The sequence below is a fragment of the Bifidobacterium samirii genome, assembly GCF_003952945.1.
GTDB lineage: Bacteria > Actinomycetota > Actinomycetes > Actinomycetales > Bifidobacteriaceae > Bifidobacterium > Bifidobacterium samirii.
Genome location: NZ_QXGK01000002.1, coordinates 115,344 through 173,014 on the forward strand (window position 1 = coordinate 115,344; position 57,671 = coordinate 173,014).

Consider the following 57,671-nt stretch of genomic DNA (forward strand, 5'->3'; position numbering starts at 1 on the left):
CATCAAACGTGCGGAAGCGGTATGGAAGCGTCCGGGCGACGGCACCCAACTCCCGGCTACATGCGGCCGGCCTTGGCGGGATCGAGATGCATGGTCTGGAAGCGGTCGGCCATGAACGTGTCACCGAAATGCGCGCCGAAGAAATGCGCGACGGGCGAGTCGGCCTCGATGCCGGCGAGACGCGAATACCAGGCGTCGAGCGCCATGAGCGTCATCGCCGCGTCGATCACCATGAACGCGAGGCAAGCGAGCGTGAGCGCGTACCGGACGCGCCACGGAATGCGCTGGATCAGCGTGAGCAGACGCGGCAGGATCAGCTTGATCCACGCCAGGCCCAGCAGGCCCCAGAAGAACATGTACTTGCCCGACGTGCGCCCGTCGATCGACAGCCATTTGCCGGTGTAATCCCACGCGGTGATGCCGAACGCGACCTCCATGAACCAGCTGACGAAGTATTCGAACGTGCCGCCGATCACGGCGCTCGCGCAGAAGATCAGCAGCCAGTTCTGCCGCCACAGCCGGTTGAGCAGGGCGGTGAGGATCACGGCGCCGCAGCCGTAGATCGGCGAGAACGGGCCCCACAGCAGGCCGGCGCGGTCCTGGTATTCGCCGAACAGGACGAAATGGTAGATGGTTTCGATGATGAGGCCCGCCACGCAGCCGACCATGAACAGCCAGAAGATGTTGAAGAAGTCGAGCGAAATGTAGCCTTTGCCGGTCAGGTCGCGGCCGGGCATGCCCAGATCGAGCGCCTTCTCATAGGCGGCGCGGTCCTCGCGGCGGCGTGCGGCGGTTTCGCGGCGGCGCTCCGCACGCAGGTCGGGGTCGACGGTGACGGACAATGCCACGAGGATGACCGCCTGGATGAGCGGGCCGAGCAGGTTCCAGCCGAGGCCGTCGAGCGCGACGGTGAACATGCCTTCGGCGATGGTGAGCGTGATGAGCAGGTAGATCCAGCGGGCCGCATGCTTGCGATGGTTACGGATGAGCAGCACGCCGAAGATCGTGAGTGCGATGAACGCGACCGACGACGTGGCGGCCGACAGTCCGCTCAGGATCGCGGTCAGGTTGACCGCGCCCACGTCGAGTCGTCCTTCGATCGCCTCGCGTACGGTGTACAGGATCGCCAGCACGATCAGCGGTATCGTGCACACGCCCTGGATGAGCAGGATGATGCCGTAGATGCGTGCGATGAGCGGCAGCCTCTGGTCGTCGATGTCGACGACGCCGTCGCCGTTCACGTCGCCGACGAGCCGTCCGTCGGCCGTGCGCCGCGCGTCGGCCGCGGCCACCGGGGCTGTGACGTCCGCGGGGTCGACGGCGTCGGCCGCGGTCGTTTCGGGAATGTCGTTCGATGATTCGGTCATACTACCACGCTATCAGCGGCCGTTTACCGGCGGCCGCCGCCGTCATCGGACGGCGGATGGCGACTGCGGACGTGTCGCAATCCGCACATCATCCGCCCGTCATATACGAATCACGACGCCGGCACGCATGTTTGCGTCGCGATCCGCAGACGGACCGACCGTCGTATGCAGGTTGCGACGCTAAGAGAGTCACTTGCGTCGCAATCTGCATGTGAATCGTCCGCCACATACGAATCACGACGCGAATGTGCCCCATCGAGTCGCAACCTGTATGTGCATACGGGCCGCCCCACTGCATTACGGATTACGACGCTGGCAGGGACGTTTGCGTCGCAATCCGCATGTGAACCGGGCGCCCCTTACAGATTGCGACGCGGAGTGGGCTGTTTACGTCGCCGTTCGTATACGGAACCCGTCTCGTGTACGAGTCGCGACCGAGATGAAGCAGGCAAGGAAGGAGAAGAGGCGGGGAAACCAGAAAGGAGGAGGAGGTGGGAAGAAGGAAGAAGGAAGAAAGAAGGGAAAGGGGAAACCAGAAAAGAAGAGGAAGTGGGAAGACGGAAGACGGAAGTGGGAAAGGAAGGGATGGGAAAGGCGCGGTACAAGGGACGGTCCCCGGTCCGGCGATGGGACTCGCCGGACCGGGGACCGTGTAGAGGAGGAGGTTGCAAGGGAAGGGTTAGATGCGGAACCAGGCGATGCCGCTGTCGTCGAGGTCGACGTGTTCGACGCGGCCGCCGTCCAGTGTCACGTCGGTCGACTGCGGGCGGTCGGTGTTGTTGACCACGCAGCACCAGCCGGACTTGGCGAAGCGTGCGACCTCGCACTCGGGGTTCGACGAGCTGAACGCCGCGTACCGGTCCTCGTTACGGCTGGCGTGGAACAGGATGCGCTCCAGCAGCCTCGCGTTCGCGGCCGAATACGGCAGGCCGGACACGTACACGCCGCGTCCCTTGCCGTACTCGTTGACGGCGAGCTGCACCTCGCCGTTGTCGGCGCGGATCAGCGTCACGTCCTCGCTGACGGGGAACGTGTTGGCGACCGGCTCGCCGAAGTCGATGCCGCCCAGCGGGGCGATGCCCTGGCCGCCGCCGCAGCCCGACAGCGGGATGCGGTAGCCGGCGTCGCGCCATGCGGCGGCCGTCGTCCCGTCGACCGGCACGTCGGCGGTGATGAAGTGCTCCGGCGTGACCGGCGGGAAGTACTTGTCGATCGACAGCGTCTGGTAGCGCTCCTGGTCGACGCCGAGCACGTCGGCCAGTTGGAAGAAGCGTCCCTGCCACCACTGGGAGCTGGGTTCGCCGACGCCGACGAGCGCGCCGCCGCCGCGCACCCACGCGCGCAGGGTCGCCGCCAGACGCGGCTCCCTGGCCCACACGTCGCCGCCGGAGTACGCGGTGTCGACGGGGCCGCCGGTGATGATCACGTCGATGTCGTCGTCGACGCCGTGCTCGAGCACGTCGTCGAAGCTGATGAACCGCACGTTGACGCGCATGCCGGACAGTGCTTCGAGGATGCCGTAGTACGAGTACGTCTGCTTGTTGGGCAGCGCGTGGGCGACGGTGTACGCCATCCACGAGCGCATGCGGCCCCACGAGTTGAGGATCGCGACTTCGAGCTCGCCTTCGGCGGCCTCGCCGCCGGTGCGTTCGTGGATGTCGCGGAATTCGTCGGCGATGTGTTCGACGGATTCGACGAACTTGGGGAACTTCGCGGCCAGCGACAGGTAGCCGCCGTAGCCCATGCGCGCGATGGGCGAGCGCAGGATGGCGCGGCGGGCCTTGCGCCAGTTGTCGCGCGCCTCGATGCTCGGATCGTTGCCCTCGTAGAACGTGTCGGGGAAGAAGTACGGCAGGAAGCGGCCTTCGGTGTACTTGACGCCGGGGATGTCGGCGATCATGCGCGTGGTGGTGCCGTCGCCGATGGAGCCGACGACCGCGTCCAGGCCCAGCTCGTCGAAGCCGTCCTTGTACGGTTCGGTGCCGATCCACTGGTCGCCGAGGAACATCATCGCCTCCTTGCCGGCCTCGTGCGCCATGTCGGCCATGACCTTCACGTTCTCACGCACGAATCCGCTCAGGAAGTCGATCCAGTCGCGCTGCTCCTTGCGCGGCACGCGCCACGCGGAGTTGTAGCAGCCGCCGTCCACGAAGTCCTCGGGGCGCAGACGGTAGCCGTAGCGCTCCTCGAAGTCGTCGAGGGCGCGCGGCGACACGGTGCACGAGCAGCCGAACCAGTCGACGACCTTCTCGCGGTGCTTCTGGTCGAAGATGAGGGTGAACTGGTAGAAGAACGTGGTGAAGCGCACCACGTCGACCTGCGGGTTGTCGGCGAGCCACTTGCCGAACGTGTCCATCACGAACTGGCGGGTGGCGGGATGGTAGATGTCGAACGGGATCTCGTGTTCCTTGTCGCCCCAGTCGTTGGTCAGATGGTTGTACATCTCGACCGGATCCCAGATGATGTACGCGAGGAACGAGACCGTGTACTCGTGCATCGGCTCGGCGCCCTCGACGGTGACGGTGTGCGTGGCGGTGTCCACGCGCCAGCGCTCCGGGTCGACGATCTCGCCGGTGGTGCGGTCGATGACCTCCCAGTACCTGGCCGGGTCGGCGTCGTAGTTGGGGGTGAGCTGCTCCTCGTAGAACGTGGCCATGAGGTCGATGGTGACGGTGTCGGTCTCGGCGAGGACGCGCTGGGTGAGCAGGTAGACCTGCGGTGTCTCGTCCATGTGCAGCGTGATCCACTCGTTGTGGGCGCGGGTCGGGAAGTAGGCGCTGTAGATCTTCTTGCCGAGGGAGAGAACGTCCTCGTCCAGATGGGTGCCGTCGGAGTTGCGGATCGCATCGGCGCCCCACAGGGCGGCCAGTTCCTTGGTCTTGTCGGCGAAGTTCTCCTCGCTGGGGAGGGTGAAGCGTCCGGTGGTGGTCATTGCTGGGTGTACTCCTTTGTATACGTATGATGTTGGAGGCTCCCCGCGCCGGGGCGGGGAGCCCGGAATGGATCAGCCCTTGACGGAGCCGGCGGCGAGGCCGGCCTGCCAGTAGCGCTGGAGGCCGAGGAAGAGCACGATCACCGGCAGCACGCCCAGCAGCGCGCCCATCATCAGGGCGCCGCGGTCGTTGAACGTGGACAGGGAGACCATGCCGTACAGGCCGAGCGTGACTGGCTTGAGCTCGTCGGACGAGATCATCATGAGCGGCAGCAGGAAGTTGTTCCAGGTCGCGACGAACAGGAACAGGAAGATCGTCACCATCGCCGGCGCGAGGATGCGCAGCACGATTGTGAAGAACGTCCTCGCCTCGCCGGCGCCGTCGATGCGGGCCGCTTCGAGCAGCTCGTTGGGGACGGACGTCTGCGCGTACACGCGGCCCAGGAAGAATCCGAACGGGGACACGCAGCACGGGATGATGATCGACAGCATCGTGTTGGTCAGGTGCAGCATGTGGAAGATCGAGTACTGCGGGATGGTCAGCAGGGCGGCCGGCATGAGCATGCAGCCCATGACCACGCCGATGGCGACGTTCTTGCCGCGGAAGTTGAACTTCGCGGTCGCGTAGCCGGCCATGACGGACACGAGCGTGCCGATCGCGGCGGAGACGCCCGAGTAGATGAGCGAGTTGAGGACCCAGCGCCAGAACTGGCCGCGCGTCCAGCCGAGCAGCTTGCTGTAGTTCGTGGCGATAGCGTCGGGCAGGTCGGACAGGCCCACGGCGAACCACAGGCCGTTGCTGCCGGTCATCTGCGCCGGCGTCTTGGTGGATGCGATGATCGCCCAGTAGATCGGGAACAGGAAGTAGAGCAGCGCCAGGACGAGAATGGCGATGGTCAGCACCTTGACGGGCGTGGACGCCTGCATGGAGCGCGGCAGGTCGTTGGCGTGGGAGTCGCGAATGCGGTCGGCCTTCCTGCGGGCGCGCATCGCGGCGCGGTCCTCCTTGGTCATCGTGCTCATTCTGCGTTCACCTTCCTTTCGACGATGGCGTAGATCGCGGCGAGGATGCCGGCGATGAGCGCCATGACGATGGCGATGGCCGAGGCGGGTCCGTCACCGCCCGGGGTCAGGGTGCCCTGCGAGGTGTTGAGGGCCATCATCATCGGCGTATACGATTTCGAGATGCCCGGGTCGGCGTTCGACATGACCTGCGGCTCATTGAACAGCTGGATCGTGCCGACGATCGACAGCAGCATGGCCAGCAGGGCGGCGGCGCGCACGTTCGGCAGCTTGATGCGCATCGCGATCTGGAAGCCGTTGGCGCCGTCGATGCGGGCGGCCTCGTACAGCTCATGCGGAATCGCCTGGAGGGCGGCCAGGAAGATGAGCATGTTGTAGCCGGTGAATGTCCAGGTGGTGATGTTGGCCATCGACCCGAGCACGATGTTCTTGTTGAAGAAGTCGACGTCGATGCCGAGCGACGCGAGTCCCTTGACGATCGGCGAGATCTGGCCGTTGTAGAGGAACATCCAGATGATGGAGGCGACGACGCCGGGGATGGCGTAGGGCAGGAAGTAGCCGAGGCGGAAGCCGGTGATGTGCTTGACGATGAACGAGTCGAGCAGCATGGCCAGCGCCAGCGCGCCGATGATCATGATCGGCACCTGGATGAGGGTGTAGATGAGCACGCGTCCGACACCGGCCCAGAAGGCCTCGGAGGTGATCGCATACTTGAAGTTCTCCAGTCCGACGAACTTGTTGACCAGTTCGCCGCCGCCGAATGCGCCGCCGCCTTCGGAGACCTGACGGAAGAAGCTGTTGTAGATCGCCCAGCAGATGGGCAGGACGAAGACGAGGGCGAACATGATGCCGAACGGCGCCATGAAGGCCCAGCCGGTGCGGCTTTCGCGCTTTTCAGCGTCGGAGCGCGTGCGTTTCGCCGCCGTTGCGGACCCGGCGCCGTGTTTTCCGGCGGCGTGGGTCGTGGATGATGAGGACATGACAAACCCTTTCGCGACGACGCCGTTCCTCCTCGAAGGCGCCGGTGGTTGGTGGGACTTGGGGATAAGTAAAGGCCGGAAACGCATCGCCTCCGGCCTTTACGAGTGCTACACGGGGACTACTACTCCGCCACAGGCAGACCGTAGTTCGTCAGGGTGTCGATGGAGGTCTTCTGCGCAACGGAGAAGATGTCCGTGACCTTGCCGGAGCCGTCCTTGGCGGCGGCGGCGGCCTCGGCCATCGCGCTGTTCACCGCGGAGAAGCCCGGGATGTAGGTCACGTTGGCCATGTTGTCGTTCGCGGTCTTGAACTCGGCCATGATGTCCTGGCCGCCGAAGAACTCAGCCCACTTCTCCGGGGTCTTGGCATCCTCGGTGGTGGCGGCCACGACCAGGCCCTGGGAGACGAGATCGGCGACCTGGGTGTTGAACCAGTCGAGGAACTCCATGGCCTCCTTCGGGTGTTCGCAGCCCTTCAGCACGGCCACGCCGGAACCGCCGTCGGGGCCGGTCTTGGTGCCGTTGCCGAACCAGTCGCCGAGCTGGGCGACACGCCAGTCACCCTTGCCGGTGTCACCGGCGGAGCCCATGAACAGCGGGGCCTCCCACGCGGCAGCCACGGTGCCGATCAGGGAGCCGTCCTGGACCGACGCGTCGAACGAGGCGTCCCAACGGGCGTTGGTGGTGACGGCGTTGGCGTCGATCAGCTGCTGGAAGACGTCGGCCACGGCCTTGGAGCCGGCGCCCTCGGTGTCGACGACCCACTCGTCGTCCTTGACCGAGTACCACGGGGTGGCGGCGGAAGCCAGACCGGTCAGCATGTTGCCGGCCTCATCGGGCTCGTAGGCCATGATGTACTTGCCGGATTCGGCGGCCTTCTTCGCGGCGGCGACCAGATCGTCGGCGGTCTTCGGGACCTCGATGCCCAACTTCTCGAACTCGGCGGCATTGTACATGTAGACCAGCGGGCCGGTGTCCTGCGGCAGGCCGTAGTACTTGCCGTTGACGCTCATCATGTTGTACGGGCCCTCGGCGAAGTGGTCCTTGTACTCGCCGGCGTACTCGGTGACGTCCTCAAGCAGGCCCTTGTTGAAGACCTCGGGGATCTCGGCGTAGCCGACCTGGGCCAGATCGGGGGCCTCGCCGGACTTGACGTCGGTCTCGAGCTTCTTGATCATCTCGGAGGCCTTGCCGTCGAACTTGGTGGCGGTCACCTGGATCTCCGGATGCTCCTTGTTCCACTTGGCGACGATGTCGCTGGCCAGGGTCATGCCCTCGTTATCCGGCAGACGGTGCATGTAGGTGAGGTTGACGACCTCGGTGGTGCCGCCGTCATCGGTCTTCGTGTCGTCCTTGCCGGCGTCGGTGGAACCGCAGCCGGACAGGCCCATGGACAGCGCGGCGACGGCCGCGAGTCCCGCAAAGAAACGCTTCCTTACAACCATGTTCTTACTCCTCGTCGAGATCAGGTCGCCGCCTCTACGCGGCAACTAACCGTTAGAATACATGCGCGTTTCTTAAATGTCAACATACTTAACAATTACCGCGTGTCCGGCATGATATCGGCGTTTCACCGTATTTAAAAACCCGCAGCAACCACTAAGTTGCGCAATTTTTGTTAATTCTATGAACAATCATGTCCGTACCCATCCATCGGCCACGTCACCATGTCACCATGCAGGGGAACGCAACCACGGCGTCGAACGGGAAACGAACAGCACCGAAGCCTGTCGACACGAACACATTTGCACGCACTCCCAGCTCCCCGTTCCGACCTCGGCCTCCGCCATCACGGCACGGCACCGGCTACCGGACCCGCTACCTGATCGAAGCCTCCTGCCGGGCGACCTTGAGCGCCTCGTTGAACGCGTCGGTGGTCCAGCTCGCGCCCGCCACCACATCCACCGACAGGTCCTTGAGCGGCCTGCCGTCCACCACGTCGTTGATCGCCTCGGCAAACGCGGTCTGATGCCTCTTCGAGATGCTGGTGAACGGATGACCGACGATCTCGACGCGTTCGACCAGCTGGTCCTTGACCGTCACACGCACGTCGATCGTGTCCTCGCCGACCGGCCCGTACTGGCCGTTGATCGCATACGTGCCGTCCGCGTAGTCGCCGGTGTCGGTCTTGTCGGACGTCGTGCCGTCGTCGCGGGCGCCGGCTCCGGACGACTGCGACGCATCGGAGCCGTCGGCAGCGGCGTCGGAGCCGGAACCGGAGCCGGAACCGGAACCGTCGGAACCGCTCTCCCCCTGCGCCTGCTGGGACTGGACGGTCTCGCCGGAGTTGCCGGCGAACTCGTCGTCCATCGGCGTGGCGGTCGGCTCGCCGCAGCCGGACAGCATCGCGCCGGCCACGACCAGACCGGCCGCCGCCATCGCCACGGTCTTCGTCATCGCGTTTCCATCGGTCATATCGTCCTCCTGTCATCCATCGGCATGCACGGTCAGCGGGAACCGCCGGTCTTGGCGGCCTTGGTGGGGTCGGCGAAGGCGATCGCGCGCTCGCCGGACTGGGCGCCCTCGACCTGCGCGCCCGTCGAGGCGGGACGGCCGCCCGCCGCCTCGTATGCGGCGCGCGCGGCCTCGTCGTTCCATTGCTCCCCCACCAGCACGCCGTGGTTGAGCATGATCTCGCGCTGCGCGCAGCCGGCCACGAGCGCGTCGTGCGTGACGACGACGATCGTCGTGCCCTGCTCGTGCAGCTGGCGGAACAGGTCGAGCACGATCCGCTCGTTCTTCTCATCCAGGTTGCCGGTCGGCTCGTCGGCCAGGATCAGCTTCGGACAGTTGATGAGCGCGCGGGCGATGCACACGCGCTGCTGCTCGCCGCCCGACAGCTGGCCGGGCAGATGGTGGGCGCGGTCCTTGAGGCCGACGCGCTCCAACGCCGCCAGCGCCTGCCGCTCGTCGACGACCGAATGGTAGTACTGGGCGACCATCACGTTCTCCACGGCCGTCAGATGCGGCACGAGATAGAACTTCTGGAACACCAGGCCGATCATGTTCTTGCGCACGTCGGCCAGCTGGCGGGCGTTGAGATCCTCCAGACGGCGGCCCTCCAGCATGACCGAGCCGCGCGACGGCGTGTCCATGCAGCCGATCATGTTCATCAGCGTAGTCTTGCCGGAGCCGGACGAGCCGACGATCGCCAACCACTGGCCCTCCGGCACGGTCAGGCTCAGGTCGTCCACGGCGTTGAGGTCGCCGTAGATCTTCGAGATGTGGTCGAGTTCAAGCAGCATATCCATGATGGTTCCTTTGACGGACGGGATTCGGGACGGGCGGTGACGGGCGGGGACGAGGCCGGCCCGGCGGACGGCGCCGCAGGGCCGGGTGCCACGCGGGTGCGGCGGTCATTCCTCGCGCAGGACGACGGCCGGGTCGATGCGCGTGGCGCGGCGCACCGGCGGGATCGACGCGGCGACGGCGACCAGCGCGGCCAGCAGCACCGAGGCGATGCCCAGCGGCCAGTCGAAGCCGATGGCCCGGTCGAACACGCCGACGCACAGCATGCGCGCCAGCACGTAGCCGATCGCCGTGCCCACAAGACCGCCGATCAGGCCGTACAACGCCGATTCGACGACGAATTCGACCGCGATCGCACGCGAGTCGGCGCCCAGCGCCTTGCGTAGGCCGATCTCGTTGCGGCGCTGGGAGACGATCGAGCCGATCGTCGTGCCCACGCCCACCAGGGTGAGTGCGAGCACCACCAGCGACACGATCCAGAAGAGGGTGCGCAGCATCGTGATGATGCGCGTGTCCGACGCGGTGATCCTGGTGACCTGCCGCGCGGCGACGCCCAGGTCGGCGGCGTTCACCGCGTCGACGACCGCCGCAAGATCGTCGCCGACCGCGTTGACCGAGTATTCGACGACGTCGGCGCCACGCGACGAGCCGGCGAGCGCCGTCACGTCGTCGGCGTCCGCGTACACGATCAAATCCTCGGAGCCGCCGGTGTCGACGATGCCGGCGACGCGCAATTCGGTGCCGCCGGTCTCCATGATGTCGGTGGAGACGCGGCCGTCGCGCGTCTGGCCGGCGACCGAGCCGGCGGCGGACGAACCGGACGTGCCGGACGTGCCGTCGGCTTCGGACGCGCCGGCGGACGTCGTGGCATCCGCGTCGGCGTCGGCGCGGTAGGCGATGGTGACGGTCGCGCCGACGGTCACGTCGAGCGCGTCGGCGACGTCGCGGCCGAGCATGACGGCGCCGGCGGACGGCCAGTCGCCGTCGACGCTCCAATGCCGGTTGAGGTCGCGTACGGCGGCGGTGTCGATGCCGGCGATCGTGTAGGGCGCGGCGTTGATGCGCACGTTCTCGTAACGGTAGGAGGCGGCTTTCGCGCTGCGGCCGTCGGCGACGATCGCGGTGACGGCCCGTTCGTCGGACTCGTCGATGCCGGTGGATGCGGAGCCGGCGGAATCCGAACCGGTCCGAGTCGAACCGGTCGAACCGGTCGAACCGGACGAACCGGAACCTGACGCTGCGGGGGTGACGATGAGGTTGGCGCCGTAGGCGCGCATCTCCTCGTTCATCTGCTGCGGCACGGCGATGCACACGGCGGCGAGGCAGAACAGGGTCGCCGAGCCGACCATCGAGGCGATGACTGCCATGATCGCGCGGGAGCGGCGGCGGAACACCGCTCCCCAGAGCATCGTGAGGAACATGCGGCGGTTCGTCATGCGCGGACGGCGGCCGGCATCGGCGGTCGTATCGGAACGGTGGCCGGCATCGGAGACGGAGACGGAACGGTCCGTCGCCGTATCGGAACGGCGTGTGGGATCAGCGGCCATGGAGCACCTCCGCGGGGCGCAGCCCCAGGATCGAGCGGATGGACGAGAGCGAGGCGGCGAGCACGGTCACGGCGAGGAGCACGGCGACGAGCACGAACACCATCGGGCGCATCGTGATGCCCGAGCCGAACACGACGCGGCCGATGAGCTGGGCGACGAGCGCGCCCGCGCCGGAGCCGACGAGCGCGCCGAGCAGGGAGATCAGCGCGGTTTCGGCGAGCATGAGCCGGCTGACCGCGCCGTCGGTCGCGCCGAGCGCCTTGAGGAGCGCGAGTTCGGCGCCGCGTTCGCCGATCGACGCGGCCATCAGGTTCGCGACGGCGATCGCGGCGGCGACGAGGCTGAGCGCGGTCATGAGAATCATTACCGCGCGCGTCTTGGTGAGCACGTCGCCCTGGAGGGCGGCGACCTGACGCACCTGCTTGGCGGTCGCGCCCGGCAGCACCTCCTCGATCTGGTAGGCGATGGAGCTCGGGTAGGCGGTGCAGTACCAGGTCTCCCACTCCTCCTGGGCGAGCGCGTTCGGGTTCTTCGCGGCCTTGCGCGCCAGATCGTTCTCGGGGGTGGTGAGCGCCTTGACCTCGATGCGGTCGATCGCGTCGGTCAGCCCCGACAGCTCCTGCAGCTTCGACGACGACACGTACATGGAGCCGTTCTCGTCGTCGCCGGAATCGTAGACGCCGACAATCGTGAAGTCCATCGACGCGTCGCCGCGCGTGAGGGTGACGGTGCCGCCGGACGCGGCCGTCACGCCGAGTGCGGCGGCGAGATCCCTGCCGAGCATCGCCTCATTGGTGCCGTCCTTGGCCCAGCGGCCTTCGACGGTCCACCAGGAGCGCATGCCGGAGACGCCCACGACGGTCGTCTCGCCGGTGGCGAGGTCGAGCCTGCGGTCGAACCAGGTGCCGACGACCGGGACGCCGTCCGCGGACGCCTTGCCGGCCGACGCGTCGGCGTGCAGGTCGAGGCGGGGCGCGAAGTCGGTGATGTTGAACGCCCAGAAGATCGTCTTGATCTTCGCCGCGTCCGACTCCTTGAGGAACGCGGTCGGGTCGGCGGACGACGAACCGGACGAACCGGAGGAGGCGGACGCGCCCGCCGACGACGATGCGTCGGCCGAACCGTACAGGTCGTCGACGACCGCGTCGGCCTTCGGCTGCACGGTGATGTTGGAGCCGTACGTCGACAGCTCCGCGTTGAGCTTGTCGCCCACGTCGAACACGACGCCGAGCATCGCCGTCGACACCGCGGCCGACAGGCACACGGTCACGGCGATGAGCAGGCGTCGGCGCAGCTGCCGGCTGAACGACCGGACGATCATGCGCATGAAGAACATGCCGTCTCCTTACTTGGCGAAGTGGGCGCTGAGCGCGTCGAGGGCGGTGGTGTGGATCTCGATCGCGCCGTCGGCGATCGTGTAGTCGAACGGGACCGGGTTGCAGCCGCCCTTGAAGCCGATCGTGGCGAGGTTGATCGCCACGTCGCAGCGTTTGCAGATGATCTTGCCGTCCTTCTCGTAGTAGCCGGCGTCGCCGCACGTCTCGCACGCGTCGAGGCCGATGCCGTACGCGCCGCCGTTCTTCTTGATGATGATGAACCGCATGACCGTGCCGTCCGACGCCGTGTATTCGAATCGGTGCAGATGGCCGTCGTCGACCTGCGCGAACGGGATCGTCGCCACGCCGTCGCGCAGCGCGTACGATTCGGGCGGCGAGAGAGTCGGCACCTTGTCGACCTCGGCGACGCCCGCCGTCAACGCGACCGTCACGCCGACCATCGCGACCAGGCTCCACGCACCGGCCGCGACCGCACGGCGCCTGAACGCGCGATGCGCGCGGCCGATCGCCTCGTTCTCCCCGTCCGGCTTCAACCGGAAGCCGGCGACGATCGACGCGACGGCCGGAATCGCGAACACGAGCGCCTCGCCGATCACCATCCACATCTCATGGTTCGCGAACCGGATCAGGATGCGGAACGGCATACCGTGCAGCGTCAGGATCATCATCGACATCATCAGCGAGAACAGCTGCGTGAGATGGTCCAGCAGGATCAGCACGACCAGCAGCGCCGACGCCGCGACGAACGCGGGGTGCACCGCGGTCGACCGCATCGTGCGGAAGACCGCGGCGGCGGCCACGGCCGTCGCGACGCCCAGCGCGAACCCCAGCGCGCGCAGCAGCATCTCCGACGTGAACGGCGAATCGCCCTCCTCGACGAAGCTCGTCAGCTGCATGATCACATCCTGCAGCGCGAAGAACGTCGTCAGCGCGATGCCGACCGCCGCGACCGCGTTCGCCGCATGAAGCGCCCACGGGCGCTCGCGCCGGCGCGTCGTGATCGACCGGGCGCGCAGCACGATCGCGACCATGAGCACGTCGGCGGCGACCGCGCCGACCAGCACCGGCAGATTGACGGTCGAACGGCGGTCGACGATCACCAGCGTGCGCAGCACGGTGAACACGACCGCGCCCGCCAGACCGGCCAGCAGGCCGACGGTCCGCCAGTCGCGGCTGAGCGGACGGTCGCGGCCCTCCCCCACATCGAGCAGCACGCCCATCGTCATCGCCAGCAGCGCGGGCGCCAGCATGCCCGGCAGCGCCTGCACGTATTGCCCCAGCATTCGCTTCCTTTCGTTCTCGCGGCGTTTGCGGCGTCCGCATCATCCGCGCGGTTCGCGCGTTCGCGTCATCCGCAGCGTTTCACGCGCACCCTCCGGTACGCGACGGGGGCATTCCGCGGCGCGCAGGCCTCGGAATGCCCCATTCAGGTCGGGTCCCCGCCGGCGCCCGCGTTCCAACGGAACGGGAGCGGCGGGCGGACGTCACCACTGGTGGACGGTGTAGTCCCAGTCGAACGACGCCTCGATCGGCTCGGTCCAGAAACGGCCCTCGACGCCGGTGTCCGGGTCGACGTGCAGCGTCCAGCCGTTCGTCTCCGGGCTGTAGATGATGAACGTCAGCTTGTACTCGCCGGCCTTGTCCATCTTGAGGTTCGCGCCGTAGTGCGGGCCGTCGTCCGCGTTCATCTCCATGAACGTGCCCTCCTGCACGTTCGACGAGTCGTTCTTGTCCTCGATGCGGTACTTGACCGTCAGCTTCGGGATGAACTCGCCGGTCGCGTAGCCGAGCTTGTTGTCCTTGAGCGCGTGGATGTCGGCCTCCAGATGCAGGTTCGCGTCCGCGGCCTTCAGACCCGTGCCCTCCGGGTACATGTCGACCGGCTGGAAGTACACGGCGGCGATGTTCAGCGGGAAGATCTCCTGGTCGTTGCCGATCGGGATCTCCTCGAACGAGGCGGCGCCGTCGTCCGCGGCGTCGTCCGACGAATCGTCGGCGGTCGTGGCGTCCTGGCTCGACGTGGTCTGGCCGTCGGCGTTGCCGGACGCGGCGTTCGTGTCGCCGCACGCGGACAGCGAGACGGTCAGCGCGCCGGCGGCGATCAGCGCCAGCAGCGCGGCGATCCTGTGCTTCATGATGCTCTCTTTTCTCCGGTGGATCGGTGGTTGGGTTGATGGTTGGATTCGGAAAATCGGAATGGTCAGGCCGTCTCGGCCGCGGCCTTGGCGCGCCGCTGGCGGACGTAGCCGACGGCGAACAGCGCCAGCACGGCCACGGCGGCGACGATCTGCGCGACGACGGTCTCCGCGTACGGGTAGAAGCCCAGCCAGTCGTTCGTCGGCAGGCCGGCCAGATACAGGCCCGGCAGCAGGTCGCCCTCGATCAGCGAGTGGACGCCGCCGCCGGCGAACACGATCACCAGCGCCGACATCAGAATCGACGTGACGAGGAAGAACGGGCCGATCGGGATGCGCACCGACGTGAAGCGGATCAGCACGAACACGACCAGCAGCACGGCCGCGGCGAGCAGGCCACCGACCCACATGCCGTGCGCGTCCTGCGTCATCGAATAGATCGACTGGTAGAAGATCACCGTTTCGGCGCCCTCGCGGAACACCGCGAGGAAGCTCAGCAGCGCCAGCGAGCCGACCGTGCGCGCCGACGCGGCCCCGCCGGCCGCCGTCGCCGCGGACGCGTCCGCCACCGCGGCCTCGGTCTTGGAACGGATGTAGCGGTTCCACGCCTCCACGCTCGACTTGTTGAGCATCCAGTTGCTGGTCCACAGCAGCATGCCCATCGCGATGAGCGCACACACGCCCTCCATGATCTCCTGGACCGGGCCGGAGCCGCCGAACAGGGCCACGAAGATCGCGGCGACCACGCCCGAACCGGCCAGGCCGGCCGCGACGCCCACGTAGATCCACCTGACGAAACGGCGGTTGCCGGACTTGACGAGATAGGCGACCGTGGCGGCCACGACGAGCAGCGCCTCCAGACCCTCGCGCACGAGCACGAGGAACGCCTGGCCGATCGAACTGGTCACGAAGCGGGTGAAGCCGTTCACCTGATCGGCGGCGCCGCCGTCGAGCTGGGCGGCGTCCTCGTCGAGCATCGACTTGAGCGAGTCGACGATCGACGCGGTCTCGGAGGCCGGCTTGCCGGCGACCATCGCCTTGCGCGCGTCCTTGAACGTGCTTTCGACCAGCGAGACGCGGCTGCCGCCGATCGCGTTCATCACGTTCTTCTCGAAGCCGAGACGCTCGTAGTACTGGTAGTACGCCTCGTTCACCTTGTCGGCGCCGCCCTGCCCGTCGCCGCCCTTCGCGGTCGCGACGGCCTCGTCGAGGATGTCGTCCATCTCGGCGGCCACGTCGCTCCACGTGCGGTCGCCGCGTCCCGTGTACGTCGTCTTCTTGTTCGCCTGCAGGTCCTGGCGCTGCGACTGCGTCTCGGCCAGGCTCGCGGCCGCGTAGTCACGCGGGTTCTTCAGGTCGGCCGACGCGTCGAGCGTGGCGGCCGCGTCGGCGAGTGCCGCGGTCAGGTCGTCGACCTGCGTGGCGAGCTCGTCGGCGTTGCCGTCCGTGTACGTGAGCTGAAGGACCGACTGGAAACGGTCGGCGAGCGCCTGCTGCGCGTCGGCGCCGAGCACGTCGGTGACGGCGGCGGCGAAGTAGCTGGCGCGGTACGTCATGTTGTAGGCGGGGCTGATGACGGAGGACGCGGACGGGCGGTCCGTCGCGTACGTGTCGACGCCGTCCTTGAGCTGGGCGGCGATGTCGTCGGCGACGGCGGTCCAGGTGTCGTAGTCGGCGTTGGGGTTGGTGGCGGTTGCGTCGGCGGTGTCACCGGTCGTGTCGGTTGTGTTGCCGGCCGTGTTGCCATCGGCGAGGGTGACGGTCGTGATGCCGGCGGTCGTGCCGTCGGCGGTCGGGAGGGCGTGGGCGATGCCGGCGGGCGCGACGGCGACGCACAGCAGCATGGTCAGCGACGCGAGCAGCGCCCCCGGCGCGGCGACGCGGCGTGCGTGCGATCCCATCGTGGCGTGAAACGGCATCCGGACCTCTCTCTTCCTTCGCGTGCGATTCCCAACGCGCAATAACCTACGAGGAAAATTCCGGAAGCAACAGTCTTGATTTTTCGGCCGTTCCGTGGCAGAGGCCTTTTTCGGGGGCGTACACGCCGGAGAATCGCCCGTTCCGGCGCGCGTCGCGTCTCACAATGCGGACCGATGCGCCCGTTCCGACCACGATGCGGAACGGGCGGCATGGCTGCGTACACCGCGCGACTTGTCCACATCGCCGGACATCCGCGTCGACTTATCCACAGCGGGTTATCCACAGCGGGTTATCCACAACACGCCGTCGGAGTGACCGTTCGACCACATACCCCGGGCGGCGTGGACGCGGCGCCCGGTTCCCCTCTAACGTGACGCCCATGCGTATCGCAGGCACGACGGCCCGCACATACGTCAGGGGGTATATTATGGATGGTTGGGCGATCGAGTTGGGATTCATCGAGGACTGGCTCGACGAACAGGACGACAAGACGATCCGGCTGGTCATGGCCGCGGTGAACATGCTGCGCCGGGAAGGGCCGAATCTCCGGCGGCCGCTGGTCGGCACGATCGACGGGTCGGCGTACCGCAACATGAAGGAGTTGATCCCCGCATCGTCGGGCAACGCGCAGATCAGGATCCTGTTCATGTTCGACCGGTCGCGCACAGCCGTGCTGCTGCTCGCCGGAGACAAGCGCAAACGGTGGGACAGCTGGTATCGGACCGCCATCCCGGAGGCCGAACGACGGTACGCGCAATATCTGCACGAAAGGAGCGCACGCGCATGACACACCTCTCATTCGACGACTACATGGCCAAGCGGGGGCTGACCGAAGACGACCTCGCCCCCTACGAGGCCGAACTGACCGAACGCATCCGCGTCTACGAGCTCAAGGAGGCGCGCAAGGCGTGCGAACTCACGCAACGGCAGCTCGCCGAACGCATGGGCGTCAGCCAGAAACGCGTATGCGAGCTGGAACGCGGAGACCTCGACCGCACGCAGGTCGCCACGCTCAAACGCTACGTCGAAGGACTGGGCGGCATCCTGCACATCACCGCCGCGCTTCCCGACCGCGCGCCGGTCGTGCTGGTCTAGCCGACGGCAGGGTCGGGGCGCGAGGCCGCGACGGGCAGGCCGTCAGGATTCGAGGACGGACAGGACCTTGCGTTCGTCGTAGAACGCGAAGACGATGCCGCCGACGCCGCACAGGACGGCCGCGCACACGGCGGCCGCACGGTAGCCGGCTCCCGACGCGACGCCGATCGTGCCCAAGCCGGTGAACAGCAGCATCGCCAGACTCTGTCCCATCTTCATCGCGAACGTGCGCGCCGCATAGAACATGCCCTGACGCTCCTCGCCGGTCGTCTTTGCGCTCGCGCCGGCGATGTTCGCCACGACCGCCTGCGGGAGGATGCCGAACACGGCCATCGGCGCCGCGCACACGACCGACAGGACCACGCCCTGCACGCCCGCCGGCATCCAGCCGAGCGCGCCCGAGCCGAGCAGCGATGCGAACGCGTACGCGCACGTGAACACCGCAAAGCCGACCAGCATCAGACGCTTCTTGCCCACGCGGCCGGCCAGCACGTTCACCGGCAGATAGAACAGGACGGACATGCCCGTCATCAGCACGAAATAGACCGTCGTGCTCGTCTCCGGCAGCTTGAGCAGACTCGTCACGAAGAACGGCAGACCCGTCTGGAACATCGTGATCGCGATCCAATACACCACGTCGGAGGCGACGAACTTCACGAACTCGCCGTCGCGGAACGTCTCACGCAACGACGTGAGCGTATCCTCGCCCGTCGGCTTCGCATCCACGTACTCGCGTTCGTCGATCGTCAGCGGCGGCACCATCATGCAGACGAACGCGATGGCGGCGAGGATCGAGAACGTGACGCGGATCGCGTTCACGCGGCCCAACCCCGGCACGAACGCGCCCCAGACCACCGGAGCCACGTACGCGACCGCCGTGCCGGCGATGAACGTGAACGAGATCGTCGTGGAGATCGTCAGCTGCTGGCGCGAATCATGACCGAGTTCGGCGATCAGCGCGTTGTACGGCGTGCAGTAGAACGTGAGCGCGATGTAGTAGCCGATCACCGCGACGAACAGGAACGCGGCGTTCAGCCAGCTGACGCCGCCCACCGGACTCCAGAACACGAGCACCGTGACCGCGGCCAGCGGCAGGGCCGCGAACCGCAGGAACGGGATGCGGCGGCCGCGCGGCGACGTGCTGCGGTCCGACAGGCTCGCGACGGCCGGGTCGACGAACGCGTCGAACAGGCGGGCGAATGCGGTGATGCCGCCCACGACCGTCACGACGCCCAGCACCGCCAGCCCCTGCGGCACGAACACGGTCTGCCCCTGCGCGACCGTCTCGGCGTCCGGCTGGTAGAAGTAGACGAGCCAATTGGAGATGATGCCGCTCAGCAGCGCCCAGCCGAACTGGCCGGTCGCGAACGCCCAGACCTTCGCGCGGGGCAGGTCCTTGGGAACAGGGCGGTGGGGCTGCACGGACGAGGTCGGTGCTGCGGATTTCGCGGATGATTTCCTGCTGTTCATCGATGAACCTCCCGAATCAACTTTGACGCGATGTCAATGATAGTCCTCGGGTGGCCACGGCATCGCCATCGGCAGCCATATTACGGTCATCAGACCGGCTTCATCCAAGCAATCACGGCGAAGCGAGAACGATCGCCGGCCAAACCGGCAACCGTGCTCACTGGGAACACTTCAGTGAGAAGAATCCCCTACCAAATCGGAGAAATTGGTCACTGATAGACCGCTAATGAGAAGAATCACCGGGGTGACTGACGAACATCCTCGCTGACAGGCCGCCAGCAAGAAGAACCGCCGGGTAAGCCGGCAGCCATCCTCGTTGGGAGCATCCCAGCGAGAAGAATCGGAGACCAAGCCGGCAGACATTCTCGCTGGCGAAGTCTCAGTGAGAACAATCCCAGACCAAGCCGGGGAATCCGCTCGCTGGAGGCTCTCCAACGAGAACAATTCCCGGTCAAACCGGAGACTTCACTCACTTGGCGATCCTCAACGAGAAGTATTCCCGACCGTGCCGGCGAAACCGCGCGCTTAGGATGGGAGTCATGGACGAACGGACGACGGGCATCGCGGAGCGGATGCCGCATGCCGCGGCGTTTCCGCGGGCGCTGGGAACCGGCATCATCATCCGCAGCTCGCGCGCGATCGACGCGGGAACGCGCGAGACGATCGGCGGATTCATCGGCGAATACGAGCGGGTGCTGTCTCGCTTCCGCGCGGATTCGACCGTCGCCGCGATGGCCGCGGCCGAGCATGGCGGCACGTTCGACTTCCCCGACTGGGCGAACGGCCTGTTCGACCTGGCCGACATGCTGGCCGACGCGACCGACGGCGCCGTCGACCCGTGCGCCGGCGAGGACCTGATCCGGCTCGGCTACGGCGCCGACTACACGTTCACGCTCGCCGCCGACGCCGACGGCCGGCTCGGCGCGATCCACGGCCGGCCCACCTGGCGCGGCGACATGACCCGCCGTGGTGCCACGCTCACCACCACGCGGCCCGTCCGACTCGACTTCGGCGCATACGGCAAGGGGTATCTCGTCGACCTGATCGCCGGCATGCTCGACGCACGGCACCCCGAACACGCCGACGGACACGAGTCCGATCCGACTCCGGAGAACGGCGATAATCCCACGTCCGGAAAACGGCCTACCGGCACATCCGCCGAAGACAGCGCGCAATCGGGCATCATGTCACACCTCGCCGCGCACGCCGCATCAACGACCATTCCAGCCGCCGCACCATATTCCGGCTGCAGTCCCGAATGCTCCGGCGAACCGTCCGTCAAGTCGGGGCGCGACGACCATGATGCGGCGGATCGCCTCTGCGACTTCATCATCGACGCAGGCGGTGATCTGCGGATCCGGTCGGCGACGCCGGTCGTCATCGGATTGGAGGATCCGGCCGACACGAGCCGCGCCGTCGGCACCGCCGCGATCGGCGACGGCTCGTTCTGCGCCAGCGCGCCCAGCCGGCGCCATTGGCGCGCGGCGGCCGCGTTCGAGGCGCATCATCTCATCAACGCGATCGACGGCCTGCCCGTACGCGACGTGGCGGCCACGTGGGTGAGCGTCGCCGCCGATACGCGGCCGTCGGCAGCGTTCGCCGACCATCCGACGGCGCTCGCCGACGGACTCGCCACCGCATTGTTCGTCACGCCGGCGGACATGCTCACCGACCGGTTCCCTGGACGGTTCGACTGCGCGCTCCTGCATCCCGACCGCACCGCGCTCGTCTCGCGCGGATTCCCAGGCCGACTGTTCCGGCGGTGACCGAACCCGGCGGAACACGACCAGCGTTATCTCACGGCGGAAAATCAACCGGCGAGCGATGCCGCATCCAGGGATCGGCGATTCATTCCTTCGCGTCGCGAGGGGATGCAGCGGGTTCATCCGCTCGCTGCATCCACAGCATGGAGGTGACGAACATGACGAGCTGGACGACGACATAGGCGATGCCGCGAAAGCTGAGCAGCGCACCGATCCCGTCGAACAGACACCGGTCCACGACGAGCAGCACGGCGACGACGATCGTGGCGAGCGCCAGCCGCAGGCGCCGACGGCAGGTCATGCGACCACCCGATTCCCGGCACTCGACCGGATCTGCGTCCGACCCATCGGCGATGTCACCTGCCGATCGGCCCACCGTATCGAAGCGTGAGGCATATCCCCTTGCGTTCATCAGCATCCCCTCCTCCGAAGGATTCCGAACAGGAACGCCTTCAGCGTAGAGCGCCCGGCGCGCGGACCCATCCGGCTTTGCTATGGGAACAATCATGATTTCAGGCAATCGAGAGCACATACGATGATGAAGGGCCACCGACTTCCGCCGTACCATGCAACATGGTGGACTCTGCGAACGGTGACGGGCCATCGCAAGGCGACGTCAAATGGAACCGAACCAAACCGATGCAATGAGTCAGGCCGACGGAACTGCACAACCGGACCGCGCCACGCGGAAACGAGCGGAGCCCGGCGCATCGCGAACAGGAACGAGCCATCGCAAGGCGGCGCAAACGGAACCAAGCCAAACCGATGCAATGAATCAGACCAACGGAGCCGCGCAACCGGACCGGACCACGCGGAAACGAGCGGAGCCCGGCGCATCGCGTGCCCGACCGTAGGCTTGGCCGAGCGGCCTGGAGCGTGTCGGGCACGCGATGCGCCGGGCTCCGCGGACGGGAACGGACCGTCGCAAGCCGTCATCAGACGGCGGCGGCAGTCAACGGACCTCCGCAAGCCGGCATCATCAGATGGCGGCGGCTGGCGACGGACTGTAGACCCGTCGCCAGCCAGCAGTCAGCCGTCCGATAAGCCGCCTAGTCGGCGAGGGCGAACTGACTGTTGTAGAGGTCGGCGTAGAAGCCGCCGGCGGCGAGCAGTTCGTCGTGCGTGCCGCGTTCGATCACGTCGCCGTGGTTCATGACGAGGATCATGTCGGCGTCGCGGATCGTGGACAGGCGGTGGGCGATGACGAACGACGTGCGGCCGACGGTCAGCGCGTCCATCGCACGCTGGATCAGCTCCTCGGTGCGCGTGTCCACCGACGACGTGGCCTCGTCGAGGATGAGGATCGGCGCGTCCTGCACCATCGCGCGGGCGATCGTCAGCAGCTGCTTCTGACCGGCCGACAGCGACGTGTTCTCGTCGAGGACGGTGTCGTAGCCGTCGGGCAGGGAGCGGATGAACCGGTCCAGTCCGACCGCGCGGCAGGCGGCCTCGATCTGCGCGTCGGTCACGCCCGGCTTGGCGTAGGCGACGTTCTCGCGCACGGTGCCGCGGAACACCCACGTGTCCTGCAGGACCATCGAGAACTGGTCGTGCACGTTCCAGCGCGGCACGGACGCGGTGTCGACGCCGTCGATCGCGATGGAGCCGCCGGCGATCTCGTAGAAGCGCATGAGCAGGTTGACCATCGTGGTCTTGCCGGCGCCGGTCGGGCCGACGATCGCGACCTTCTGCCCGGCCCTGACGGATGCGGAGAAGTCGCGGATGATCGGCTTGCCCGGCTCGTATTCGAAGCGCACGTGGCTGAATTCGACGTCGCCGCGCACCTGCTGCGGGCGGCCGTCGGCGCCGCGGCCCAGCAGCGCGGGCTTGTCGGATTCGTCGGCCATCTCCGGCTCGTCGAGGAATCCGAAGACGCGTTCGGATGCGGCGGCGCAGCGCTGCAGGTTCTGGAACGCCTGCGCGAACTGGCTGAGCGGCTGGGTGAACAGTCGGATGTACATCATGAACGCGACGATGACGCCGAATTCGATGCGCCCGTCGAGCGCGAGCGCCGCGCCGACGACGCACACGACGACGTAGCCGAAGTTGCCGATGAAGTTCATGAGCGGCATCATCAGGCCAGACAGGAACTGCGACTTCCAGCCGGAGTCGTACAGGTCGGTATTGTAGCGCTCGAATCGCTCGATGGAGTCGGCTTCGCCGTTGTACGCCTTGACGATGATGTGGCCGGCGTACATCTCCTCGACGTGGCCGTTGACGTCGCCGAGGGCGGTCTGCTGGCGTACGAAGTGCTTCTGCGACGCCTTCATGATGACCATCATGACGATCATGCCGATGAGGCTTGCGCCGATCGCGCACACGGTCATGAGCACGTTGTTGGAGAACATCATGACGAGCGCGCCGACGAACAGCGTGACGGACGTGATGAGCGATCCGACGGACTGGCCGAGCGCCTGGCCGATCGCGTCGACGTCGTTGGTGATGCGGCTGAGCACGTCGCCGTAGCTGACCTTGTCGAAGTAGCTGAGCGGCAGCCGGTTGATCTTGACGCTGATGGATTCGCGCAGCCGCTGGGCGATGCGCTGGGTGACGGTGGCCATCATCCAGCTCTGCACGTAGTTGAGCAGCGCGTAGCCGACGTACAGGGCGACGAGCGTCCAGCCGATGCGGGCGATCGCGTCCATGTCGATCGCGCCGGCGACGGGCTGGCCGTCGACGACGGCGGGCAGGCCCTTGGCGATCTCGTTGGTCATGTCCTTGAGCCGGTCGGGGCCGACGATCTGGCAGATCGCGCCGGCCGCGCCGAGGATGAGCGCGACGATGACGGCGGGGATCCAGCGGCGGCAGTATTGCAGGAGCCTGCCCATGACCTTGCCGAAGTCCTGCGGTTTGTCTGCGGGTCCGCGCCCGCGTCCGGGGCCGTGCCCCATGTGTCCTGGCATTGTTGAAAGTCCTTTCGTTCGGCGTCGTCGGCTCAGGCGCCGAGTTCGGATGCGGTGAGCTGGGAGCTGGCGATCTGCCGGTAGACGTCGCAGGTGTCGAGCAGTTCGCGGTGGGTGCCCTTGCCGACGACGCGGCCGTCGTCGAGCACGATGATGAGGTCGGCGTCCATGATGGTGCCGATGCGCTGCGCGACGATGAGTTTGGTGGCGTCCTTGGCGTGGGCGGCGAGCGCCTCGCGTACGGCGCGGTCGGTGCGGAAGTCGAGTGCGCTGAACGAGTCGTCGAAGATGAGGAATTCGGGGTTGCGATGGACGGCGCGCGCGATGGACAGGCGCTGCTTCTGTCCGCCGGACACGTTGGATCCGCCTTGGGCGATGGGCGCGTCGTAGCGGCCGTCCATGCGGTCGACGAATTCGGCGGCCTGGGCGACGCGGGCGGCGGTCTGGACGTCGGTCGCATGTCCGGTGTCGTCGCCGTAGGCGATGTTGCCGGCGACGGTGCCTTTGAACAGGACGGACCGCTGCGGCACGTAGCCGATGCGGTCGCGCAGGTCGGCGAGCGGCCAGTCGCGCACGTCGACGCCGTCGACGAGGACCTGGCCGCGGGTCGCGTCGTAGAAGCGGGGCACGAGGTTGATGAGGGTGGATTTGCCGGAGCCGGTCGAGCCGATGAAGGCGACGGTCTGGCCGCGTTTGGCGGTGAAGGAGACGCCGTCGAGCATCACGTCGCGCGAATCGGGGTAGGCGAAGGCGACGTCGCGGAATTCGATCTCGCCGCGCGGGGCGGGCGGGGCGACGGCGGTGCGGGCGGCGGCGGCATGACCGGCGTCGGCGGACGGCGCGGCCGGGTCGGCGACCATCGGGACCGTGTCGAGCACTTCGAGCACGCGGCGGGCGGACACGTCGGCGCGCGGCCACAGGACGAACACCATGCTCATGAGCAGGAAGCTCATGATGACCTGCATGGAGTAGCTGGAGAACACGACCATGTTGGAGAAGATGGTGAGCTTGTCGGTCAGGTCGGCGGATTCGATGAGCGCGGCGCCGATCCAGTAGACGGCGAGCATGAGGCCGTTCATCACGGTATTCATGAACGGCATCATGACCGACATGGCACGGTTGGTGAACAGCTGCGTGTCGGTGAGGGTCGTGTTGGCGGCGGTGAACTTGCGCTCCTGGTAGTCCTCGGCGTTGTAGGCGCGCACGACGCGCAGGCCGGTGAGGTTCTCGCGCGCCACGAGGTTGATGTCGTCGGTCAGGCGCTGCATGGCCTTGAACTTCGGCAGGACGAGCGCCATGAGCACGGCGACCATGACCATGAGGATAATGACGGCGACGGCGGTGGCGACGGTCCATTCGAAGCCCTTGCCGGCGATCCTGCACACGGCCCACACGGCCATGATCGGCGATTTGACGAGCAGGACGAGGCCCATCGTGACGAACATCTGGATCTGGGTGATGTCGTTGGTGGAGCGGGTGATGAGGCTGGCGGTGGAGAAGCGGTTCATCTCGGCCGGGCCGAACGATTCGACCTTGGCGAATTCGAGCGAGCGCAGGCGGCGGCCGAAGGATGCGGCGACGCGCGCGGTGACGAAGCCGGTGACGACGGCGCAGCCGACGGAGCCGAGCGAGATGAGCAGCATCTTGCCGCCGGCGATCCAGATGTCGGCCATGGCGCTGCCGGGCGTCTCGACGAGCGTGGTGATCTCGGACATGTAGTCGGGCAGTTCGAGGTCGAACCAGATGTGCGCCACGACGAAGACGAGGCCGATGAGCAGCTGGCCGATCTCCGCCTTGGACAGGTACTTGCAGATGCGAAGCATGGTTCCCCTTGCGGTGGTTGGTTTGGTTCCGGTCGGTCCGGGCGATTGCGATGGGCGCGGCGACCGATTTACCTTACAGTGTGTAATTATCTATGGGCATGATGATACATGCCCGGCTGTGTGTTTCCTGAGAATCGGACGGTCGGGAGGGACGGCACCGGCGATCGGACCGGCCCACGGGACCGGATCCGGCAGGATTCCGGGCGTCGGATCGTGGCGCAGGACCGCCGCTATTCGCCCTCGGCGAACGCGGCGCGCACCTCGTCGGGGGTGGGGCGCGGCTCGCCAGGGCGGCAGATCGACATGTAGGTCATGAATTCGCGGGTCAGGTCGACGAAGTCGCGGGTGCGCCGCTCCCCCATCTGCGAGAAGATCCAGCAGACCAGGGAACGCATCTCCTCGATGTTGCGGCGGGCGTTCTCCTCGCCGGCCTCGGTCAGGCTGATGTGCGTGACGCGGCGGTCGTCGGGGTCGGGCGTGCGCGAGATCAGGCCCTTCCTCTCCAGCGCCGACAGCACGCTGGAGACGCGGCCGGACGTCACATGCATCGCGTCGGCGAGCTGGGACGGCGTCATCGCGCCGCGATGGGCAAGCTGCCGGAGCACGAACGTCTCGCCGTGCGTGCCGCGCGTGAACTCGCGCTGCATCGCCGACTTATGCCCCCACACGGTCTTCCACAGCGCCTCGACGGCCTCATCCTCGTATCCCATGCGCACCTCGCCTCCATCATGCGGGAACGGCATCCCGCAACAATCATCCACCCTCAAACTATCTCACACTATAAACAATCATAGATGCCATATATTCCATGGAAGTGTTCAGCCAACAGAACGGTAGCGACGGCCTCGAGTCTTGCCTTCGAGCACGAGAGAGCCGTCCTCGACCAACTGATTCAGATATTTCCGCACCGTCCGCTGGCTCACGCCGGAACTATCCGAAACCTGCGGAACCGTAACCGTATCCTGACGGGAGAACAGTTCGCGCAATGCCGTCTTCACACGGTTTCCCGCTTCGCTCGACGACGGATTCCGAACCTCGATCCGCTCACCGGGAGCGGTCGGAGCCCCTTCGACCTCCTTATGCTCACCGGCAGCCGCATCGGCACCGTCATTCTGCACGTCATCGTACGAGGCGCCCGTCACGACGGATACCGCCGACCGGCTCGCCGTCTCAGGCCGCAGCGTCGGCACCATCGCCTCGAAGATATCGCCGTCCCGGAATTCCGGCTTCCGACCGGTGTACAGCGACGCCGCCCGGTTCAGTACTCGCAGTCCGCTGCCGAGCTTCTCCGCGATGCCGGTCTGCACGAACACGTCGGCGATGATGGGATTCTTCGGCATCGGCGTGAACTCACCCAACGTCATGCGCCCCTCGAAGAACGACCGGGACGCGTTGACCGTACGAATGGAATCCTTCCCGATGAGGATCCTCGCGACGACCGGACTGGAGTATTCACGATGCATCAGACTGTTCGCGACCAGTTCCCGGGCGATCACGTCACGCGGACTCGTCCGCCGGCCGTCGGCCAGCGCAAACCGGTCCGGCAGACTCCTCGTCACGAAGTCGACCAGGCGATCGTACGCGTCGAACAGATTCGTCCGCACCATCAGACGGTCGTCATACCGATCGACGTCGTCGCGCCGCACGATCGCGTCGGTGACGTACGACGGGCACACCGATGCGATCACATCATCCTTGCCCAGCAGCAGCACGGCAGCCAGGTTGAACCCCTCCTCGCCGGTCGTGTAATCCCGGTCGTACAGCTTGGCGCTACGGAACATCTCATCATCCGACATCGTCGCCCACGGATGGCCGGCACGCTGCGCAACGGCCATCGCGCGCATCCGAGCCACCAGATCGGAACGCAGGTCGAACGGCGTGACGTAACGGAAGATGCGACGTTCGGAATAGTAGTTCTGCTTGCGGATGTACATCTGACTGATCTGGATGTCGCCGTCGACCCGCACATCGGTATCTGCCAGCCGATCGTATACGACGCCCTTGAATCGGATCACCGACGATCCGGACATCACCAGGATGCGGATCACGACACGACCGTCGCAGTCAATCCGTTCGGTCTCCACGTTCGGCGCAGGCGAGAACAGGTTACGGTTGGATATCACGTTCGCGATGTTGCGTTCGACTTCCACGGCACGCTTGGGATCGATGCCTTCGACCGCGCCGTCGTCGTTGACGCCGAGATAGATGCTGCCACCCAACCGGTTCGCGAACGAGCAGACCGTTTCGAAGACATCCGGATGAGGCCGGTCACCGCAGCGTTTGAACTCGACGGTGACGGACTCGCCCTCCTTCAGCACCGCGTCCAATTCGTCCCGGACCATAGGAACCCCTTTTCCCGAATCAGCGACCAATTCGTACACTGTCACAATAATTCATACACGCTGGGGCACAATTTGCACCTCACCATGTACGAATAATACCCAATTCATGTATGAATATCACGCCATAATGTAAGAATTGAGCCACAATATCATAATTAAGGCGCAGAATTCTTTACCGCATGCATGAATTCGACCATCAGGCAACCTCATCAGTAACGGGCATGCCTTGCAGGGAAATACACTCGTCAATCAGGCCGCAACCGAAACCCGTCGGTTGCGCGCGTCTGACCGAAGTCGGCGCGCACGGAACGCAGTCTGAGGCGAACGGTTCGACGGTTTGTATGCGTCCGAACGAAAGCAGCGCACACAAACCGCGGTTCGGAAGGGGCGGTTCAGCGGTTTGCATGCGGCGGCTTCGTTGACGCGCATACAAACCGCAGCCGCAGCCCGTAAGGGACCGGCGGACCGGCCGGCGACAGGCCCCGCTATCGGCCGAGGGACTCGCGTAGGTCGCGGGACTGGAAGCGCTCGTGCAGGATGCAGTAGCCGCCGAAGAGGACGAGCCACACGAGGCCGGCGATTGCCGGACCGCGGGTGTCGTCGGCGAGGAACAGCGTGCAGTAGACGAACACGAAGAACGCGATCGCGAGCGTGTTCGTCACCTTCCACGCCGGCATCAGGAAGCCGTCGGCGATGAAGTCGGCGGAACGGCGGTAGCGGCGGTGCGCGAGCATCGTCAGCACGTAGATGAACACGATCACCGCGCTCGACGCGGACGCGAACAGGACGAACGCGCCGGAGACGCCGGGGATCGCGTTGATGACCGGCGACAGCAGGATCAGCGCCGCCGACGCGACGATCGCGCGCGCCGGCACCTGCCGCTTCGACACGACGCCCAGCTTGCGGAACGTCGGCGACGGCGACACGGCGGCCAGCTGGTACAGGTGGCGTCCGGCCGAGTAGAGCAGCGAGTTGAGCGCGCTGGACGCGGCGGTGATGACCACGAAGAACACGAGCGCCGACGCCCAGTCGAGGCCGGCGAACTGGAACACCATGATGAACGGCGACGCGAACGAGCCGTCCGCGTTCGGCCGGAACGTGGTCCACGGCACGATCGCCATGATCGCCACCAGCGCGCCCACGTAGAAGATGAGCACGCGCATGATGATCTCGTTGATCGCCTTCGGCAGCACCTTGCGCGGGTTCTGCGTCTCGGACACGGTGACGCCCACGAATTCGATCATCTCGTACGAGTAGAACACCATCTGGAAGCTCATGAGGAAGCTCAGCCAGCCGTTGGGCGCGATCGAGAAGCCGCTGGTGATGTTGTCGAGTCCGGCGTGGCCGGCGGGCGAGACCGCGTCCTGGCCGGTCACCTGCACCGCGTCGTAGTGGTAGCCGACGACGACCATGACCACGGCGGTGGCGATCAGCGCGCAGATGAGCGTGATCTTGATCATCGAGAACCAGAATTCGGCCTCGCCGAACGCCTTGACGGCGATCAGGTTGATGGTGACGAGCGCGGCGAGGAAGCCGACCTCGATCAGCCACTCCCAGCCCGACAGGTCGATGCCGAACGTGTCGAAGAACGTGACGAAGTACGTGGACACGGCGCTGATCTCGCTCATGCCGATGAGCACGAGCACGATCCAGTACGACCAGCCGGCGAACGTGCCCCACCCGTTGCCCAGGTAGCGGGTGATGAAGTTGATGAACGTGTGCTGGCTCGGATCGCGGTACATGAGCTCGCCGATGCCGCGCATCAGCAGGAACATGATGAGGCCGACGCCGATGTACACGAACACGATGCTCGGTCCGGTCAGCGCGATCGACTTGCCGGAGCCGAGGAACAGGCCGGTGCCGATCGTGCCGCCGATGGCGATGAACTGCACGTGCCGGTTGTTCAGGCCGCGCGCCATCTCGTTGCCGTGGTCGAGGCTCTCGACCGACTTCAGGCCGCCGCCGTCCGGCTGGTCCGGTTGCGCCGTTCGCGCAGGCGTCGCCTGATGCTGCGTTTCGCTCATCGTTTTCCTCCCGTATGTGAACAGGTTCAAACTCTAGCAGCGGACCGCTACCCCACAGCCGGGAAGTTCAACGCCGATTGTGATGATGTTGCGTGCATTTCGTCGGAAAGTTCAATTCGCGGCTTGGAATTGAACTTTCCGGCGACGGCGCCCCCGCCGGCCGCCGACCGACCCCGTCATTCGACGGACTTGAGCGAGCTGACCGGGTCGATCCGGTCGAGCACCGGGTTGGTGAACAGGTGGACGAGCAGCGCGAACGCGACCGTAGCGCCGGCGGCGATCAGATAGCTCGTCCAGCGCACGTCGACCTCGAAGTAGATGCCCGGCATGTTCAGCGCGGCCGTGAGCAGTCCGCCGATCCAGCGGCCCAGCGGCAGGCCGACCGCGACGCCCATGCCCGTCAGGATCAGCATCTCCTTGTTCACGTACGTGTGCACCTCGCGGTCGTAGAAGCCGAGCACCTTGAGCGTGGCCATCTCGCGCACGCGCTCCGACACGTTCGTGTTCGACAGCGTGAACAGCACCACGAGCGCCAGGCTTCCGGCCAGTCCCACGATCAGCGCGACGACCGCGCTCATCAGCTCGAATTGGAAGCCGCGCTGCAGCCGGTCGGTGCTGCTCACCGTCAGCACCGCCGGGTCGTGCGACAGCTCCTGCGCGTACGCGATGCGCGCGTCGGCGGCCGCCTCGTCGTCGGCGTCGTCGGCGTCGCCCATCGTGGCGAGCATCGCGTTCTCGTCGAGCGGCGCGGTCACGTCGAACGCGTCGCGGTACAGCGTCTCGCTCAGGTACACGTCGGAGCCGATCAGATTGCGGCTGACGGCGGCGACCGTCACGTCGGCGGTGCGCATCGCCGAATCGCGCAGCCGGATCGTGTCGCCCGCCTCGACGCCCAGCGCGTTCGCCGCCGACTGGGCGACGATCGCGCCGTCGTCGCCCAGCGTCAGCACGTCGCCGCCGCCGGACCGGCCGAGCCGGCCGAGCCAGCCGGACCGGCCGGAGCGTCCGGCGGCGTCGCGCAGGTCGATCATGTCGTTCAGCGCGTCCTCCGACCCGTCGGGGACGATCAGCAGCTGCACCGTCTCGCCGGCGCCGTCGACGGTCATCTCGCCGCTGTCGATGCGCAGGTCGAGCGTCGCGTCGACGCGGCCGTCGTCGGCGACGCGCTCACGCATCGCGTCGCCCGACCCGTCGCCGGCGACGACGAGCAGGTCGTAGCGGGTGATCTCGTCGTACTGCTTCGCGCCGATCGTGTCGACGCTGTCGTTGATCGCGAACCCGCACACGATGAGCGCCGTGCACCCGGCCACGCCGCCGACCGTCATGATCAGCCGCGACTTGAAGCGCGCGATGTTGCGCACCGTCACCTTGTTGAGGAAGCTCAGCCGACGCCACAGCGGGCCGATGCGTTCCAGCAGGACGCGCGCGCCCGCCTTCGGCGCCTTCGGACGCATCAGCGCGGCCGGCGTCTGGCGCAGCTCGCCCATGCACGCGACCACGGTGGCGCCCACCACGCCGGCCACGAACAGGAGCACGCCGCCCGTGCCGTACGCCCAGTCGTATTCGAAGCGGATGTCGGGCACCATGTACAGGCCCTCCAGCACGATCCGCAGGAACGCGGGGATGCCGACGAATCCGGCGATCAGCCCCAGACCGCCGCCGATCAGGCAGGCGAGCGCCGCGAACAGCACGTATCGGGCGGCGATGGCGGCGCGCCCGTAGCCGAGGCCCACGTACGTGCCGATGAGGCCGCGCTCCTCCTCGACCATGCGGGTCATGGCGGTCAGGCTCATGAGCACGGCGACGAGGAGGAACACGACGGGGAACGCGCGGCCGATCGATTCGATGGATGAGATGTCAGAGTCGAAGGCGCTGAAGCCGCTGATGGACGAGCGGGTCTGCACGTACCAGGTCGCGTCGGCGACGTCGTCGATGCGCTGCTGCTGGCGGGCGATCTCGTCGAGTGCGTCGCTGCGGCGTTGGTCGAGTTCGGTCTGCGCGTCGTCGAGTTGGGTGCGCGCGTCGTCGAGTTGGGTTTCGGCGGCCTTGAGCTGCCGTTCGCCGTCGTCGAGCTGGGTTTTGCCGGCGGCGAGCTGCGCGGCCTGGGTTTCGAGCTGTGTGGCCTGGGTTTCGAGGGTGGCGGCGTTCGCTTCGAGGGCGGCGGACTGCCGGTCGAGTTCGGCGGCGCCGGCGGCGGCCTCCTGTTCCTTGGCGCTCAGCTGCGCGTTCTGTGCGTCGAGCTGGGTTTGGGCGGGGATGATGGTGCCGTCCAGCGTGGTCTGGAGCTGGTCGCGGGTGGCCTGCAGCTGGGCGCGCTGGGTTTCCAGCTGGGTGCGGATCGTGCCGGGGTCGGGCGCGGTGGCGGGTACGTCGATGCCGAGTGCGGCGAGGAGCGTGCGGATGCGCTGCCAGGTCGCGTCGTCGATGCCGGGGGTGAGGCCGTCGAGCATGCCGAGGACCTGGTCGATCATCGTCAGGCTCTGGTCGACCTGCGCGAGCCCCTGTTCGACCTGCGTGCGGTTCGCGGTCAGTTCGTTCTGCGCCCGGTCGAGCTGCGTGCGCGCCGATGCGAGCTGGCGTTTGCCGTCTTCGAGTTCGGTGCGCGCCGACGCGATCTGCGAGCGTCCGTCGGCGAGCTGCCGGCGGGCGTCGGCGAGCTGGGCGCGCGCGTCGGCGAGCTGCTGCTCGCCGTCGGCGATCTGGGCGGCGTTGTCGTCGATGGCCTTGCGCTGGTCGGCGACCATCGCGGCGTTCTTCTCGACTTCGGCGCGGTTGTCGTCTATGGTGCGCTGCGCGTCGGCGAACTGGCGTTCGGCGTCGACGCGCGCCTCGTCGAGCGCGTCCTGCGCGTCGGCGACGAGCCGGTCGCGTCGTGCGCGCTGACGGTCGGTCTGCACCGTGGCTTCGATGCGGTCGGCGACGGCGGCGACGATGTCGTCGTACGCGTCGGAGAACGCGTCCTCGCCGTCGGTGCCGTCGACGGCGACCGTGATCGACGTGTATACGTCGCCGGTCACGCCGGCGGACGACGTGAAGAACGTGTAGTCGGAGGCGACGTTCTGGCGGAACGCCTCCGTGCCGATGCCGTCGGGGTTGCTCAGGTCCTTCGGGTCGATGACCTCGCCCACGATGGTCAGCTCCGTCGGGAACGATGGGGACTGCTCGCCGGATGACGCTGCGGCGGCGTCGGCATCGGCGGCGTCGGCGGAACCGGCGGAATCATCGGACGAATCGGCCGCGTCATCATCGGACGAATCGGCCGAATCGGACGAATCGGACGAATCGGACGGGTCGGACGGGTCGGACGAATCGGACGGATCGGCCGCGTCGACGGCGGCGCCGACGAGGCCGACGGACGATGCGGCGTCGGCGGCAGGTTCGACGCTCAGCGTGTCTCCGATCGTAAGGCCGCTGTCGAGCAGGAAGCCGAGCGTGACGGCGATCTCGCCGGCGGCGGACGGCATGCGGCCGTCGCTCAGGTACGGCCGGTCGAGGCCGGCGTCGCCGATCTCGCGCATCGTGACGCTTTTGACGGTGCCGTCGATCGTCGTCTCGACGCTCTGGCTGCGTTCGGCCTGCACGACGGCCACGCCGTCCACGCCGCGCAGCGCGTCCACGTCGTCGTCGGTCAGGCCGTACGTGGACAGCACCTCGATGTCGTGCAGTCCCTGCGCCGCGTAGAAGCGGTCGGCGGCGCGGAACATGTCGCGGCAGCCCGCGTAGATGCCGGTCAGCACCGCCACGCCCAGCATCACGATCACCGCGATCGACACGAACCGCTTCCAGCCGCGCACCCAGCAGCGCAGCATGTCCCGGACGAACGCCCCCGTCATCATGCCGCCTACCATTCGATCGCGGCGATCGGGACGGGCGCGGCGTTGACCTCCTCGCTCGTGACCCTGCCGGAACGGAAGCGGATCACCCGGTGGGCCATCGGCGCGAGCGCCGAATTGTGCGTGATGATCATGACGGTCATGCCCTGCTCGCGGCAGATGTCCTGCAGCAGCTGCAGCACCTCCTTGCCGGTCTCGTAGTCGAGCGCGCCGGTCGGCTCGTCGCACAGCAGCAGCTTCGGCTTCTTCGCGATCGCGCGCGCAATCGACACGCGCTGCTGTTCGCCGCCGCTCAGCTGCGCGGGGAAGTTCGCGAGACGATCGCCCAGACCGACCTTGCGCAGCGTGTCGGCCGGGTCGAAATGGTCGGGGCAGATCTGGCTGGCGAGTTCGACGTTCTCCAGCGCGGTCAGGTTCGGGACGAGATTGTAGAACTGGAACACGAAGCCGATGTCGTTGCGCCGGTAGGCGACCAGTTCGCGCTTGCGCAGATGCGTGACGTCGCGGCCGCCGACCACGACGCGCCCCGACGTGGCCGTGTCCATGCCGCCCAGGATGTTCAGCGCGGTCGTCTTGCCGGCGCCCGACTGGCCGAGGATGACCGTCAGCTCGCCCTCGCCGGCGGTGAAGCTCGCCTCGTCGAGCGCGCGGATCGGCGCGCCGCCGCCGGACGGATACTCCTTGACCACATGGTCGAACTCGATGTACGCCACTCAACACCTCACTCGTGCGCGGGAATCCCCTGGATGGACGGGATCGGGACGGGTCGGCGGCTCTGCGCTGCGGCCGCCGTCTTCCATTAAACCGCATCCGACCCGGACGAATCCTGAACGCGTCGCCGGTGTGGCGGGTTCGAGGCGGGAACGACGGGGGTCCTAGCGCGGCAACCATACAGGTAGGCCGCCGATCCTCCTCGCTGACGGGGACCTCAGCGAGGTAATCATGAGGGCAGCCCGGCAATCCTCCTCGCTGACAGGCGCTCAGCGAGGTCTTCATACGGGTAACCCGCGAATCTTTCTCACTGACAGCGACTCAGCGCGGCAATCGTACGGGTAAGCCGCTGATTCTTCTCGCTGACGACACCTCAGCGAGGAAACCATACGAGTAAACCGAGGATACTCCTCGCCCACGGCGACTCAGCGAGGCCATCATGGAATCAACCCGGCAATCTTCCTCACTGACGACACCTCAGCGAGGAAACCATGCGAGTAAACCGAGGATTCTCCTCGCTCACGGCGACTCAGCGCGGCAATCATGAGGCTACCCCGGCAATCTTCCTCACTGACGACACCTCAGCGAGGCAATCATGAGGGGAGCCCCGCAATCTTCCTCGCTGACGGAGGCTCAGCGCGGCATCCATACGGGTAAGCCGCCGATCTTCCTCGCCGGCGAGGCGCTCAGCGGGACGATCATGCGAGCGATCCGCGGAATCTCCTCGCGGGGAACGGTCGGAGACGGGACCGGCGGCAATCGGCGGACGAATCCGCCCGCGGAAACGGACGCGATACATGCACGTCATGGGCGACGGCATACAATGGCGGCCATTGTCATATGTGCATGCGATCGCGCGACGCCGCCGAACGGACCGGGAGGACCGGACCGGCCGGGCGGAGCCGCCGCGACCGGAAAGGGAGGAAGACCATCATGGCACAGCAGCGCACGGCGGGCGACGCCGCCCGCACGAAGCGCGCACCGCGCGACACCGACGACGTGCCGGTGCCGGCGACCCTGCGCAAGTCGCTGAAGAACCGTCACATCCAGCTCATCGCGCTCGGCGGCGCGATCGGCACCGGCCTGTTCTACGGGTCGAGCGAGTCGATCTCGCTGGCAGGCCCGTCGATCCTGCTCGCCTACCTGGTGGGCGGGCTCGCGATCTTCATGATCGTGCGCGCGCTGGGCGAGATGTCGGTGGAGGATCCGAAGGCGGGCGCGTTCAGCTACTACGCGAGCCGCTACTGGTCGAAGCGCGCCGGCTTCGTGTCGGGCTGGAACTACTGGTTCAACTACATCCTCGTGTCGATGGTCGAACTGTCGGTGGTGGGCAGCTTCGTCAACTACTGGTTCCCGTCGATCCCTCAGTGGGTGTCGGCGGCCGTGTTCCTGGTGGTGATCGCCGCGGGCAATCTGCTGGGCGTGAGCAAGTTCGGCGAATTCGAGTTCTGGTTCGCGCTCATCAAGATCATCGCCGTGATCGCGATGATCCTGGGCGGCGTGGCGGTGCTGGCCGCCGGCCTGCCGACCGTGTCGGGCGTGAAGGCGAGCTTCGCGAACTGGTTCGCGGTGGACGGCGGCTTCCTGCCGCACGGTCTGATGACCCGCACGGCCGACGGCCAGTGGACGGGCCTGCTCATGGCCCTGTGCGTCGTCATGTTCAGCTTCGGCGGCACGGAGCTCATCGGCATCACGGCCGGCGAGACGGAGAATCCGCGCGTCACGATCCCGAAGGCGACGAACGGCATCATCTGGCGCATCCTCGTGTTCTACATCGGCGCACTGGGCGTGATCATGGCCGTGGTGCCGTGGGATACGATCGACGGCACGGTCAGCCCGTTCGTGCAGATCTTCGATTCGGTGGGCGTGCACGCGGCAGCCGGCATCCTCAACTTCGTGTGCCTGACCGCGGTGATGAGCGTCTACAATTCCGGCCTGTACGCCAATTCGCGCATGCTGTACTCGCTCGCCAGGCAGGGCAACGCGCCCGCGTACCTGGGCCGGCTCAACTCGCGCGGCGTGCCGGTGGCGGGCGTGATCACGTCGGCGATCATCACCGCGCTGGCCGTGGTGGTCGTGTTCCTGTGGCCGACGTTCGCGTTCAACTATCTGATGTCGATCGCGACGATCGCGGGCGTGATCAACTGGTCGATGATCATGGTCACCGAGATCCACTTCCGCAAGGTCGTCGCCGCCGGCGAGGGCCCGGGCGAGCTGGCCGGCCTCAAGGGCCGCGAGGCGCTCGACCGCATCCATTTCAAGCTGCCGTTCGCCGCGGCGATGCCGTACATCGTGCTCGCGTTCCTCGCATGCGTGGTCGTGCTGATGTGTTTCTCGGCCAGCTATCGAATCGCGGTGGTCGCCGGCGTGATCTGGCTCGCCGTCCTGCTCGCCGCCTACCGGCTGACGCAGGCGCGCCGCTGACGTCGCCGCGCCGGTAGCCGGCCCGTCCCGGTTCCGCGGTTTGTATGCGTCCCGACGGCGCCGCCGCATACAAACCGCGGAAAAGACCGACCGAAACCGCGGTTTGTGCGCGGACCCTTCGTCGGGACGCATACAAACCGCAGCCGGCATGACAAGCGGGGGTATGACGGATGCGTTCCGTCATACCCCCGCTGTCGTATGTGGGTGGTCCGACCGACGTCCGACTGACGTCCGACGGACTGCCGCCGCCGGCCGAGCGGCCGTCAGCCGAGCGCGATGCGGTCGATCGCGGCGAGCTCGTCGTCGCTGAAGTCGGTGTTGTCGAGCGCCTTGATGTTGCTGAGGATCTGCTCCGGCTTCGACGCGCCGGCGAGGACGCTGGTGACCGTGTCGTCGTGCAGCAGCCAGGCGAGGCTCATCTCGGCGAGCGTCTGCCCGCGCTCGACGGCGATCTCGTTGAGTGCGACGATCTTCGCGTGCGTGCGCTCCACGTCCTCGGGGCGCAGGAACCGCGGGTCGTGGGCGGCGCGCGAGTCGGCGGGGATGCCGTCGAGATAGCGGCCGGTGAGCAGCCCCTGGGCGAGCGGACAGAACGTGATCAGGCCCTTGCCCAGCCGCTTGGCGGTCTCCTTGAGCCCGTTGCGTTCGACCGTGCGGTCGAGGATGTTGTAGCAGTTCTGGTTGATGACGAACGGCACGTGCAGCCCGTCCAGAATCGCCGACGCGCGCGCCAGACGCTCGCCGTCGTAGTTCGACAGGCCCACGTACAGCGCCTTGCCGGAGGCGACGGCCTGCGCGAGCGCCCCCATCGTCTCCTCGAGCGGCGTGGACGGGTCGGGGCAGTGATGGTAGAAGACGTCGACGTAGTCGAGGCCGAGCCGGCCGAGCGACTGGTCGAGCGAGGCGAGCAGGTACTTGCGGCTGCCGCCGGTGCCGTACGGCCCCTCCCACATCTCGTAGCCGGCCTTGGTGGAGACGATCAGCTCGTCACGGTGGGCACGGAAGTACCTGTCGAGCAGCAGCCCGCAGTTGCGTTCGGCCTGCCCGGGTTCGGGACCGTAGTTGTTGGCGAGGTCGAAGTGGGTGATGCCGTGGTCGAATGCGGTGAAGACCAGCCGCTTCATCTGGTCGAACGGCGTGATGTCGCCGAAGTTGTGCCAGAAGCCCAGCGAGATGGCCGGCAGGGTGAGACCGCTGTCGCCGCAGCGGTTGTAGCGCATCGTCGCGTATCGGTCGGCTGCCGGCGTGTATGCGGCGGTGGGTTCGAACATGGTCGCCTCCGTTGGTGTCCTGTTGGTTCGGTTCGGTTGGTTCGGTTGGATGAATGATGACGCCGGCCGGGGCCGGGGCGGACGGTCATGCCGTCCGCCCCGGTTCCCCGCCGACGTCGTCGCCGGCTCCGCGGAACGTCAGCGCGGGTCGATCGACACCGCGAACGTGAAGCGTTCGGCGTCGAGACGGTAGCGCTTGTCGAGCTCCGGGCCGCAGCTGTTGGAGCCGACGCCCGACTGCATGTAGTCGACGCAGACGACGGTCGCGTCGGCCTCGCGCAGTTCGCTCGCGTGCATCGCCTGCGTCATCTCCTCGGCGGTGTACGGCAGCGCCTGGAAGTCGAACGTGGCGCGCGCGTCGCCGCCGACCGCGCCCGGTTCGCCCAGGAACGTGACGGTCGCACCGTCGCCGCCCACGCTCGCCCAGTCGCAGTCATGGTGGTTGCCGTTCTCCTGCGGCTTGATGTACGGCTCGGCCAGCGAGTCGGCGGTGCCGGAGAACACGCCGTGCCAGGAGGCGCGGCGCTTGTCCACGTAGCTTTCGACCGGCCCCAGGCCGCAGTAGGTGACGTCGCGCATCGCGCGCGGCAGCATCATGCGCAGGCCGAAGCGCGGCAGGAACGGGAACTCCGGGTCGCGTTCCACGTCCATCGTGACCGACACGAGGCCGTCGCGGCGGATCGTCCACGTCGCGTCGATCGTGGCGATGCGCTGCACGACGGGCGCGACGAGGCCGATCGCGGCGCGGATCGTCACGTCGCCGTCGACGAACGCGACGTTCGCGTCGGCCATGTCCTCCGGCACGTCGACCAGATCGTCCTCGTCGACCTCGATCGCCGTCTCGTAGGCGCGCGCGTACGCACGGTCGTAGCCGGCGCGCTCCCACTCGTGGCGGATGTTGCGGTCGTTGTCGGCGGGCGCGCGCCACACGTCCAGCGTCATCGGCTCGACGAGCAGCGTGCGGTTGCGTACGCTCATCGACGAGAACAGGCCGGTGCGCTTGTCGAACACGTAGCGGAACGTCGGCGATTCGACCGTCAGCGTCGCCGACGCGTCGGTGACGGCCAGCGGCGAGCGCGACGGCGCGGCCGCGACGGCGTCATCGTCGGCGGTCTCGCCGTCGGACGGCTCGTCGCCGCGCTCCAGCAGCGCGACGACGGTCTGGTTGCGCTCGTCGGCGGTGTGCGCGGCCAGCTCGTCGAAGCCGTACACGAAGCCGCGCGGCAGGATGCCGTCGGCGCTCGCCTCCGTGCGCAGGCAGCGGACGATCAGCGTCGCCTTGCCGGCGGTCTCGCCCAGTTCGGCGAGCGCCTCGCGGATGGTCTTCGGCAGCAGGACGGTCGTCTCGCCGTGCGGCGGGATCGACGGCATCGCGGCGACGTCTCCCGCGCCGAGGCCGGCCGCGTCGTCCCCGTCGCCCCACATGGCCCACGCGACCTGCTCGCCGTCGACGAGCAGCGCCGCGTCGAGCGTGACGCCGGCGTCGGCGGTGTCGAGGAAGTCCCAGTAGTTGTGGAGCGTGACGGCGCCGGTGGACTGGTTGAAGCCGGTGACGCGCACGGGACGGTACACGTTCTTGAATTCGAGCAGGCCGGTGTGCGGCGTGCGGTCGGGGTAGACGAGACCGTCCATGCAGAAGTTGCCGTCGTGCGGGTATTCGCCGGAGTCGCCGCCGTACGCGTAGACGCGGCGGCCGTCGGGCGTGGTGCCGCGGTCGATCGCATGGTCGCACCATTCCCAGACGAATCCGCCGACGAACCCGTCGTAGCGCTGGATGCGGTCGAAGTAGTCCTCCAGGTCGCCCGGGCCGTTGCCCATCGCATGGCTGTATTCGCACATCACGTACGGCTTGGCGCCGTTGTCGCCGTCGTCGCCGTTGGCGCCGTCGCGCTTGCCGTCGGGCGTGCGCGGGCCCTCCTCGGAGAAGTATTGGTCGATGTCGGCGATCGACGGGTACATGCGGCTGTGCACGTCGAGGTGCGAGAAGTCGTATTCGCGGTCCTCGGTCACGTAGCGGGCGCTCTCGTAGTGCGTCAGGCGGCTCGGGTCGAACGCGTGCGTCCATGCGAGCGCCGCTTCGAACGTGCAGCCGTAGCCGCATTCGTTGCCCATCGACCACATGATCACGCTCGCGCGGTTCTTGTCGCGTTCGACGGACCGCTGCGTGCGGTCGACGGTGGGCGCGACCCAGTCGGGGTTGTCGGCAATCATGCGCGCCCACTGCCGGTACGTTTTGTTCCAGTCGGTTTCGGCGTGGTACGCGTTGTCGGTGCCGTGGCTTTCGTTGTCCGCTTCGGCGATCACGTAGAAGCCGAGCCGGTCGAACAGGTCGTAGTAGTGCGGCGCGTTCGGATAGTGGCTGGTGCGGATCGCGTTGACGTTGTGGCGCTTCATGAGCGTCAGGTCGCGCATGATCCGCGCCTCGTCGATGACGGGCCCGGTCACCGGGTCGGAGTCGTGGCGGTTGACGCCGTGCAGTTTGATGGGACGCCCGTTGACCTTGACGACGTTGCCGTCGACGCTCACCTCGCGGATGCCCACATGGTCGCTGATCGTCTCATGCTCCGTCTCGATGACCAGCGTGTACAGGTACGGCGTCTCCGCCGTCCACAGCTGCGGATCGTCGACGATGATGCGCGCGTGCGCGGTCGGCAGGAACGCGCTGTCGCCGGACGCGCGTCCCGTGTCCGCCAGCGTCGGCGACATCGTGCCGGTCTGCGCGGCGATCGCGAGCGCCGCCTCGGCGTCCGACGGCTCGTCGTCGGCGTCGTCGTCGGCCGCGTCGTCGGCGATCGGTTCGGCGGCGGTGCGGGCGACCAGGTCGCCGGACGCGTCGAACAGGCTGACGGTGACCGGCACGTCCGTGTCGTCGTAGAACGCGAAGTCGACGTCGACGGTCGCATGGTCGACGGGCGATTCGTCGTACTGGGCGTCGGTGAGGCCGGCCTCCAGGAGCGCCGGGTCGACGTTGCGCCAGATCGCGGTGTGCGTGAAGTAGTCGCGCACCGTGTGCTCGGGACGGTCCAGCAGGTACACGTCGCGGAAGATGCCGGACATGCGGAACTTGTCCTGATCCTCCATGTAGCTGCCGTCGCACCATTTGAGCACGAGCACGGCGATCGAGTTGGCGCCTTCGGCCAGCAGGTCGGTCACGTCGAATTCGCTCGTGGAGTGCGCGACCTGCGAGTAGCCGGCGAACGCGCCGTTGACCCACACGTAGAACGCGGAGTCGACGCCTTCGAAATCCAGGAACGTGCGCGGCGCCTGCGCGTTCGTGACATGGTCGAAGTCGCGCAGGTAGACGGCGCACGGCACGTCCTGCGGCACGAACGGCGGGTCGAGCGGGAACGGGTAGCGCGTGTTCGTGTACTGGTGGCCGTCGACGCCCAGGTTCTGCCAGACGCCCGGCACGTGCACGGTGCGGTAGCCGGCCGCCTCGAACGGGCGGGTCGCGGCGGTGCGCGCGGCCGACGGGTCGCCGTCCTCCTCGCCGGTCACCGGTTTGGCGCCGCCCTCCCAGAACGCGGGCAGGCCCTGCGCGTGCGCGCGTTCGACCTCGGCGTCGAGGTCGTGGATGCTCGTATAGTAGCGGAACTGCCAGTCGCCGCTGAGCAGGTGGAAACGGTCGGAGGCGGTGCGGCGCTCGCCGGTGGTGTCGGTGCGGGTGCCGGCGGGCACGTAGTAGGCGCGGTTCGGCTCGGTGCCGACGTGCAGCGCGTCGAGGTCTTCGTAGTAGCGGGGTATGAACATGCTGAGGGGCCTCCTTTGGACGCTTCGGGCGCGTTGGACACTGTGGACGTGCACATCGGCGTGGCGGCGCCCGGTGGGGGCGTCGGCCCGATCCGGGTCGATGCGGGGCCGTGGCCGCCACGCGATATGTTAGCGCTGCCATTCTATGGTCGGCGGCCGAGTCAACATGCCGGGGTTCCATAGGACCGTTCCGGGGACTCCGATCCGGACTCACTTCCCGTTCCGGACTGTCCCGTTCAGGGCGACACGCCCGGAGTGGTCATACAGAACGGGCGATACCGGCCGAAATCGCCCCGATCTGCGGCATAACCGCCGTTCCGTATGACCAATCCGGGCGTGTCGCGCCAACGAGACAGGCCGCCGCCCCACAGGGAGCGACGGCCTGAGAGTCGGTCGGACGGTCACGGCACGAGGACCGGCGCGGTACTGGAGCGCACCATCAGCGTATAGGGGTCCTCCGGTTCGGCCTCCACCGATTCGCCGTCGATGAGCCGCAGCAGCATCTCCCCCGCCTTGCGGCCGATCGCCTTCACGTCGCAGTGCAGCGACGTGAGTTCCGGCAGCGTGGACAGGCATGACGGGGAGTCGTCCCACGAGATGACCGACAGGTCCTCGGGCACGCGCACGCCGCGGGCGGCTGCGGTGCGCAGCGCGGCCACCGCCGTCACGTCGGTGTCGCAGATGATCGCCGTCGGACGCTCCCCGAAGTCGAGCAGCGTGTCGCACAGCTGCGCGCCGGCCGACGCAAGGTACGGACCGTGCAGCGTCGTGCATCGCATGCCGAGCCTCGCGCATTCGTCGGCGGCCCCACGGTCGCGCACAAGGGTGTGCGCGTACTCTTCGGGGCCGGCGATGCGCGCGATGGTGCGATGGCCCAGATCATGCAGATGGCGCACCAGAAGACGGGACCCGTCGCTGTCCGAACTGTAGAGCGTGGGCAGCCCCCCGCTGATCTCGCGGGGGGCCACGAACAGCGCCTTCGCTTCGGGATGCGACCGGAACAGCGCCATGCGGGGGTCGCCCAGCGCCACGTTGAGCACGAGATGCGCGTCCACCTTGCCGGAGGCGATCCAGTCCTCGTGGATGCGGCAGGCGGCCTTCGCCCCGCCCGCGCTCATGCGCAGCGTGATCGAGTAGTCACGGCTGTCGAGCACCTTGCTCAATCCGGCCAGGCAGTCCATCTCGTAGGCGCCCGATCCGAAGTTCTCGGCGTCGGCCACGAGCAGCACCACGCCGATGGAGCGCGTGTGCGCGTCGGACAGGGATTTGGCGGCGCTGTTCGGACGCCATCCCATCGCGCGCGCGACGTCGAGGACCTTGGCCCGGGTGTCGTCCGAGACGCCGGGCTTGCCGTTGAGCGCGTACGAGACGGCGCTCTTCGACACGCCCGCGGCCTTGGCCACGTCGGTGATCGTGATGGTGGATTTCGGCGTCGTCATCATCGTCCCCCTTGGAATGCTGAACCAGTTCAGTCGTTATCGTATCAGCGTTTCAGGTCGTTGGCGCTGCGCAGCACGTTCGCGGCGGCGAATCCGGCCGGGTCGAGTCCGGCGGCGGCGTCGATGTGCCAGACGACGGTCTCGCCGGGCAGCAGCGTGGCCATGCCGCCGTCGATGCGCGCGTCGGCGTCGACCTTGTCGGCCATGCAGAACACGTCGCGCGCGTAGGCGCGGGCGGTGACGGTCAGCGTGTAGCCGCCGGCCGGGTCGGCTTCGCAGACCGCGTCCAGCGGGGCGGGGTCGAGCCGCTGGTCGATGACTTCGGCCGGGTTGTAGACGACGCGCGCGTACGTCGGCGCGTCGGCGGCGACGCCCGGGGCGGCGTCGGCGACGGCGACGATGATCTCGTCCGTCGGATCGTCGAACGCGGCGACGTCGGCGGGCAGGACGAACGAGGCGTGACCGACGGCGTCGATGGCGGCGTCGAACGTCGCCTCGGCGAGCACGTCGCCGGCGAGGGTCATGCGGCGCACGATCCAGCGGCCGGCCCACGGCTCACGCACGTCGTTGAGGACGACGAGCTCGAGGTGGTCGCAGGCGACGGGGGTGCCCTCCCAGCTGTGGTCGTCACGGCTCTTGTCGGACAGACGCGGCTGGATGGTGGCGAGGCGAGGCGCGAAGAAGTCGCGCGACGCGTGCCACATCGGCTTGCGGTGGCCGTAGTAGTCGACGGCGGCCCAGGAGACGACGGGCCAGTCGTCGTTGAGCTGCCAGATGAGCGCGCCGGCGTTGACCGGTTCGAGCGAGCGCATGTGCTCCACGCCGAAGCGCATCGCGTGCGTCTGCTGGAGCTGGCATGCCCAGTGCCAGTCCTCGATGTCGTCCCATGCGTCGGTGGGGATGAGCCAGCTGCGGTTGCCGTCGGCGTCGTAGCTGACGTCGTCGATGCCGCCGGGGGTCAGGTGGCCGCGCATGCCGCGGGCGAGCTTGACGTTGCCGCCGGACGCCTTCTGGTGGACGAGCATCTGGTCGCCGAACGGTTCGAGCTTCTCGTCGTGGACGACGCGGGTGAGGGTGCTGAACGCGGGCGGCGCCTGGTAGCCGAACTCGTCGGCGAAGCGCGGCGTGTAGTCGGCGTAGTGGCGGTAGTCGACGCGGTTCCACACGTCCCAGATGTGCATCGTACCGTCCTTCTCCTTGTTCGCGTCGACGAACTTGGTGAAGCTCATCGGGGAGCTGGGCAGGTACACGTGCGTGGGGTCGAGTTCGGCGAGCAGCTGCGGGAACAGTTCGGCGTAGTAGTAGTCGCCCCAGCCCTTTTCGCCGTAGCCGTACTCGTTGGCGGGCAGGTCGTCGTCGCGCAGCGCCTGCTTGTTGCCGCCCCATTCGCTGTAGGCGACGTAGTTCTCGTTGGAGCCGTTCCACACGATGAGGCTCGCGTGGGAGCTCAGGCGGTTGATGTGCTCGCGCGCCTCGGCTTCGATCTCGGCCTTGGTGGCGGCGTCCTCCGGGTAGGAGGCGCAGGCGAGCATGAAGTCCTGCCACACCATGACGCCCAGTTCGTCGGCCAGGTCGTAGAAGTCGTCGGATTCGTAGATGCTGCCGCCCCAGGCGCGCACCATGTTCGAGTTCGATTCGACGAGGTCGGCGAAGCGCTTCGCGTAGAACGCGCGGTCGCCGCGGCTGAGGAACGCGTCGATCGGCACCCAGTTGTAGCCGCGCGCGTGCACCGGCACGCCGTTGACGTAGATCTGGAACGGGCGGCCGACCTCGTCGGCGCGCGTGTCGACGTGCGTGGTGCGGAAGCCGACGCGGCCGGTCCACTCGGCGGACGGCGTGCCGGCGGCGCCGTCGGCATCGTCGGACGATGCGCCGGCGGTGACGGTCACGTCGTACAGCGGCTGGTCGCCGTAGCCGATCGGCCACCACAGCTTCGCGTCCGGCACGACGACGCGGATCGTGGCGGTCCGGCGGCCCCGCTTCACGATGCCGTCGACGCTCACGTCGACGCCGTGGCCGGCGATGCGCACGGCGACGGGGACCGGCGCAAGCGCGTCGTGCGCGGCGCCGGCCCAGGCCACGGGCCCGGTGCAGGCGCGTTCGATCTCGACGGTGGCGGTCAGCAGGCCGGTGCCGTCGGGCAGCACGTCGACGAGCGGGCGGACGGCGGCGAAGCGCACCTCGGACCAGGAGTCGATGCCGATCTCGCGCCACATGCCAGCGTTGGCGACGTCGATGCCCCAGTCCCAGCCGAACTGGTAGCTGGGCTTGCGCAGCTGGTTGAACGCGTGGTGCTCGGTGTGCGGGTAGTAGCCGAGCTCCTGTTCGCGGCGGTCGGATTCGCGCACGGAGGACGCGAAGGTGACGGTCAGCGTGTTGGCGCCGTCGCGCAGCTGGCCGCGCGCGTCCCAGCGGTAGGAGCGGTGGTAGTTCTGCGCGAAGCCGACGAGCTGGCCGTTGAGCATGACGGTGGCGACGGTGTCGAGGCCGTAGGCGACCAAGTCGTGGCGGTCCTTGCCGTCGGCGTGCCAGTCGAACGTGGTCTCGAACTGCCAGTCGACGTCGCCGATCCACTGCTGACGGTTCTCGTTGTCGCCGTCGAACGGCTCGTCGATGAGGCCGGCGGCGAGCAGGTCGAGGGTCACTTCGCCGGGGACGGTGGCGGGGATGCCGGCGGCGATCGCGTCGCGCAGGTGCTCGGGGGCGACCTGCGGGTTGAGCGCGCGCACGGTCCATCCGTCGGTGATGGCCGCGAAGGTTGCGGGGGTGTGGGTCATGGTTGCGGGCCTTCCTGGTTGGTGGGGTGCGATGGGGGGTGCGGCGGGGCGGGCGGCCGCGTCGGACGGGGCCGGCGGTCTCGACGGACCGTCGGCCCCCGGTTCGGTGCGTTCAGACGGAGGCGCGGCGCTCCATGAGCTCCCTGAGCCGGCGTTCCGGATCGGGGGCGGCGCCGATCAGCGTGCGCGTGTATTCGGCCTGCGGGTGCAGGATCACGTCGTCGGCGGGACCGCGCTCCACGATCTCCCCCTTGCGCATCACCATGATCTCGTCGGAGAAGTGACGAGCGGTGGCCATGTCGTGCGTGATGTAGAGCACGCCCAGATTCTCCTCGCGCTGCAGCCGGGCCAGCAGGTTGAGCACGCCGAGTCGGATGGACACGTCCAATGCGGAGACCGGCTCGTCGGCGATCAGGATCTTCGGTTCGGGGGCGAGCGCCCGGGCGATGGCGACGCGCTGGCGCTGGCCGCCGGAGAGTTCGCCCGGGAGCCGCTTGGCGAACTCCTCCCCCGGGGTCAGGCGCACGCGGTCGAGCAGTTCGACCACACGACGGTGCACTTCCTTGTCGCTCATGCCCGGATGGTGCAGCTTCATCGGACGGGCGATGTGGTGTTCGACGGTGTGGAACGGGTTGAGGGAGGCGTAGGGGTCCTGGAACACCATCTGCACGGTCTTGCGGAAGATGTGGTCCGCCTTGCGTCCGTGCTCCACCGGCCTGCCGTCGATCAGAAGCGTTCCTTCGGTGGGCTTCTCCAGTCCCAGGATCATCTTGGCGATCGTCGACTTGCCGGAGCCTGACTGGCCCACCAGCGCCACGGTCCTGCCGGATTCGAGCGTGAAGCTCGCGTGGCTGACGGCCGTGAACTTCGTGGTCCTGAGTCCGTCGCGCAGATCGAAGCGCTTGGTGACGTCCCTCATTTCGAGCGTGGTCATCGCGTTGCCTCCTTGATGGCGAAAGGCGAGGTGCCGGCTTCCAGGTCCTCCGAGCCGGTGCGGATGAACGCGCCGCGCTCGCCGGTCAGCGACGGGAAGCTGGACAGCAGTTTGGCGGTGTATTCGTGCCGGGGTGCGGTGTACAGGCTCATCGCATCGTTCATCTCGATGATCTCGCCCTTGCGCATCACGGCGATGCGGTCGGAGATCTCGAGCAGCAGCGGCAGGTCGTGGGTGATGAAGATGACGGCGAATCCGAGCTCGTCCTTGAGGCGGGTGATCTCGCGCAGGATCTCGCGCTGGACGACCACGTCGAGCGCGGTGGTCGGCTCGTCCATGATCATCACCTGCGGGTCGAGGGCCATCGCCATCGCGATCATGACGCGCTGGCGCATGCCGCCGGACAGCTCGTGCGGGTAGGCGTTGAGACGGTTGCGGTGCCGGCGACGCGCTCCAGCAGTTCGCCGCACTTGTCGAGACGCTCCCTGCGGGTCATTTCGGGACGGTGCGTGGTGAACACGTCGCCGAGCTGGTCCTTGATCTTCCTGACCGGGTTGAGCGAGTTCATCGCCCCCTGGAAGACCATCGAGACCTTCTCCCAGCGGAACAGGCGCAGGTCGTCGCCCTCCAGGGCGCGCATGTCGATCTGGTAGCCTTCGCGCGAATTGAACAGGACCCGTCCCGACGTCACGACGGCAGGAGGCTTGAGCAGCCGGTTGACGCCGTAGGCGAGCGTGGATTTGCCGCATCCGGATTCACCGGCCAGGCCGAGTACTTCGCCGCGGCCGAGTTTGAGGTCGACGTGCTTGACGGCCTGTACGGTCCGCTCCGCACGGTATTCGACGCAGAAGTCGTCGATTTCGAGCACCGGATCCGCTTCATGGACCGGCGGGTTGGCGTTCATCGCGGTCATGATGCCATTGCCTCCTTGGTGTGCGCCGGCGAGGCCGACTGGGTGAATGCGGCGTCGGAGCGGGCCTTGCCGGCCTTCTCCTCGAGCTTCCACTGCTTGATCTGGCTGCGGGTGGCCGCCTTGAGCTTCGGGTTGACGATCTCGTCCACGGAGAAGTTGATGAGCGCGAGCGCCGCGCCGAAGAGCGCGATGCACAGTCCCGGCGGGATGAACCACCACCATGCGCCCAGGATGAGGGCCATGCCGTTCTGCGCGTAGTAGAGCATCGTGCCCCACGTGTACGAGTCGGTCGCGCCGAGGCCGAGGTAGCTCAGGCCGGCTTCGCCCAGGATCGCGGCGATGACGGCGCTCATCGCCTGGGAGGCGAGCAGCGGGATCAGGTTCGGGAAGATCTCGACGAACAGGATGCGCCATGGCTTCTCGCCGGCGACGCGGGCGGCGAGCACGTAGTCGCGCGATCGCACCGACATCGTGTAGCCGCGCAGCACGCGTGCCGGTCCCGCCCATGAGGTGAGGGCGAGCACGCCGGCGACGAGCACGGACGATTTGGACGGCATGTAGCTGGCGATGACGATCATGAGCGGCAGCCCCGGGATGACGAGCATCACGTTGCTCAGCAGGGAGAACGCCTCGTCCACGGCGCCGCCCATGTAGGCGCCCAGGATGCCGAAGAAGCTGGAGAGCGCGACGGCGAGGACGCCCACGGTCAGGCCGATGAACAGCGATCCGCGGCATGCGTAGGCGAGCTGGGAGAACACGTCCTGTCCGGTCTGGGTGGTGCCCAGCCAGTGTTCGGCGCTCGGCGCGGTCAGTCCGACGTCGCTGACCTTGTTCGGATCGTCGACGAAGAAGGGCACGAACAGGGCGAACAGGGCGATCGTGACGACGATCGTCAGGCCGACGGCGAGTTTGGGGGTCATGGGAGGCAGCATCGATCCGGCCTTGGATGATCCGGACCGGCCGCCGGGGACCTGCAGCTCCTTCTTCTCGGCTTCGGTCAGCTGCGGGGACTGGGCGGCGGAGGGGACGGCGGTCGCGCCGTCGCGTGCGGTCGTTGGTGTGGTCATTGCTTCGGTCCTTTCCGTCTCAGCCCTGCGTGCGGGTACGCGGGTCGATGAAGCCGTAGATCAGGTCCATGAACAGGTTCGCGCCGAGCACGGAGACCGTGATGATCATGAAGATGCCCTGCATGAGCGCGTAGTCGTTGTTCTGCACGGCGGTCAGCAGCGCGAAGCCGATGCCCGGGTAGGAGAACACGGATTCGGCGACGATCGATCCGGCGACCACGAATCCCAGCGAGATGGCGAAGCCGGAGATCGACGGCAGGATCGCGTTGCGCGCCGCGTAGGAGCGCATGATCTCGCCGCGGGACAGTCCCTTCGCCTCGGCGGTGAGGATGTAGTCCTCGGACAGGGTGGAGACCATCATGTTGCGCATGCCGAGCATCCAGCCGCCGACGGACGACAGCACGATGGTGATGGCCGGCAGGGTGCCGTATCTGATGACCGACCCGATGAACGCGAGGTTCCAGCCCGGCTCGACGCTCCACACGTCGTAGCCGCCGAACAGCGGGAAGATCGGGTTCTTCAGGCCGAAGAAGTACAGGAGGATGAGCGCGAGCCAGAAGTACGGGATGGACTGCAGCAGGGTGGTCACCGGGATGAGGTTGTCGATCCACGAGCCGCGCTTCCAGCCGGCGATCATGCCCAGCGTGATGCCGATGAGGAACGCCAGGACCGTGGAGATGCCCACCAGTCCGACGGTCCACGGCAGCGTGCTGCCGATCACGGACGTCACGGAGTTGGGGAAATAGGTGACGGAGACGCCCAGGTCGCCGTGGAGGATGTTGCCGAAGTAGTTGAGGTACTGCCTCCACATCGGCACGGACGAGTCGGAGCCGAGCATCAGCTCGATCGCGTGGCGGGTGGCCGGGGTGACCTGGCCCTTCTGCGCGAGCTTGGAGATGAGCTGGTCGACGGGGTTGCCGGGCATGATGCGCGGCAGGAAGAAGTTGAGCGTGAGCGCCGCCCACAGGGCCACCAGATAGAAGCCCAGTTTGCGCAGGACGTATTTCATGTGGGGTTCTCCTTCCGATTCGTCACTGCTTGGGTTCGAGATGCTGCAGGATGATGCCCATGTCCCACGCCTTCCATGCGGCGGGCAGCGCGTACATGTCGTCTTCGGTGGGCCATCCGGTCACCTTGTCGGTGTTGAACTCGGTGAGCATCGAGTTGATGTAGATCGGGATGTAGGGCACGTCGTCGGCGATCTCGCGCTGCACGATCGCGTACTGCTCCTTGCGTTCCTCCTCGTCCACGGTGCCGGCCGCGGCCTTGATCGCCGCGTCGACCTTCGGGTTCGAGTAGCGCGCGTAGTTCTGGCCTCCGGAGGTCTCGCCGACCTTGGCCATCTGTTCGGAGCTGTAGCGCGGGTTGTACGTGTAGTAGGGGTCGGCGGTGACGCCCAGTCCCAGGGAATCGAGCGACAGCTGGTAGTTGCCCTTCTGTTCGTTGTCGTTCCACTGGTTCCAGGCCATCTGGGTGGAGACGATCTCGATGCCGATCGGCTTGAGCTGCTGTTTGAGCGTGTCGTTGATCAGGATGTAGTCGGACCAGCCGGCCACGGTCTGGATGGTCATGCTCAGCTTGACGCCGTCCTTGTAGCGGTAGCCGTCGTCGCCCATGATCCAGCCGGCCTCGTCGAGTATCCGTTCGGCCGTCTCCCGGTCGTCGCCGTCCGGCGTGTACCGCAGGTCCGGATCCGTGATCCAGGAGGCGTCGCGGTCGGGCATCAGCATGGTCGGCGACCCCATGGCGCCGGCGCCGGCGCCGGCCAGCTTGTTCAGCTGGGTGCGGTTCATGCCGTAGTAGATGGCCTGACGGACCGCCGGATCGGTCTGCGGGCCTTCGCATCCCGCCTCCGCGTTCGAGCAGGTCATGACGACGGTGGTCAGTCGCGGGGTGTTCACGGCGGAGATGCGCGGATAGTTCTCGAGCAGCATCTCGTAGCTGGGGATGTAGGCGCTCATCCAGTCGACCTGCCCCGCCATCAGCGTGCTGGTGGCGGCGGAGGCGTCGTTGAGCGCGATGTAGCGCACGCCGTCGATCTTCGGGCGGCCGTTCCAGTAGTCGTCGAACGCGGTGAAGCTGTACGACTGGTTGGTGAACCGGTCCAGCTTGAAGGCGCCGGTGCCCACCGGATCGGCGTTGGTGTAGTTCATCGGATCGTCGATGTTCTTCCAGATGTGCTCCGGTACGATCGCCTGACCGCCCAGGATGCCGCCCTCCTGCATGTACGCGCCGGTGAACGGCTCGTCGTACGGGGTGCCGTCGGCGTTCTCGGTGGGGAAGACCAGCGTGACGTGGTTCTCGTCGACCAGTTCGGCCGTGCATGCGGTGCCGTTGGTGTTCAGCGCCGGCGTATCGTGGATCAGGTTGAAGGTGAAGGCCACGTCGGCGGCGGAGAACGGCTCGCCGTCCTGCCACGTGACGCCTTCGCGGGTGGTGATGGTCAGTTCGGATCCGTCGTCGTTCCACTCGTAGTCGGTGGCGAGCATCGGGGTCGGGGCCTCGTCGGCGGCGAGGTTGTACCAGTAGAGCGTCTCGTAGATCACGCCCAGCGTCGGGCCGAGAGCAGTCGGAGAGAACGGGTTGAAGTTCTCGTTGAACGTGCCGGTCGTGCCGTTGAAGACGCTGACCACGGTCCCGTCGGATGCCGCGGCCGACGGGCCGGAGCACGCGCCGACGGACATCAGGGAGGCGGCGGCCGCGACGGCCGCGATCGCACGCCGTAGGGTCTTCCTCGCTTTCGACGTCATCGTCAATCCTTTCGGTCGATTGTCGCAGTGCGGTCGGCGTCCTCACCGACCGGCCCAACCGGCCCCGCGTACCGTTCCTCGTCTTCGGAACCGACGGTAGCTTAACCGGTTGAGTGGTTCCACTATAGCTCAACCGGTTAAGTACCGCAATCCAGCGTGTCGTCCGTGATGAATCATCGGCGATATGCCCGAATCCGCGTCGCAAACCGTATGGGAATCGGCAATCCTGTGCGGATTGCGACACAAACGGGGCCAGAGGAGTCGTAATCCGCACGGAACCGACGGAATATATACGAATCCCGACGCAAACGGACTGATCTGCGTCGGGATTCGTTCGTGAAGCGGCCGTCTTATGCAGGTTGCGACGCAAACCGGGGCCTGCGCGTCGCAAGTCGTATGGGAGCCGGCCGGAACATGCGAATTGCGACGCGGACGGGTGGGTTTGCGTCGCAATCCATAGCGGGAAACCACAGGCAGGCCGCAACTCGGACGGGGATATCAGGGTCGGAATCCGTGTGGATAACGGACCATACACGAATTGCGACGCAAACCGGGCGATCTGCGTCGGGATTCGTACGGGAGATGGCCGCCGGATGCGGATTGCGACGCGAACCGGGGACTGCGCGTCGCAATCCGTAGGGAAACCGGCCGGAACATACGGGTTGCGACGCAAACGGGTGGGTTTGCGTCGCAACCTGTATGTGAGGTGGAACAGGGGACGGACGGACAGAGGAACCGGAGGAAAGGTCAGAGGACGGGCAGCTCGCGGGAGGCGATGAGCCGCCGGTACCACTTGAACGAATCCTTCGGGGTGCGCTCCTGGGTCTCGTAGTCCACGTAGGTGATGCCGAAGCGCTTGGTGTAGCCGAACGCCCATTCGAAGTTGTCAAGCAGCGACCACACGTAGTAGCCGGTCAGCGGCACGCCGGCCTCCATCGCACGGCGGGCGGCGTCGAAGTGGCGGGTCAGGTAGTCGACGCGGTCGGCGTCATGCACGGCCTTGACCGACGCACCGGTCTCGGGGTCGGCCTCCTCGACCAACCTGTCCGGGCAGGCCATGCCGTTCTCGGTGATGAACAGCGGATACTCCGGATAGTCGTCGTGCAGGCGGACCAGCAGGTCGTACAGGCCGTTCGGGTCGATGTTCCAGCCCATCTCCGTGTGCGGCCCCTCGGTGGGCAGCCAGTCGATGTCGCTGCAGCCGGGGAACACGCTCGCCTCGGTCGACTGCGGGAACTGCGGACGGCCGCTCATCGTGACCAAACCGGTTGAGTAGTAGTTGAGGCCCAGCATGTCGATCGGCTGGTGGATCAGGTCCAGGTCGCCGTCCTTGACGAAATCCCAGTCGCAGATGCCCTTGGTGACGGCGAACAGCTCGTTCGGATAGTAGCCGCGCAGCATCGGGTCGAGGAACACGCGGTTGGCGATCAGGTCGGTGCGGTGCACGGCGTCGGCGTCGCCGCGGTTGACCTGCAGGTTGAGGGTGACGGCGATCTTCGCGTCGTCCTTCACCTCGCCGCGCAGCGCCTGCGCGATCAGGCCGTGGGCCAGGTTGACGTGATGGACCGTCTCGAACGCGGCCGGGCCGCCGCCCAGGCCGGGCGCCTGCTCGGTGCCGCCGTAGCTCAGGTAGGACACGCACCACGGCTCGTTGACGGTGATCCAGGTGTCGACGCGGTCGCCCAGGCGCTCGCCCATGACGCACGCGTAGTCGGCGACGCGCCACGCGGTGTCGCGGTTCTGCCAGCCGCCCTTGTCGCCCAGATACTGCGGCAGGTCCCAATGGTAGACGGTGGCGCACGGCTTGATGCCGGCTTCGAGCAGCTCGTCGACGACGCGCGAGTAGAAGTCGACGCCCTTCTCGTTGACCGGGCCGCCGTCGGTCGGCATGATGCGCGGCATGGCGATGGAGAAGCGGTAGGAGTCGACGCCGAGGTCCTTGAGGAGGGCGATGTCCTCCTTGTAGCGGTGGTAGGAGTCGGTGGCCACGTCGCCGGTGTCGCCGTTGACGGTGTGGCCGGTGTGCGAGAAGGTGTCCCAGATGGACGGGCAGCGGCCGTCCTCGTTCGCCGCGCCCTCGATCTGGTACGAGGCGGTGGCGGTGCCGAACACGAAATCGTCGGAGCACTTCATTGCGTTGCGTTTCCTTTCCTGCGTCGACCTGTCGGCCGGGTCGTGTGCCGTCTGGTTCGCCGACCGCCCGGGGGCGGGCCGTCGGCCGTACCGTCCGCGTCCGCCATCGTTAGCGACCGAACGGTAATTTGGTTCGTCCATGACGAGTGTATCATACTTTTCATGAAGCGGTTAAGGTGTTGCGCGGCAATGCCTGACACCACCATCCACCGCTTATGGGAACGATCCGATCAACGAGGAGCAAGGAATCGCCATGGCATCACGCACCGTCATCTCCCCCGCCGACCCGGCCATCCGCACGATGGGCCGCATCGACGACGCCGATCCCGACCGTCCGGTCTGGGTCCACCCGTACACGCAGGCCGCGTTCCGCTTCACCGGCACGTCGCTCGACGCGACGCTCGTCAACCATTGGAACTACGGCGATTCGCATCTGGGCGTCATCATCGACGGCGTCCAGTCCAAGGTGCGCATCCCCTCCGGATTCGCCGCCGACGGCATCGAATCCGACGACGCCGGCTGGGACGACGGGCTCGGCCGCGGCGGCGAGCCCGTCACCGTCACGCTCGCCGAACGCCTCCCCGACATCGAGCACGAGGCCGTCGTCTACAAGCGCCAGGACGGCCAGCATTACGTGGAATTGCTCGGCTTCGGCCTCGACGAGGGCGCGACCGTGCTGCCGACCACGCTCCCGGAGCCGACGCGCCGCATCGAGATCTACGGAGACTCCGTCTCCTGCGGCGAACGCAACGAGGCGCTGCTGTACGCCGGACAGCCCGATCCGGAGACCGATCTGAGCCCCTACAGCGATTCGTGGAAGTCGTACGGCGCGATCGCGGCGCGCGGCCTGGGCGCGGCGCTGCACGACGTGTCGCAGGGCGGCATCTCGCTCGTCGACGGCATCGGCTGGTTCGCCGGCCCCGACTACGTGGGCCAGGAGAGCATGTGGGACCGCATCGAATACAATCCGACGCTCGGCAAGGCCGTCGCGTGGGATTTCGCGCGGTACACGCCGCACGTCGTCATCGTCGCCGTCGGACAGAACGACGCCAACCCACATGATTTCATGGCCGACGACTACGACGGTGCCGAGTCACACCGCTGGCGGACGCGGTATGTCGATTTCCTGCGATCGATCCACACACGCTATCCGAAGGCGGCGATCGTGTGCATGACGACCGTGCTGCAGCACGACCCCGCGTGGGACCGCGCCATCGATGAAGCGGTTCAGACATTCAACGCCATACCCGATCTGCCAGCGGCGGAGCCGTTCGGCGACGCCGTCGACGCGCCGTCCGCCGTCGCCGCCGCGTCCGTCGGCGACGGCCGCCCCGTCGCCCATCATCTGCTGTTCTCGCGCAACGGCGCGGCCACGCCGGGCCATCCGCGCGTCATCGAACACGAGGAGATGGCCCGCGAGCTGACCGCGTTCCTCGAGTCGCTCGGCGATGCCATCTGGGAGGACTGAACCGATGAAGCACACCACATCATCGCCGACCGGCGAACCGGACGGCACCGACGTGTCCGGCCGCATCGACGGCGGCACCGCCGGCACCATCGGCGACCGCACCACCCGCGTCCCGGACGGCAATCCCGGCGACGGCACGGCCGAGCCCGACGACACCGTCCGTACCGTCGCCACCGGTCCGGCGCCCGGCGCCGCCATGAGCGGACTCGCCGAACCCGCCAGCGACGGCGACCCCGCGGACGCCAAGCCGCTCGGCGGCCCCGAGCTGCGCCCCGCCGCGGTCTTCTCGCACGACATGGTGCTGCAGCGCCGCCGGCCGATTCCCGTGTTCGGCACCGGCACGCCGGGCCGCACCGTCGTCGTCACGCTCAGGGCGTCCGATTCGTCGGCCGAGATCGCGCTCGCCGGCGCCGGCGCGACGCCGCACACCACCACCGACAGCGTCACCCGCATCACCGTCATCAGCACCGACGGCCGCTGGATCGTGCGACTGCCGGCCGTCGAGGCAGGCGGACCGTACGAGCTGACCGTCACCGACCGTTCCGGTGTCACGCTCGTCTACCGCAACGTGGCCGTCGGCGAAGTGTGGCTGGCCGGCGGGCAGAGCAACATGGAGCTCGAACTGCGCAACGCCGACGACGCGGACGCGGTCATCGCCGCCAGCGCCGACCCGCTGCTGCGCTTCTACAACACGCCGAAGACCGGCGTCATCGACGAGGATGCGGAGGACCACGCGCGCTGGCACGTCGCCGGGCCGGCGAGCGTCGGCACGATGTCGGCCGTCGCCTACCATTTCGCGCGTCGTCTGCGCCGCGGGCTCGGCCCCGGCATCGCGGTCGGCATCGTCGACTGCTATATCGGCGGCACGTCGATCAGCGCGTGGATGAGCCGCCGGACGCTGGAATCCTGCGAGGCCGGTCGCGGCTATCTCGCGCGGTTCGACGCGGCGATCGCCGGCAGGACGGACGAGCAGTTCGCCGCCGAGACGACGGCGTGGCAGACGAAGTTCGACGCATGGAACGCGGCGGTCGGCGCCGCCCGCGCCGCCGAACCGGACATCACCTGGGACACGCTCAACGAACGCTACGGCGCCTGCCCATGGCCGCCGCCGGTCACGCCGACCTCGCAATACCGGCCGACCGGGCCGTACGGGACGATGGTCGAACGCGTCGCGCCGTACGGCATCGCAGGATTCCTGTGGTATCAGGGCGAAGAGGACGAAGCGCACTGCGATTCGTACCGCACGCTGCTCGGGCTGTTCATCGACGAATGGCGCGGCCTGTGGCGTTGCGCGGACCAGGCATCCACGCACGCCGGCGTCTCCGACGGCGACGCCGCGGACCGTGACGCGGATGGCGGGCCGCTGCCGTTCCTGATCGTGCAGCTGCCGCAGTGGATCGACAAGACCACGGCCGCCGCCGGCGCCGACCCGCGGCATTGGCCGGTCATCCGCGAGGCGCAATGGGACGCCGGGCGGACGATTGACGGCGTGTACACGGTCACGACGATCGACTGCGGCGAATTCGACAACATCCACCCGACCGACAAGCGCACGCCGGGCGAACGCCTCGCCGACTGCGCGCTGCACCGCGTCTACGGCCGCTACGACATCCCCGTCGACGGTCCGCAGGTCGCGTCCGTCGAGTTCGTCGGTCGCGCCGGCGAGCACGACGGCGACGAACCGGCCATACGACCCGACGGAACGGTCGACGACGCACCCGGCGCCGCCATCATCCGGTTCTCGCACGCCGACGGACTGCGGTTCGACGGCACCGTGCCCGGCACGTACCGGCGCGACGTCGGCGATCCGCTGCACCGCGACGCCGACGCGTCCGGATTCGAGCTGTCCGGCGCCGACGGCGTCTGGCATCCCGCCGACGCGGCGATCGTGGCCGACGGTACGATCCGTGTGCGCTGCGACGACGTTCCCTTCCCCGTCGCGGTGCGCTACGCGTGGCGCAGCTGGGGTCCGGCGCCCCTGTTCAACGTGGCCGGGCTGCCCGCCCCGCCGTTCCGCAGGTGATGCGCGGGTGCGGATTCCCGATGGAAGCCGCACCCAATGCGCGACACACCCGGAGTGGTCACACGGAACCGCGGGTACATCCGGATTCATGGTCTTTGAGACCCGTATCCGTCGTTCCGTATGACCACTCCGGGCGTGTCGCACATTAGGCATCATGCTTTCTACATCATGTTCTGCATCATCCCCGCTTTTCTGCATCATATTCGCACGCTATGATGCAGAAAGCCCATTCGATGAGGCAGAAAAGGAACGGAATGCATCACTTCGA

Annotated in this window: 38 protein-coding genes and 1 pseudogene (1 of these 39 only partly in view); 7 read left to right on the forward strand and 32 right to left on the reverse strand. The window is 67.2% G+C overall.

Annotation, left to right across the window (positions count from 1 at the left end; genetic code table 11):
• Positions 1-56: 56 nt before the first annotated feature.
• The 12 genes from D2E24_RS01755 to D2E24_RS01810 form a co-directional block, all read right to left on the reverse strand.
• Positions 57-1,367 carry a putative ABC transporter permease gene (locus D2E24_RS01755; protein ID WP_125967598.1) on the reverse strand — a complete coding sequence of 437 codons (1,311 nt, stop codon included), beginning with the start codon at positions 1,365-1,367 and terminating at the stop codon, positions 57-59.
• A 679-nt stretch (positions 1,368-2,046) separates the two neighbouring features.
• Complete coding sequence (gnpA, locus tag D2E24_RS01760; protein ID WP_125967599.1) at positions 2,047-4,299, reverse strand: 1,3-beta-galactosyl-N-acetylhexosamine phosphorylase; 2,253 nt, start codon at positions 4,297-4,299, stop codon at positions 2,047-2,049.
• A gap of 72 nt (positions 4,300-4,371) precedes the next feature.
• On the reverse strand, positions 4,372-5,322 hold the full coding sequence (locus tag D2E24_RS01765; protein ID WP_125967600.1) for a carbohydrate ABC transporter permease: 951 nt from the start codon (positions 5,320-5,322) through the stop codon (positions 4,372-4,374).
• Positions 5,319-6,302: a carbohydrate ABC transporter permease gene (locus D2E24_RS01770; protein ID WP_125967601.1), complete on the reverse strand. Its 984-nt coding sequence runs from the start codon at positions 6,300-6,302 to the stop codon at positions 5,319-5,321. Before D2E24_RS01770 ends, D2E24_RS01765 begins: the two co-directional genes overlap by 4 nt.
• A gap of 122 nt (positions 6,303-6,424) precedes the next feature.
• A complete protein-coding gene (locus D2E24_RS01775; RefSeq protein WP_125967602.1) occupies positions 6,425-7,747 on the reverse strand; it encodes an ABC transporter substrate-binding protein in 1,323 nt (440 codons plus the stop codon).
• A 373-nt stretch (positions 7,748-8,120) separates the two neighbouring features.
• Positions 8,121-8,717 carry an FMN-binding protein gene (locus D2E24_RS01780; RefSeq protein WP_125967603.1) on the reverse strand — a complete coding sequence of 199 codons (597 nt, stop codon included), beginning with the start codon at positions 8,715-8,717 and terminating at the stop codon, positions 8,121-8,123.
• 32 nt (positions 8,718-8,749) lie between these two features.
• The gene (locus D2E24_RS01785; protein WP_125967678.1) at positions 8,750-9,547 is read right to left on the reverse strand and encodes an ABC transporter ATP-binding protein; all 798 of its coding nucleotides are present in this window, start codon (positions 9,545-9,547) and stop codon (positions 8,750-8,752) included.
• 111 nt (positions 9,548-9,658) lie between these two features.
• Entirely contained in the window at positions 9,659-10,987 is a 1,329-nt protein-coding gene (locus D2E24_RS01790; protein ID WP_125967679.1) for an ABC transporter permease, read from the reverse strand.
• 100 nt (positions 10,988-11,087) lie between these two features.
• Complete coding sequence (locus tag D2E24_RS01795; protein WP_125967604.1) at positions 11,088-12,434, reverse strand: ABC transporter permease; 1,347 nt, start codon at positions 12,432-12,434, stop codon at positions 11,088-11,090.
• Between the two features lie 9 nt (positions 12,435-12,443).
• Positions 12,444-13,718: a DUF2318 domain-containing protein gene (locus tag D2E24_RS01800; protein ID WP_125967605.1), complete on the reverse strand. Its 1,275-nt coding sequence runs from the start codon at positions 13,716-13,718 to the stop codon at positions 12,444-12,446.
• Between the two features lie 201 nt (positions 13,719-13,919).
• Positions 13,920-14,573, reverse strand: coding sequence for an iron transporter (locus D2E24_RS01805; RefSeq protein WP_241222808.1), 654 nt, complete (start codon positions 14,571-14,573; stop codon positions 13,920-13,922).
• Positions 14,574-14,635: 62 nt separating this feature from the next.
• Positions 14,636-16,471, reverse strand: a complete 1,836-nt coding sequence (locus tag D2E24_RS01810) for an FTR1 family iron permease (protein WP_420897459.1) — start codon at positions 16,469-16,471, stop codon at positions 14,636-14,638.
• A 398-nt stretch (positions 16,472-16,869) separates the two neighbouring features.
• Between D2E24_RS01810 and D2E24_RS01815 the strand changes: the two genes are divergently transcribed.
• Entirely contained in the window at positions 16,870-17,277 is a 408-nt protein-coding gene (locus D2E24_RS01815) for a type II toxin-antitoxin system RelE/ParE family toxin (RefSeq protein WP_241222798.1), read from the forward strand.
• Positions 17,274-17,585 carry a helix-turn-helix domain-containing protein gene (locus D2E24_RS01820; RefSeq protein ID WP_125967607.1) on the forward strand — a complete coding sequence of 104 codons (312 nt, stop codon included), beginning with the start codon at positions 17,274-17,276 and terminating at the stop codon, positions 17,583-17,585. The genes D2E24_RS01815 and D2E24_RS01820 overlap by 4 nt, the downstream gene beginning before the upstream one ends.
• A 42-nt stretch (positions 17,586-17,627) precedes the next feature.
• Here D2E24_RS01820 and D2E24_RS01825 read toward each other — a convergent pair whose 3' ends face one another.
• A complete protein-coding gene (locus D2E24_RS01825; protein WP_125967608.1) occupies positions 17,628-19,055 on the reverse strand; it encodes an MFS transporter in 1,428 nt (475 codons plus the stop codon).
• 539 nt (positions 19,056-19,594) lie between these two features.
• On the opposite strand from D2E24_RS01825, the gene D2E24_RS01835 reads away from it, so the two are divergent.
• Positions 19,595-20,821, forward strand: a complete 1,227-nt coding sequence (locus D2E24_RS01835) for an FAD:protein FMN transferase (RefSeq protein WP_420897460.1) — start codon at positions 19,595-19,597, stop codon at positions 20,819-20,821.
• Between the two features lie 82 nt (positions 20,822-20,903).
• Here D2E24_RS01835 and D2E24_RS01840 read toward each other — a convergent pair whose 3' ends face one another.
• From D2E24_RS01840 to D2E24_RS01875, 8 genes are all read right to left on the reverse strand, one after another.
• Positions 20,904-21,236: a hypothetical protein gene (locus D2E24_RS01840; protein WP_125967609.1), complete on the reverse strand. Its 333-nt coding sequence runs from the start codon at positions 21,234-21,236 to the stop codon at positions 20,904-20,906.
• A 631-nt stretch (positions 21,237-21,867) separates the two neighbouring features.
• Positions 21,868-23,709 carry an ABC transporter ATP-binding protein gene (locus D2E24_RS01845; protein ID WP_125967683.1) on the reverse strand — a complete coding sequence of 614 codons (1,842 nt, stop codon included), beginning with the start codon at positions 23,707-23,709 and terminating at the stop codon, positions 21,868-21,870.
• A 44-nt stretch (positions 23,710-23,753) separates the two neighbouring features.
• Positions 23,754-25,544 (reverse strand): ABC transporter ATP-binding protein, encoded by a 1,791-nt coding sequence (locus D2E24_RS01850; protein WP_125967610.1) that lies wholly within the window; start codon positions 25,542-25,544, stop codon positions 23,754-23,756.
• A 230-nt stretch (positions 25,545-25,774) separates the two neighbouring features.
• Entirely contained in the window at positions 25,775-26,254 is a 480-nt protein-coding gene (locus D2E24_RS01855; RefSeq protein ID WP_125967611.1) for a MarR family winged helix-turn-helix transcriptional regulator, read from the reverse strand.
• Between the two features lie 108 nt (positions 26,255-26,362).
• On the reverse strand, positions 26,363-27,886 hold the full coding sequence (locus tag D2E24_RS01860) for an RNA-binding domain-containing protein (RefSeq protein WP_125967612.1): 1,524 nt from the start codon (positions 27,884-27,886) through the stop codon (positions 26,363-26,365).
• 485 nt (positions 27,887-28,371) lie between these two features.
• Complete coding sequence (locus D2E24_RS01865) at positions 28,372-29,910, reverse strand: amino acid permease (protein WP_125967613.1); 1,539 nt, start codon at positions 29,908-29,910, stop codon at positions 28,372-28,374.
• Between the two features lie 176 nt (positions 29,911-30,086).
• Positions 30,087-33,746, reverse strand: coding sequence for an FtsX-like permease family protein (locus D2E24_RS01870; protein WP_241222799.1), 3,660 nt, complete (start codon positions 33,744-33,746; stop codon positions 30,087-30,089).
• A 5-nt stretch (positions 33,747-33,751) separates the two neighbouring features.
• Positions 33,752-34,456, reverse strand: a complete 705-nt coding sequence (locus tag D2E24_RS01875; RefSeq protein WP_125967615.1) for an ABC transporter ATP-binding protein — start codon at positions 34,454-34,456, stop codon at positions 33,752-33,754.
• A gap of 931 nt (positions 34,457-35,387) precedes the next feature.
• Between D2E24_RS01875 and D2E24_RS01880 the strand changes: the two genes are divergently transcribed.
• Entirely contained in the window at positions 35,388-36,878 is a 1,491-nt protein-coding gene (locus tag D2E24_RS01880) for an amino acid permease (RefSeq protein WP_125967616.1), read from the forward strand.
• 263 nt (positions 36,879-37,141) lie between these two features.
• Here the strand turns inward: D2E24_RS01880 and D2E24_RS01885 are convergent, their stop codons facing one another.
• The 11 genes and pseudogenes from D2E24_RS01885 to D2E24_RS01930 all read right to left on the reverse strand — a co-directional run bounded on the left by D2E24_RS01885 (position 37,142) and on the right by D2E24_RS01930 (position 53,912).
• Positions 37,142-38,149 (reverse strand): aldo/keto reductase, encoded by a 1,008-nt coding sequence (locus D2E24_RS01885; RefSeq protein WP_125967617.1) that lies wholly within the window; start codon positions 38,147-38,149, stop codon positions 37,142-37,144.
• 138 nt (positions 38,150-38,287) lie between these two features.
• Positions 38,288-41,899, reverse strand: coding sequence for a glycoside hydrolase family 2 TIM barrel-domain containing protein (locus D2E24_RS01890; RefSeq protein ID WP_125967618.1), 3,612 nt, complete (start codon positions 41,897-41,899; stop codon positions 38,288-38,290).
• A 401-nt stretch (positions 41,900-42,300) separates the two neighbouring features.
• Positions 42,301-43,341, reverse strand: a complete 1,041-nt coding sequence (locus D2E24_RS01895; RefSeq protein WP_241222800.1) for a LacI family DNA-binding transcriptional regulator — start codon at positions 43,339-43,341, stop codon at positions 42,301-42,303.
• 41 nt (positions 43,342-43,382) lie between these two features.
• On the reverse strand, positions 43,383-46,115 hold the full coding sequence (locus tag D2E24_RS01900) for a glycoside hydrolase family 2 protein (protein ID WP_125967619.1): 2,733 nt from the start codon (positions 46,113-46,115) through the stop codon (positions 43,383-43,385).
• Between the two features lie 112 nt (positions 46,116-46,227).
• Complete coding sequence (locus D2E24_RS01905; protein ID WP_125967620.1) at positions 46,228-47,049, reverse strand: ABC transporter ATP-binding protein; 822 nt, start codon at positions 47,047-47,049, stop codon at positions 46,228-46,230.
• Entirely contained in the window at positions 47,046-47,444 is a 399-nt protein-coding gene (locus tag D2E24_RS10525) for an AAA family ATPase (protein ID WP_420897463.1), read from the reverse strand. Before D2E24_RS10525 ends, D2E24_RS01905 begins: the two co-directional genes overlap by 4 nt.
• Positions 47,430-47,962 (reverse strand): annotated as a pseudogene (locus D2E24_RS10530) (ATP-binding cassette domain-containing protein); the annotation flags it as partial. The pseudogene D2E24_RS10530 and the gene D2E24_RS10525, both read right to left, overlap by 15 nt.
• Positions 47,959-49,029 (reverse strand): ABC transporter permease, encoded by a 1,071-nt coding sequence (locus tag D2E24_RS01915; RefSeq protein ID WP_125967621.1) that lies wholly within the window; start codon positions 49,027-49,029, stop codon positions 47,959-47,961. The pseudogene D2E24_RS10530 and the gene D2E24_RS01915, both read right to left, overlap by 4 nt.
• A gap of 19 nt (positions 49,030-49,048) precedes the next feature.
• Positions 49,049-50,038 carry an ABC transporter permease gene (locus D2E24_RS01920; protein WP_125967622.1) on the reverse strand — a complete coding sequence of 330 codons (990 nt, stop codon included), beginning with the start codon at positions 50,036-50,038 and terminating at the stop codon, positions 49,049-49,051.
• A gap of 22 nt (positions 50,039-50,060) precedes the next feature.
• On the reverse strand, positions 50,061-51,779 hold the full coding sequence (locus tag D2E24_RS01925) for an ABC transporter substrate-binding protein (RefSeq protein WP_125967623.1): 1,719 nt from the start codon (positions 51,777-51,779) through the stop codon (positions 50,061-50,063).
• Between the two features lie 747 nt (positions 51,780-52,526).
• A complete protein-coding gene (locus D2E24_RS01930; protein ID WP_125967624.1) occupies positions 52,527-53,912 on the reverse strand; it encodes a GH1 family beta-glucosidase in 1,386 nt (461 codons plus the stop codon).
• 253 nt (positions 53,913-54,165) lie between these two features.
• Between D2E24_RS01930 and D2E24_RS01935 the strand changes: the two genes are divergently transcribed.
• The 3 genes from D2E24_RS01935 to D2E24_RS01945 all read left to right on the forward strand — a co-directional run.
• Positions 54,166-55,380 carry an SGNH/GDSL hydrolase family protein gene (locus tag D2E24_RS01935; RefSeq protein ID WP_125967625.1) on the forward strand — a complete coding sequence of 405 codons (1,215 nt, stop codon included), beginning with the start codon at positions 54,166-54,168 and terminating at the stop codon, positions 55,378-55,380.
• A 4-nt stretch (positions 55,381-55,384) separates the two neighbouring features.
• Entirely contained in the window at positions 55,385-57,403 is a 2,019-nt protein-coding gene (locus D2E24_RS01940; protein WP_241222801.1) for a sialate O-acetylesterase, read from the forward strand.
• Between the two features lie 254 nt (positions 57,404-57,657).
• Positions 57,658-57,671 carry the beginning of a Fic family protein gene (locus tag D2E24_RS01945; RefSeq protein ID WP_125967627.1) on the forward strand. Its footprint extends 1,072 nt past the window's final position, so only the first 14 of its 1,086 coding nucleotides appear in the window; it begins with the start codon at positions 57,658-57,660; the stop codon falls past the right edge of the window.

What these genes read in the sequence shown, in the direction of transcription:
- D2E24_RS01755 (WP_125967598.1), bottom strand. Translation starts at nt 1,367, where the DNA reads ATGACCGAATCATCGAACGACATTCCCGAAACGACCGCGGCCGACGCC.
- gnpA (WP_125967599.1), bottom strand. Translation starts at nt 4,299, where the DNA reads ATGACCACCACCGGACGCTTCACCCTCCCCAGCGAGGAGAACTTCGCC.
- D2E24_RS01765 (WP_125967600.1), bottom strand. Translation starts at nt 5,322, where the DNA reads ATGAGCACGATGACCAAGGAGGACCGCGCCGCGATGCGCGCCCGCAGG.
- D2E24_RS01770 (WP_125967601.1), bottom strand. Translation starts at nt 6,302, where the DNA reads ATGTCCTCATCATCCACGACCCACGCCGCCGGAAAACACGGCGCCGGG.
- D2E24_RS01775 (WP_125967602.1), bottom strand. Translation starts at nt 7,747, where the DNA reads ATGGTTGTAAGGAAGCGTTTCTTTGCGGGACTCGCGGCCGTCGCCGCG.
- D2E24_RS01780 (WP_125967603.1), bottom strand. Translation starts at nt 8,717, where the DNA reads ATGACCGATGGAAACGCGATGACGAAGACCGTGGCGATGGCGGCGGCC.
- D2E24_RS01785 (WP_125967678.1), bottom strand. Translation starts at nt 9,547, where the DNA reads ATGCTGCTTGAACTCGACCACATCTCGAAGATCTACGGCGACCTCAAC.
- D2E24_RS01790 (WP_125967679.1), bottom strand. Translation starts at nt 10,987, where the DNA reads ATGACGAACCGCCGCATGTTCCTCACGATGCTCTGGGGAGCGGTGTTC.
- D2E24_RS01795 (WP_125967604.1), bottom strand. Translation starts at nt 12,434, where the DNA reads ATGTTCTTCATGCGCATGATCGTCCGGTCGTTCAGCCGGCAGCTGCGC.
- D2E24_RS01800 (WP_125967605.1), bottom strand. Translation starts at nt 13,718, where the DNA reads ATGCTGGGGCAATACGTGCAGGCGCTGCCGGGCATGCTGGCGCCCGCG.
- D2E24_RS01810 (WP_420897459.1), bottom strand. Translation starts at nt 16,471, where the DNA reads ATGGGATCGCACGCACGCCGCGTCGCCGCGCCGGGGGCGCTGCTCGCG.
- D2E24_RS01815 (WP_241222798.1), top strand. Translation starts at nt 16,870, where the DNA reads ATGCGTATCGCAGGCACGACGGCCCGCACATACGTCAGGGGGTATATT.
- D2E24_RS01820 (WP_125967607.1), top strand. Translation starts at nt 17,274, where the DNA reads ATGACACACCTCTCATTCGACGACTACATGGCCAAGCGGGGGCTGACC.
- D2E24_RS01825 (WP_125967608.1), bottom strand. Translation starts at nt 19,055, where the DNA reads ATGAACAGCAGGAAATCATCCGCGAAATCCGCAGCACCGACCTCGTCC.
- D2E24_RS01835 (WP_420897460.1), top strand. Translation starts at nt 19,595, where the DNA reads ATGGACGAACGGACGACGGGCATCGCGGAGCGGATGCCGCATGCCGCG.
- D2E24_RS01840 (WP_125967609.1), bottom strand. Translation starts at nt 21,236, where the DNA reads ATGCTGATGAACGCAAGGGGATATGCCTCACGCTTCGATACGGTGGGC.
- D2E24_RS01845 (WP_125967683.1), bottom strand. Translation starts at nt 23,709, where the DNA reads ATGGGGCACGGCCCCGGACGCGGGCGCGGACCCGCAGACAAACCGCAG.
- D2E24_RS01850 (WP_125967610.1), bottom strand. Translation starts at nt 25,544, where the DNA reads ATGCTTCGCATCTGCAAGTACCTGTCCAAGGCGGAGATCGGCCAGCTG.
- D2E24_RS01855 (WP_125967611.1), bottom strand. Translation starts at nt 26,254, where the DNA reads ATGGGATACGAGGATGAGGCCGTCGAGGCGCTGTGGAAGACCGTGTGG.
- D2E24_RS01860 (WP_125967612.1), bottom strand. Translation starts at nt 27,886, where the DNA reads ATGGTCCGGGACGAATTGGACGCGGTGCTGAAGGAGGGCGAGTCCGTC.
- D2E24_RS01865 (WP_125967613.1), bottom strand. Translation starts at nt 29,910, where the DNA reads ATGAGCGAAACGCAGCATCAGGCGACGCCTGCGCGAACGGCGCAACCG.
- D2E24_RS01870 (WP_241222799.1), bottom strand. Translation starts at nt 33,746, where the DNA reads ATGATGACGGGGGCGTTCGTCCGGGACATGCTGCGCTGCTGGGTGCGC.
- D2E24_RS01880 (WP_125967616.1), top strand. Translation starts at nt 35,388, where the DNA reads ATGGCACAGCAGCGCACGGCGGGCGACGCCGCCCGCACGAAGCGCGCA.
- D2E24_RS01885 (WP_125967617.1), bottom strand. Translation starts at nt 38,149, where the DNA reads ATGTTCGAACCCACCGCCGCATACACGCCGGCAGCCGACCGATACGCG.
- D2E24_RS01890 (WP_125967618.1), bottom strand. Translation starts at nt 41,899, where the DNA reads ATGTTCATACCCCGCTACTACGAAGACCTCGACGCGCTGCACGTCGGC.
- D2E24_RS01895 (WP_241222800.1), bottom strand. Translation starts at nt 43,341, where the DNA reads ATGATGACGACGCCGAAATCCACCATCACGATCACCGACGTGGCCAAG.
- D2E24_RS01900 (WP_125967619.1), bottom strand. Translation starts at nt 46,115, where the DNA reads ATGACCCACACCCCCGCAACCTTCGCGGCCATCACCGACGGATGGACC.
- D2E24_RS01905 (WP_125967620.1), bottom strand. Translation starts at nt 47,049, where the DNA reads ATGACCACGCTCGAAATGAGGGACGTCACCAAGCGCTTCGATCTGCGC.
- D2E24_RS10525 (WP_420897463.1), bottom strand. Translation starts at nt 47,444, where the DNA reads ATGCGCCAGCGCGTCATGATCGCGATGGCGATGGCCCTCGACCCGCAG.
- D2E24_RS01915 (WP_125967621.1), bottom strand. Translation starts at nt 49,029, where the DNA reads ATGACCACACCAACGACCGCACGCGACGGCGCGACCGCCGTCCCCTCC.
- D2E24_RS01920 (WP_125967622.1), bottom strand. Translation starts at nt 50,038, where the DNA reads ATGAAATACGTCCTGCGCAAACTGGGCTTCTATCTGGTGGCCCTGTGG.
- D2E24_RS01925 (WP_125967623.1), bottom strand. Translation starts at nt 51,779, where the DNA reads ATGACGTCGAAAGCGAGGAAGACCCTACGGCGTGCGATCGCGGCCGTC.
- D2E24_RS01930 (WP_125967624.1), bottom strand. Translation starts at nt 53,912, where the DNA reads ATGAAGTGCTCCGACGATTTCGTGTTCGGCACCGCCACCGCCTCGTAC.
- D2E24_RS01935 (WP_125967625.1), top strand. Translation starts at nt 54,166, where the DNA reads ATGGCATCACGCACCGTCATCTCCCCCGCCGACCCGGCCATCCGCACG.
- D2E24_RS01940 (WP_241222801.1), top strand. Translation starts at nt 55,385, where the DNA reads ATGAAGCACACCACATCATCGCCGACCGGCGAACCGGACGGCACCGAC.